Origin of the sequence: Pigmentiphaga soli, from assembly GCF_039541095.1 — a bacterium.
In the GTDB taxonomy this organism is placed as follows: Bacteria; Pseudomonadota; Gammaproteobacteria; order Burkholderiales; family Burkholderiaceae_B; genus Pigmentiphaga; species Pigmentiphaga soli.
The window spans coordinates 111,823-166,849 of record NZ_BAABFO010000008.1 but is presented as its reverse complement, the minus strand read 5'-3'; the positions used below and the strand labels follow the sequence as shown (position 1 = coordinate 166,849).

58 protein-coding genes (2 of these 58 running past the window's edge) are annotated in these 55,027 nt (G+C 68.7%); 28 read left to right on the top strand and 30 right to left on the bottom strand.

Translation table 11 applies throughout. The features are described 5' to 3' along the window. Positions 1 to 1,217, top strand: partial view of an aminopeptidase N gene (gene pepN, locus ABD927_RS10610; protein ID WP_345249092.1) — the 3' end only. It extends 1,489 nt beyond the left edge of the window; the window shows 1,217 of its 2,706 coding nt (coding positions 1,490-2,706); its start codon lies off the left edge, out of view; the stop codon is at positions 1,215 to 1,217. After that, positions 1,214 to 2,221: a class 1 fructose-bisphosphatase gene (locus ABD927_RS10605; RefSeq protein ID WP_345249090.1), complete on the top strand. Its 1,008-nt coding sequence runs from the start codon at positions 1,214 to 1,216 to the stop codon at positions 2,219 to 2,221. The genes pepN and ABD927_RS10605 overlap by 4 nt, the downstream gene beginning before the upstream one ends. 83 nt (positions 2,222 to 2,304) lie before the next feature. On the opposite strand, the gene lpxO is transcribed toward ABD927_RS10605, so the two are convergent. Further along, positions 2,305 to 3,204: a lipid A hydroxylase LpxO gene (gene lpxO, locus ABD927_RS10600; RefSeq protein ID WP_345249088.1), complete on the bottom strand. Its 900-nt coding sequence runs from the start codon at positions 3,202 to 3,204 to the stop codon at positions 2,305 to 2,307. Between the two features lie 35 nt (positions 3,205 to 3,239). Next, positions 3,240 to 4,217, bottom strand: coding sequence for a quinone oxidoreductase family protein (locus ABD927_RS10595; RefSeq protein ID WP_345249086.1), 978 nt, complete (start codon positions 4,215 to 4,217; stop codon positions 3,240 to 3,242). A gap of 98 nt (positions 4,218 to 4,315) precedes the next feature. Here ABD927_RS10595 and upp point away from each other — a divergent pair, with 98 nt between their 5' ends. The 5 genes from upp to ABD927_RS10570 all read left to right on the top strand — a co-directional run bounded on the left by upp (position 4,316) and on the right by ABD927_RS10570 (position 10,361). Continuing rightward, a complete protein-coding gene (upp, locus tag ABD927_RS10590; RefSeq protein WP_345249084.1) occupies positions 4,316 to 4,963 on the top strand; it encodes a uracil phosphoribosyltransferase in 648 nt (215 codons plus the stop codon). 74 nt (positions 4,964 to 5,037) lie between these two features. Next, a complete protein-coding gene (locus ABD927_RS10585) occupies positions 5,038 to 5,532 on the top strand; it encodes a MarR family winged helix-turn-helix transcriptional regulator (protein WP_345249082.1) in 495 nt (164 codons plus the stop codon). A 92-nt stretch (positions 5,533 to 5,624) separates the two neighbouring features. After that, positions 5,625 to 7,067, top strand: a complete 1,443-nt coding sequence (locus ABD927_RS10580) for an efflux transporter outer membrane subunit (RefSeq protein ID WP_345249210.1) — start codon at positions 5,625 to 5,627, stop codon at positions 7,065 to 7,067. Between the two features lie 123 nt (positions 7,068 to 7,190). Further along, positions 7,191 to 8,489, top strand: a complete 1,299-nt coding sequence (locus ABD927_RS10575) for an EmrA/EmrK family multidrug efflux transporter periplasmic adaptor subunit (protein WP_345249080.1) — start codon at positions 7,191 to 7,193, stop codon at positions 8,487 to 8,489. Between the two features lie 228 nt (positions 8,490 to 8,717). Continuing rightward, positions 8,718 to 10,361, top strand: a complete 1,644-nt coding sequence (locus ABD927_RS10570) for a DHA2 family efflux MFS transporter permease subunit (protein ID WP_345249078.1) — start codon at positions 8,718 to 8,720, stop codon at positions 10,359 to 10,361. Positions 10,362 to 10,530: 169 nt separating this feature from the next. On the opposite strand, the gene ABD927_RS10565 is transcribed toward ABD927_RS10570, so the two are convergent. Further along, complete coding sequence (locus tag ABD927_RS10565; RefSeq protein ID WP_345249076.1) at positions 10,531 to 12,087, bottom strand: helicase HerA-like domain-containing protein; 1,557 nt, start codon at positions 12,085 to 12,087, stop codon at positions 10,531 to 10,533. Positions 12,088 to 12,261: 174 nt separating this feature from the next. On the opposite strand from ABD927_RS10565, the gene ABD927_RS10560 reads away from it, so the two are divergent. The 9 genes from ABD927_RS10560 (at position 12,262) to gdhA (ending at position 20,370) form a co-directional block, all read left to right on the top strand. Beyond that, positions 12,262 to 12,993: a YebC/PmpR family DNA-binding transcriptional regulator gene (locus tag ABD927_RS10560; protein WP_345249074.1), complete on the top strand. Its 732-nt coding sequence runs from the start codon at positions 12,262 to 12,264 to the stop codon at positions 12,991 to 12,993. Next, the gene (gene purD / locus ABD927_RS10555) at positions 12,990 to 14,285 is read left to right on the top strand and encodes a phosphoribosylamine--glycine ligase (protein ID WP_345249072.1); all 1,296 of its coding nucleotides are present in this window, start codon (positions 12,990 to 12,992) and stop codon (positions 14,283 to 14,285) included. The genes ABD927_RS10560 and purD overlap by 4 nt, the downstream gene beginning before the upstream one ends. Then, positions 14,282 to 15,187: an oxygen-dependent coproporphyrinogen oxidase gene (gene hemF, locus ABD927_RS10550; protein WP_345249070.1), complete on the top strand. Its 906-nt coding sequence runs from the start codon at positions 14,282 to 14,284 to the stop codon at positions 15,185 to 15,187. Before purD ends, hemF begins: the two co-directional genes overlap by 4 nt. Positions 15,188 to 15,201: 14 nt before the next feature. Further along, the gene (gene nadD, locus ABD927_RS10545; RefSeq protein ID WP_345249208.1) at positions 15,202 to 15,807 is read left to right on the top strand and encodes a nicotinate (nicotinamide) nucleotide adenylyltransferase; all 606 of its coding nucleotides are present in this window, start codon (positions 15,202 to 15,204) and stop codon (positions 15,805 to 15,807) included. Positions 15,808 to 15,814: 7 nt separating this feature from the next. Further along, positions 15,815 to 16,171, top strand: coding sequence for a ribosome silencing factor (gene rsfS / locus ABD927_RS10540; RefSeq protein WP_345249068.1), 357 nt, complete (start codon positions 15,815 to 15,817; stop codon positions 16,169 to 16,171). Continuing rightward, a complete protein-coding gene (rlmH, locus tag ABD927_RS10535; protein ID WP_345249066.1) occupies positions 16,168 to 16,680 on the top strand; it encodes a 23S rRNA (pseudouridine(1915)-N(3))-methyltransferase RlmH in 513 nt (170 codons plus the stop codon). The genes rsfS and rlmH overlap by 4 nt, the downstream gene beginning before the upstream one ends. Positions 16,681 to 16,744: 64 nt before the next feature. Further along, positions 16,745 to 17,341 (top strand): Maf family protein, encoded by a 597-nt coding sequence (locus ABD927_RS10530; RefSeq protein WP_345249064.1) that lies wholly within the window; start codon positions 16,745 to 16,747, stop codon positions 17,339 to 17,341. Between the two features lie 80 nt (positions 17,342 to 17,421). Continuing rightward, positions 17,422 to 18,888 (top strand): ribonuclease G, encoded by a 1,467-nt coding sequence (gene rng / locus ABD927_RS10525; RefSeq protein ID WP_345249062.1) that lies wholly within the window; start codon positions 17,422 to 17,424, stop codon positions 18,886 to 18,888. Between the two features lie 138 nt (positions 18,889 to 19,026). Then, positions 19,027 to 20,370, top strand: a complete 1,344-nt coding sequence (gdhA, locus tag ABD927_RS10520) for an NADP-specific glutamate dehydrogenase (RefSeq protein WP_345249060.1) — start codon at positions 19,027 to 19,029, stop codon at positions 20,368 to 20,370. A 31-nt stretch (positions 20,371 to 20,401) separates the two neighbouring features. Here the strand turns inward: gdhA and ABD927_RS10515 are convergent, their stop codons facing one another. The 8 genes from ABD927_RS10515 to rpsP all read right to left on the bottom strand — a co-directional run bounded on the left by ABD927_RS10515 (position 20,402) and on the right by rpsP (position 26,251). Then, complete coding sequence (locus ABD927_RS10515) at positions 20,402 to 20,719, bottom strand: hypothetical protein (RefSeq protein WP_345249058.1); 318 nt, start codon at positions 20,717 to 20,719, stop codon at positions 20,402 to 20,404. Between the two features lie 149 nt (positions 20,720 to 20,868). Beyond that, complete coding sequence (locus tag ABD927_RS10510) at positions 20,869 to 21,843, bottom strand: hypothetical protein (protein ID WP_345249056.1); 975 nt, start codon at positions 21,841 to 21,843, stop codon at positions 20,869 to 20,871. 237 nt (positions 21,844 to 22,080) lie between these two features. Beyond that, on the bottom strand, positions 22,081 to 23,067 hold the full coding sequence (locus ABD927_RS10505) for a CobD/CbiB family protein (protein ID WP_345249054.1): 987 nt from the start codon (positions 23,065 to 23,067) through the stop codon (positions 22,081 to 22,083). Positions 23,068 to 23,086: 19 nt separating this feature from the next. Then, positions 23,087 to 23,863, bottom strand: a complete 777-nt coding sequence (locus ABD927_RS10500) for a CoA pyrophosphatase (RefSeq protein WP_345249052.1) — start codon at positions 23,861 to 23,863, stop codon at positions 23,087 to 23,089. 160 nt (positions 23,864 to 24,023) lie between these two features. Further along, a complete protein-coding gene (gene rplS, locus ABD927_RS10495) occupies positions 24,024 to 24,407 on the bottom strand; it encodes a 50S ribosomal protein L19 (RefSeq protein ID WP_345249050.1) in 384 nt (127 codons plus the stop codon). A 106-nt stretch (positions 24,408 to 24,513) separates the two neighbouring features. After that, the gene (trmD, locus tag ABD927_RS10490) at positions 24,514 to 25,293 is read right to left on the bottom strand and encodes a tRNA (guanosine(37)-N1)-methyltransferase TrmD (protein ID WP_345249206.1); all 780 of its coding nucleotides are present in this window, start codon (positions 25,291 to 25,293) and stop codon (positions 24,514 to 24,516) included. Between the two features lie 30 nt (positions 25,294 to 25,323). After that, a complete protein-coding gene (gene rimM / locus ABD927_RS10485; protein WP_345249048.1) occupies positions 25,324 to 25,953 on the bottom strand; it encodes a ribosome maturation factor RimM in 630 nt (209 codons plus the stop codon). Positions 25,954 to 25,990: 37 nt separating this feature from the next. Next, positions 25,991 to 26,251, bottom strand: coding sequence for a 30S ribosomal protein S16 (gene rpsP / locus ABD927_RS10480; RefSeq protein WP_345249046.1), 261 nt, complete (start codon positions 26,249 to 26,251; stop codon positions 25,991 to 25,993). A 117-nt stretch (positions 26,252 to 26,368) separates the two neighbouring features. On the opposite strand from rpsP, the gene ABD927_RS10475 reads away from it, so the two are divergent. After that, positions 26,369 to 26,821: an NINE protein gene (locus ABD927_RS10475; protein WP_345249044.1), complete on the top strand. Its 453-nt coding sequence runs from the start codon at positions 26,369 to 26,371 to the stop codon at positions 26,819 to 26,821. A gap of 10 nt (positions 26,822 to 26,831) precedes the next feature. On the opposite strand, the gene ABD927_RS10470 is transcribed toward ABD927_RS10475, so the two are convergent. The 5 genes from ABD927_RS10470 to ABD927_RS10450 form a co-directional block, all read right to left on the bottom strand. Beyond that, a complete protein-coding gene (locus ABD927_RS10470) occupies positions 26,832 to 27,098 on the bottom strand; it encodes a BrnA antitoxin family protein (RefSeq protein WP_345249042.1) in 267 nt (88 codons plus the stop codon). Further along, on the bottom strand, positions 27,058 to 27,153 hold the full coding sequence (locus ABD927_RS10465; RefSeq protein WP_345249205.1) for a BrnT family toxin: 96 nt from the start codon (positions 27,151 to 27,153) through the stop codon (positions 27,058 to 27,060). The genes ABD927_RS10470 and ABD927_RS10465 overlap by 41 nt, the downstream gene beginning before the upstream one ends. A 184-nt stretch (positions 27,154 to 27,337) precedes the next feature. Then, positions 27,338 to 28,462 (bottom strand): PA0069 family radical SAM protein, encoded by a 1,125-nt coding sequence (locus ABD927_RS10460; RefSeq protein WP_345249040.1) that lies wholly within the window; start codon positions 28,460 to 28,462, stop codon positions 27,338 to 27,340. Between the two features lie 102 nt (positions 28,463 to 28,564). Next, a complete protein-coding gene (locus tag ABD927_RS10455) occupies positions 28,565 to 28,969 on the bottom strand; it encodes an Hsp20/alpha crystallin family protein (RefSeq protein ID WP_345249038.1) in 405 nt (134 codons plus the stop codon). 52 nt (positions 28,970 to 29,021) lie between these two features. Next, on the bottom strand, positions 29,022 to 29,465 hold the full coding sequence (locus ABD927_RS10450) for an Hsp20/alpha crystallin family protein (protein ID WP_345249036.1): 444 nt from the start codon (positions 29,463 to 29,465) through the stop codon (positions 29,022 to 29,024). A 208-nt stretch (positions 29,466 to 29,673) separates the two neighbouring features. Between ABD927_RS10450 and ABD927_RS10445 the strand changes: the two genes are divergently transcribed. Together ABD927_RS10445 and ABD927_RS10440 are read left to right on the top strand one after the other, a co-directional pair. Continuing rightward, complete coding sequence (locus ABD927_RS10445) at positions 29,674 to 31,797, top strand: ATP-dependent helicase (RefSeq protein WP_345249034.1); 2,124 nt, start codon at positions 29,674 to 29,676, stop codon at positions 31,795 to 31,797. Positions 31,798 to 31,955: 158 nt separating this feature from the next. Then, a complete protein-coding gene (locus tag ABD927_RS10440; RefSeq protein WP_345249032.1) occupies positions 31,956 to 32,369 on the top strand; it encodes a YbaN family protein in 414 nt (137 codons plus the stop codon). Here the strand turns inward: ABD927_RS10440 and ABD927_RS10435 are convergent. Genes ABD927_RS10435 through ABD927_RS10405 form a run of 7 tightly spaced genes read right to left on the bottom strand, consistent with a single transcriptional unit; the run spans position 32,366 to position 39,309 of the window. Continuing rightward, positions 32,366 to 33,682, bottom strand: a complete 1,317-nt coding sequence (locus ABD927_RS10435; protein WP_345249030.1) for a sulfate adenylyltransferase subunit 1 — start codon at positions 33,680 to 33,682, stop codon at positions 32,366 to 32,368. The genes ABD927_RS10440 and ABD927_RS10435 overlap by 4 nt on opposite strands. Further along, positions 33,682 to 34,596, bottom strand: coding sequence for a sulfate adenylyltransferase subunit CysD (cysD, locus tag ABD927_RS10430; RefSeq protein ID WP_345249028.1), 915 nt, complete (start codon positions 34,594 to 34,596; stop codon positions 33,682 to 33,684). Before cysD ends, ABD927_RS10435 begins: the two co-directional genes overlap by 1 nt. 4 nt (positions 34,597 to 34,600) lie before the next feature. After that, complete coding sequence (locus ABD927_RS10425; RefSeq protein ID WP_345249026.1) at positions 34,601 to 35,380, bottom strand: phosphoadenylyl-sulfate reductase; 780 nt, start codon at positions 35,378 to 35,380, stop codon at positions 34,601 to 34,603. Positions 35,381 to 35,390: 10 nt separating this feature from the next. Continuing rightward, entirely contained in the window at positions 35,391 to 36,461 is a 1,071-nt protein-coding gene (locus ABD927_RS10420) for a sulfate/molybdate ABC transporter ATP-binding protein (protein ID WP_345249024.1), read from the bottom strand. A gap of 19 nt (positions 36,462 to 36,480) precedes the next feature. After that, complete coding sequence (gene cysW, locus ABD927_RS10415; protein ID WP_345249022.1) at positions 36,481 to 37,383, bottom strand: sulfate ABC transporter permease subunit CysW; 903 nt, start codon at positions 37,381 to 37,383, stop codon at positions 36,481 to 36,483. Then, entirely contained in the window at positions 37,380 to 38,270 is an 891-nt protein-coding gene (gene cysT, locus ABD927_RS10410; RefSeq protein WP_345249020.1) for a sulfate ABC transporter permease subunit CysT, read from the bottom strand. Before cysT (ABD927_RS10410) ends, cysW (ABD927_RS10415) begins: the two co-directional genes overlap by 4 nt. Positions 38,271 to 38,280: 10 nt before the next feature. After that, the gene (locus ABD927_RS10405; protein WP_425570230.1) at positions 38,281 to 39,309 is read right to left on the bottom strand and encodes a sulfate ABC transporter substrate-binding protein; all 1,029 of its coding nucleotides are present in this window, start codon (positions 39,307 to 39,309) and stop codon (positions 38,281 to 38,283) included. A 256-nt stretch (positions 39,310 to 39,565) separates the two neighbouring features. Between ABD927_RS10405 and ABD927_RS10400 the strand changes: the two genes are divergently transcribed. Beyond that, a complete protein-coding gene (locus ABD927_RS10400; protein ID WP_345249018.1) occupies positions 39,566 to 40,492 on the top strand; it encodes a CysB family HTH-type transcriptional regulator in 927 nt (308 codons plus the stop codon). A 171-nt stretch (positions 40,493 to 40,663) separates the two neighbouring features. Here ABD927_RS10400 and ABD927_RS10395 read toward each other — a convergent pair whose 3' ends face one another. After that, positions 40,664 to 41,305, bottom strand: coding sequence for a peroxiredoxin (locus ABD927_RS10395; RefSeq protein WP_345249016.1), 642 nt, complete (start codon positions 41,303 to 41,305; stop codon positions 40,664 to 40,666). 202 nt (positions 41,306 to 41,507) lie between these two features. Here ABD927_RS10395 and ABD927_RS10390 point away from each other — a divergent pair, with 202 nt between their 5' ends. From ABD927_RS10390 to ABD927_RS10360, 7 genes are all read left to right on the top strand, one after another. Then, positions 41,508 to 42,116 carry an RBBP9/YdeN family alpha/beta hydrolase gene (locus ABD927_RS10390; RefSeq protein ID WP_345249014.1) on the top strand — a complete coding sequence of 203 codons (609 nt, stop codon included), beginning with the start codon at positions 41,508 to 41,510 and terminating at the stop codon, positions 42,114 to 42,116. Between the two features lie 65 nt (positions 42,117 to 42,181). After that, the gene (cysP, locus tag ABD927_RS10385; protein WP_345249012.1) at positions 42,182 to 43,186 is read left to right on the top strand and encodes a thiosulfate ABC transporter substrate-binding protein CysP; all 1,005 of its coding nucleotides are present in this window, start codon (positions 42,182 to 42,184) and stop codon (positions 43,184 to 43,186) included. Between the two features lie 87 nt (positions 43,187 to 43,273). Continuing rightward, entirely contained in the window at positions 43,274 to 44,113 is an 840-nt protein-coding gene (gene cysT / locus ABD927_RS10380) for a sulfate ABC transporter permease subunit CysT (protein WP_345249010.1), read from the top strand. Between the two features lie 2 nt (positions 44,114 to 44,115). Then, positions 44,116 to 44,961, top strand: a complete 846-nt coding sequence (gene cysW, locus ABD927_RS10375) for a sulfate ABC transporter permease subunit CysW (RefSeq protein WP_345249201.1) — start codon at positions 44,116 to 44,118, stop codon at positions 44,959 to 44,961. 166 nt (positions 44,962 to 45,127) lie between these two features. Next, entirely contained in the window at positions 45,128 to 46,003 is an 876-nt protein-coding gene (locus ABD927_RS10370) for a TauD/TfdA dioxygenase family protein (protein WP_345249007.1), read from the top strand. 121 nt (positions 46,004 to 46,124) lie between these two features. Next, a complete protein-coding gene (locus tag ABD927_RS10365; protein ID WP_345249005.1) occupies positions 46,125 to 47,096 on the top strand; it encodes a Bug family tripartite tricarboxylate transporter substrate binding protein in 972 nt (323 codons plus the stop codon). A 16-nt stretch (positions 47,097 to 47,112) separates the two neighbouring features. After that, complete coding sequence (locus ABD927_RS10360; RefSeq protein ID WP_345249003.1) at positions 47,113 to 47,868, top strand: IclR family transcriptional regulator; 756 nt, start codon at positions 47,113 to 47,115, stop codon at positions 47,866 to 47,868. Between the two features lie 5 nt (positions 47,869 to 47,873). Here ABD927_RS10360 and ABD927_RS10355 read toward each other — a convergent pair whose 3' ends face one another. The 4 genes from ABD927_RS10355 to ABD927_RS10340 form a co-directional block, all read right to left on the bottom strand. Further along, entirely contained in the window at positions 47,874 to 49,673 is a 1,800-nt protein-coding gene (locus ABD927_RS10355; protein WP_345249001.1) for an acyl-CoA dehydrogenase, read from the bottom strand. 34 nt (positions 49,674 to 49,707) lie between these two features. Then, positions 49,708 to 50,637 (bottom strand): electron transfer flavoprotein subunit alpha/FixB family protein, encoded by a 930-nt coding sequence (locus tag ABD927_RS10350; protein WP_345248999.1) that lies wholly within the window; start codon positions 50,635 to 50,637, stop codon positions 49,708 to 49,710. A gap of 1 nt (position 50,638) precedes the next feature. Next, positions 50,639 to 51,388, bottom strand: a complete 750-nt coding sequence (locus ABD927_RS10345; RefSeq protein WP_345248997.1) for an electron transfer flavoprotein subunit beta/FixA family protein — start codon at positions 51,386 to 51,388, stop codon at positions 50,639 to 50,641. Positions 51,389 to 51,594: 206 nt separating this feature from the next. Then, entirely contained in the window at positions 51,595 to 52,515 is a 921-nt protein-coding gene (locus ABD927_RS10340) for a histone deacetylase family protein (RefSeq protein ID WP_345248995.1), read from the bottom strand. A 144-nt stretch (positions 52,516 to 52,659) separates the two neighbouring features. Between ABD927_RS10340 and mltB the strand changes: the two genes are divergently transcribed. After that, a complete protein-coding gene (gene mltB, locus ABD927_RS10335) occupies positions 52,660 to 53,820 on the top strand; it encodes a lytic murein transglycosylase B (RefSeq protein WP_345248993.1) in 1,161 nt (386 codons plus the stop codon). A 16-nt stretch (positions 53,821 to 53,836) separates the two neighbouring features. Here the strand turns inward: mltB and cysM are convergent, their stop codons facing one another. Beyond that, positions 53,837 to 54,742 carry a cysteine synthase CysM gene (cysM, locus tag ABD927_RS10330; RefSeq protein ID WP_345248991.1) on the bottom strand — a complete coding sequence of 302 codons (906 nt, stop codon included), beginning with the start codon at positions 54,740 to 54,742 and terminating at the stop codon, positions 53,837 to 53,839. Positions 54,743 to 54,896: 154 nt separating this feature from the next. Further along, a protein-coding gene (locus ABD927_RS10325) for a ComEA family DNA-binding protein (RefSeq protein WP_345248989.1) crosses the window boundary here: on the bottom strand, positions 54,897 to 55,027 show its end. The gene runs 409 nt beyond the window's last position; only the last 131 of its 540 coding nucleotides appear in the window; its start codon lies off the right edge, out of view; it ends in the stop codon at positions 54,897 to 54,899.

The following is a 55,027-nucleotide window of genomic DNA, read 5'->3' as shown; positions in this document are numbered from 1 at the left end:
GCACCGCCGTCAAGCCGCCGCTGCACATCCCGTTCGCGCTGGGCCTGCTCGACCGCTCGGGCAAGGCCATCCCGCTGCGCCTGGCCGGCAGCGCCGACGCCCCGGCGGATACCGTCCTGCTGGAGCTGACCGCCGAACGCGCCCAATGGACCTTCGAGAACGTGCCGTCGGCGCCGGTGCCGTCGCTGCTGCGCGATTTCTCGGCGCCGGTCATCGTCGACTACGACTACAGCGACGCCGAGCTGGCGCTGCTGATGGCGCACGACGGCAATGCCTTCGCCCGCTGGGAGGCCGGCCAGCAACTGGCCACCCGGCAGTTGCTGGCGGCCGCCGAGGCCGTCCGCCAGGGCCGCGGCCCGGCCTTCGACGGCACCTTCGTCGACGCCTGGCGCTCGGTGCTGCTCGACCCCGGCCTGGACCCGGCCTACCGGGCGCGTGCGCTGGCGCTGCCGTCCGAAAAGACGGTGGCCGAACGCATGGCCGAGGTCGACCCGCAGGCGCTGGCCGCCGCGCGCGACGGCATGCGCGCCGAGCTGGGCCGGCGCCTGGCGGCCGAATGGCGCGCCGCGATCGACGCCAACCAGACGCCTGGCCCTTATTCGCCCGACCCCGTCAGCGCCGGCCGCCGCGCGATGAAAAGCCTGGCGCTGGCCTTCCTGATGGCCGGCGACGACCCGCAGGCGCACGAACTGGCGCAGCGCCAGTACGAACAGGCACCCAATATGACCGACGCCCTGGCCGCGCTGACGGCGCTGGCCAACCACGGCCCGCGCCAGGCCGCCGGCGAGGCGCTGGCCCATTTCTACGAGCGCTGGCAGGGCGATCCGCTGGTAATCGACAAATGGTTCGCGCTGCAGGCCACCGCGCGCCACACGACCGTCGATACGGTAGAGGGGCTGATGGCCCACCCCGCCTTTACCTTGCGCAACCCGAACCGCGCGCGCTCGCTGGTGTTCCAGTTCTGCCTGAACAATCTGCAGGGCTTTCACCAGACCGACGGCCGCGGCTATCGCTACTGGGCCGAACAGGTGCTGGCGCTGGATGCCCTCAATCCCGAGATCGCGGCGCGGCTGGCGCGCGCGATGGACCGCTGGGTGCGCTACGTGCCCGAGCTCAGCGCGCTGATGCGCGACGCGCTGCAGCAGGTGCGCAGCCATCCCGGCCTGTCGCGCAACGTGACCGAAATCGTTTCTAAAGCCCTGGAGATCTCCGCATGAAGCGCAAGACGCTGACGCAATTCCTGATCGAGCAGCAACGCGAGCACGCCGCGCTGCCCGCCGAAGTCCGCCTGCTGATCGAGGTCGTGGCCCGCGCCTGCAAGGCCATCGGCCACGCGGTCGGCAAGGGCGCGCTGGGCGGCGTGCTCGGCAGCCTCGAAAGCGAGAACGTGCAGGGCGAGGTGCAGAAGAAGCTAGACGTACTGTCCAACGAAATCCTGATCGAGGCCAACGAATGGGGCGGCCACCTGGCTGCCATGGCCTCGGAGGAAATGGAAACCATCCACCGGATCCCCAACCGCTACCCCAAGGGCGAATACCTGCTGCTGTTCGATCCGCTGGACGGCTCCAGCAACATCGACGTCAACGTGTCGATCGGCACCATCTTCTCGGTGCTGCGCGCGCCGCGCGACAGCGCCGAGCGCGACCTGACCGAACAGGATTTCCTGCAGCCCGGTTCGCAACAGGTGGCGGCCGGCTACGCGGTGTACGGGCCGCAGACCTCGCTGGTGCTGACCGTGGGCAGCGGCGTGTTCGGCTTCACGCTCGACCGCGAAATGGGATCCTGGGTGCTGACCCACGAGCACATCCGCATCCCGGAAGACACGCGCGAGTTCGCGATCAACATGTCGAACATGCGCCACTGGGCGCCGCCGGTGCGGCGCTACATCGACGAGTGCCTGGCCGGCACGACCGGCCCGCGCGGCAAGGATTTCAACATGCGCTGGATCGCCTCGATGGTGGCCGACGTGCATCGCGTCCTGACCCGCGGCGGCATCTTCATGTACCCGTGGGACGCGCGCGAGCCTTCCAAGCCGGGCAAGCTGCGGCTGATGTACGAAGCAAATCCGATGAGCATGCTGGTGGAACAGGCCGGCGGCGCCGCCACCGACGGCACCCGGCGCATTCTCGACATCCAGCCGACCGCGCTGCACCAGCGCGTGGGGGTAGTGCTAGGTTCCAGGAACGAAGTGGAACTGGTAACCAGGTACCACAGAGAGTAACCCCTACGCGCTGACGCGCGCCCCCCGGGGGCGATGCGTGCGGACCGGCAAAGCCGGATCCGCCGCATCCTGGATGGCTCAACTCACCACCAAATGATGAGCGCGATCACGCCCACGATCAGCACGAACTTCACGATCTTGTAGACCGTGCGATTCCAGGCCTTGAGCCGCCGGCGATAGCGCCCCACCACGAAGGCGATGCCGAACAGCTTGTTGATCAGCCCGGTCTTGTCGCCCTCTTCGTTGGGCGAACTGGCCGCGCTCATCGCATGCCGGCCGAACCAGGCGTTGAAGGCCTCGGCCCAGCGGTAGCGCAGCGGCCGCTCGACGTCGCAGAACAGGATTACGCGATCCTGGTCGGTGCCGTTGAGCGCCCAGTGGACATAGGTTTCGTCGAACACCACGCTCTGGCCGTCGCGCCAGCTGTAGCGCTGGCCGTCGACCTCGATGAAGCAGCGATCGTCGTTCGGCGTTTCCAGCCCCAGGTGGTAGCGCAGCGAACCGGCGAACGGATCACGGTGCGGATTGAGCTTGGCGCCCGGCGGCAGCTCGGTGAACATCGCCGCCTTGACCTGCGGGATGCCGCGCAGGATCTGCACCGTGCGCGGACACCACTCGGCCGCCGACGGGTGCTGCGCGTCGTACCACTTGAGGTAGAAGCGCTTCCAGCCGGACTTGAAGAAGGAATTGAAGCCGGCGTCGTCGTTCTTCTGGGCCGCGCGGATGCGCTGGGCCTCGCGCAGCCGCAGGGCCTCCTCGCGGATGACCTGCCAGTTATCGTCGAGCGCGCGCAGCGCCGGCAGGCTCTCGTTCGGAATGTACGGCAGCGCCGGCACCCGCGAGAACAGGTACATGAAGGCATTGATGGGCGCCAGCACCGACGAGTGATCGAACAGCTGGCGCAGGAAACGCATCCGCACCTTGCCCCGCAGGTGGATGTACACCACGGCGCCCAGGTACAGCGCGACGATGACCCATTTCATGGCGAATTTTCCGATCCGGCGATCCCGGCTTGATCTCAATCAAGCGTAAGTATGGTCGAGCCCGTGGTTTTGCGAGAGGCCAGCGCTTCCTGCGCCTGGCCGGCGTCTTCCAACCTGAAGCGCTGGTCGATGCGGACCTTGATCTTGCGCGCCAGCACCAGCTCGAACAGCTCGTCGGCGGCGGCCTGCATTTTTTCCAGCGTGTCGACATGGGTGCCGAGCATGGGCCGCGTGACGTACAGCGAACCCTTCTGCGACAGGATGCCGAGGTTGACGCCGGTGACCGGCCCCGACGCGTTGCCGAAGCTCACCATCAGGCCGCGCGGCTGCAGGCAGTCGAGCGACGTTTCCCAGGTGTCCTTGCCGACGCCGTCGTAGACCACCGGCACTTTCTTGCCCTTGGTCAGCGCCAGCACCTGCTCGACCACGCTCTCGCGAGTGTAGTCGATCACGCGCCAGGCACCGTTGGCCTTGGCCAGCGCGGCCTTTTCCGGCGTGGAGACGGTGCCGATCAGCTTGACGCCCAGCGCCTTGGCCCACTGGCAGGCGATCAGCCCCACGCCGCCCGCGGCCGCGTGGAACAGGATGGTTTCGTAGCCCTGCAGGCGGTAGGTCTGGCGGAACAGATACTGGACGGTCAGCCCCTTGAGCATGATCGCGGCCGCCTGGTCGAAGCCGATGCCATCGGGCAGCTTGACGACGAAGCGCGACGGCAGGTTGCGCAGCTCGGCATAGGCGCCCAGCGGGCCCTGTCCGTAGGCGACGCGGTCGCCCGCCTTCACGTGGCGCACGCCGGCGCCCACCGCGTCGACCACGCCGGCGGCCTCGAAGCCCAGGCCGGTGGGCAGCGGGTTGGGATACAGGCCGGTGCGGGTATAGATATCGATGAAGTTGAGGCCGATCGCATATTGGCGGACGCGCACTTCGCCGGGACCGGGCGGCGGTACGTCTACATCCACCACCTGCAGGACTTCGGGACCGCCAAACTGCTCGATACGGATCGCTTTCGCCATGATCGCCTCCTGTTGCGCATAACCGATGCGGGATTCTAAACGTCCGCCCGCGATCCGTCCGCATACAATCGCGTAAACCGCGCCACCGGTGCCGCGCCATGAAAACCGATCCCCGCTTCCCGAACCTGTTCATCGTCGATCATCCGCTGATCCAGCACAAGCTCACGCACATGCGCGACCGGGATACCTCCACCCGCACGTTCCGCCAGCTGCTGCGCGAGCTTACGCTGCTGATGGGCTATGAAGTCACCCGCCGGCTGCCGCTGACCACGCGCCGAATCGAAACGCCGATGGCGGCGATGGACGCGCCGGTGATCGCCGGCAAGAAGCTGACCGTGGTGCCGGTGCTGCGCGCCGGGGTCGGCATGGCCGACGGCCTGCTCGACCTGGTCCCGTCGGCGCGCGTGGGCCACATCGGGTTGTACCGCGACGAACAGCACCGGCCGGTGGAATACCTGGTGCGGCTGCCCGAGATCGAAGGGCGCGCCTTCATCATCTGCGACCCGATGATCGGCACCGGGCACTCCGCCGTCCATGCGATAGACGTGCTCAAGACGCGCGGCGTGGCCGCGCGCGACATCGTGTTCCTGGCGCTGGTGGCCTCGCCCGAAGGCATGCAGGTGGTCAACGGCAGCCATCCCGACGTGCCGGTCTACCTGGCCGCGCTGGACGACCGCCTCGACGGGAACGCCTACATCATCCCCGGCCTGGGCGACGCCGGCGACCGCCTCTTCGGAACGAGGTAGGGTCCAGACAGCCAATCCTGTTGCGCGGCAATCACTGCATTGACAATAGTTGCCTATGCAGTGAAAATGGCGTGATGGAAAACCCTGAAACCCCTTCCGCGCCCGTCGCGGCCGAAGGCAGCCATGTGCTGCCGGAAGGCTACGATCCCAACGAGAGCATCGGCTACCTGCTCAAGCGCGTTCATCAATCCATCCAGCGCGAGGTGGACAATCTGATGACGCCGCTCGACCTCACCGCGATGCAATGGGGTCCGTTGATGCTGCTGGCGATGAAACGCGGCGAGACGGCCGGCGAGCTGGCGCGCTGCGCCTGTACGGACACCGGCGCGATGACGCGCATGCTCGACCGCCTGGAATCGAAAGACCTGATCCGGCGGGTGCGCAGCGTGGCAGACCGGCGGGTGATCAAGATCGAGCTGACCGAGGAAGGCCGCCGCGTTACCAAGCAAATCCCTGACAAGCTGGTCGCCGCGGTCGAACGCCACACCAAGGGCATCGCCGAAGCCGATCTCGAGCTGGTCAGGCAGACCTTGCGGCGCATGCTGGCCAACGGCGACAGCCCGTCCTGACGCGGCGGAAAGATATATGGCTTTTTTTGCGATGATGGCTGCCTAGGCAGTTACAAGCCGGACAACAATTCAGACCCCAGTAAGAAGGCATGATGAAACCCCTGTTGCTCGTTCCCCTGGTGGCCGCGCTGGCGGCCTGCGCGAACATCGCGCCGGACACCGCACGCCATCCGGCCGCGCTGGACGCGGCCAAGCTCGGCGCGGCCCAGGCCGATGTGGCGTGGCCCACCGAAACGTGGTGGAAGCGCTACGGCGATCCGCAGCTCGACGCGCTGATCGACGATGCCATCGCCGGCAGCCCCTCGCTCGATACCGCGCGCGCCAGGCTGGCCAAGGCCCAGGCCGCGGTCGGCGTGGCCGGCGCCGCCCGCTACCCCGAAGTCAACGGCGATTTCACCGCCACGCGACAGCGCTATACGGAACGCGGCATCTTTCCGCCGCCGCTGGGCGGCTCGATCAATACCGACGCGCGCCTGGCGCTCGACGTCGGCTACGACCTCGACTTCTGGAACCGCAACGGCGCGCTGCTGCAGGCGGCGGTGTCGCAATCGCGCGCGGCGCAGGCCGAATCACATGCGGCGCAAAGCATGCTGGCCACCTCGGTGGCCGGCGCCTATTTCAATCTGCAGCGGCTGTTCGCGCAGCGCCAGGTGCTGAACGCGGCCATCAAGCAGCGCGGCGAGGTGGCCGAACTGACCCGCCAGCGCTTCGCCAACGGCCTCGACACCCAGGTGGAGGTCAAGCAGGCCGAATCGGCGCTGGCCGAAGCCCGCACCCAGGCGGCGCAGAACGACGAAAGCATCGCGCTGCAACGCAATCAGCTGGCCGCGTTGACCGGCGCCGGGCCCGAGCGCGGCGCGCAGCTGCGTCCCGTGCCGCTGGTCAACCCGGGCACCTCGGTGCCGGCGCAGATCCCGCTGGACCTGCTGGGCCGCCGCGCCGACATCGTCGCCGCCCGCTGGCGCGCCGAGGCCGCCACCCATAACGTGGAAGCCGCCAAGGCGCTGTTCTATCCCAACGTGAACCTGTCGGCCTTCGTCGGCGTATCGTCGCTGGGTCTGTCGAACCTGCTGCGCTCGGGCAGCCAGATCGCCGGCTTCGGCCCGGCCATCACACTGCCCATCTTCGAGGGTGGCCGTCTCAACGCCAATCTGCAGGAGCAGCGCGCCGACACCGACCTCGCCGTGGCTTCGTACAACCAGACCGTGATCGATGCCGTGCACGAAGTGGCCGACACGCTCGATTCGATCCGCGCGCTCGACCGCGAGGCCAACGAGCAGCGCCAGGCGCGCGAGGCGATCGAAAAGGCCTACGAACTGGCGGTCACGCGCTATCGCGCGGGCCTGGGTAATTACCTCAGCGTGCTGACGGCGCAGAGCGCGGTGCTGACCCAGTCGCGGCTCGACACCGACCTGAAGGCGCGCGCGCTGACGCTCGACGTGGCGCTGGCCAAGGCGCTCGGCGGCGGCGCGCAGCTGCCGGAAGACGTGGCCGCCGTGCCGCAGCCGCAGGCACTCGCGACCCAGGTTCACTGACCGGAACGAGGCAGACCGCACACCGTTTACCGTCCGGCCGGATGGCGGGCAGCGCCCGAGGCGCCGCCCGTCGGTGCCGGACCCCCGATTAGATATACGCATCCATCGATTCAAGGCACTCTTATGAACGCCCCGCAAAATTCCAGCAATCCCAAGCGCAAGAAACTGCTGCTGACCGCCGCCGGCGTGTTCGTGGTCGCGGCAGTGGCCTACGGCGCATGGTGGGCCCTGGTGGCCCGCCACTACGAAGACACCGACGACGCCTACGTCCAAGGCAACCTGGTCCAGATCACGCCGCAGATCGCCAGCACGGTTTCCGCGATCGAGGCCGACGACACCGACTTCGTCCAGGCCGGCCAGCCCCTGGTGCGGCTCGACCGCGCCGACGCCCAGGTCGCGCTCGACGAGGCGCAGGCCGCGCTGGCGCAGACCGTGCGCCAGGTGCGCACGCTGTATGCCAACAACGGCGCGCTGCAGGCCAACATCGGCGTGCGCCAGGCCGAGGTCGAACGCGCCCGGGCCGACCTGGCGCGCGCCGAAAGCGACGCCAAGCGGCGCCAGGAGCTGTCGGCCTCGGGCGCGGTCAGCGGCGAAGAACTGCTGCACGCACAGACCGCCGTCACCAACGCCAAGGCGGCGCTGAACTCGGCCCAGGCGGCGCTGGTTGCCGCGCGCGAACAGCTGGCCACCAACACCGCGCTGACCGAGGGCACTTCGGTCGAGCGGCACCCCAACGTGATGCAGGCCGCCGCCAAGGTGCGCGAAGCCTACCTCGCGCTGTCGCGCACCACGCTGCCGGCGCCCGTTACCGGCTACGTGGCCAAGCGCAGCGTGCAGGTCGGCCAGCGCGTGGCGCCGGGCACGCCGCTGATGACCATCGTGCCGCTGGACCAGGTCTGGGTCGACGCCAACTTCAAGGAAGTGCAGCTGGGCAAGATGCGCATCGGCCAGCCAGTCACGCTGACGGCCGACGTGTACGGCTCCAAGGTCGAATACCACGGCAAGGTGGCAGGCCTGGGCGCCGGCACCGGCGGCGCGTTCGCGCTGCTGCCGGCGCAGAACGCGACAGGCAACTGGATCAAGGTGGTGCAGCGCGTGCCGGTGCGCATCGCGCTCGATCCGAACGAGATCCGCGAACACCCGCTGCGCGTGGGCCTGTCGATGGTGGCCACGGTCGACGTGTCGTCCACCGACGGCGCGGCGCTGTCGACCGCGCCGCGCAGCGGCCCGGCCTACTCCACCACCGCGCTCGACCACAGCCGCGAGGAAGCCGACGCCCTGGTGGCCGACACCATCGCCCGCAACCTGGGCGGCGGCCATCCCGCCGCCAACGCCCCGGTCGCCAAGGAAGGCGCGCGGCCGATCTCGGCCCGGCCGGTGGCCGGTTCCATGACGGCCCGCCACACGGCCCTGGTCCTTTAGGATGAAGCCCGCCCCACGCGCTTCGCGCGCCTGGGGAAAGGCTCCCCCTACGCGCTTCGCGCGCCCGGGGAAAGGCCCCCCCTACGCGCTTCGCGCGCCCCTCAAGGGGCGACGCTGGCGGACCGGCGGAGCCGGATCCGCGGCGTCCTGGATGGGGCGGCGCGGGTTCGTGCGGTGGAGAAGGTGCACAGCACCATGGATAACTGAGCAGCACCGTGGAAAATTGACATGACTACATCCAATTCCGCTGCGCCCGACGCGCGGTCGTCCGGCGAGGACGCCCCGCCCCAGGGCGGCAATGCGCCGGCCGGGCAGCGGCCCGGCGCGGGGCCGCAGAACAGCTATCCGCCGCTGGTGGGCGGCCAGCGGCTGCTGGGCACCATCGCGCTGTCGGCGGCGGTGTTCATGAACGTGCTCGACACGTCGATCGCCAACGTCTCGCTGCCGGCGATCTCGGGCGACCTGGGCGTCAGCACCAGCCAGGGCACCTGGGTCATCACCTCGTTCGCGGTGGCCAACGCGATCTCGCTGCCGCTGACCGGCTGGCTCACCCAGCGCTTCGGCCAGGTGCGGCTGTTCCTGTCCTCCGTGCTGCTGTTCATCGTGGCCTCGTGGCTGTGCGGCATGGCGCCCAACCTGGGTTCGCTGATCCTGTTCCGGGTCATGCAGGGCCTGGTGGCCGGGCCCATGATCCCGCTGTCGCAGACCTTGATGCTGGGCAGCTACCCGAAGGAAAAATCCAGCATGGCGCTGGCGCTGTGGGCCATGACCACGCTGGTGGCGCCGGTGGCCGGGCCGCTGCTTGGCGGCTGGATTTCCGACAATTACTCGTGGCCGTGGATCTTCTACATCAACGTGCCGGTCGGCCTGCTGTCGGCCTGGATCACGTGGAGCATCTACCGCCGCCGCGAGTCTCCCACCCGCAAGCTGCCGATCGACACCATCGGCCTGGTGCTGCTGGTGGTGTGGGTCGGCTCGCTGCAGATCCTGCTCGACAAGGGCAAGGAACTGGACTGGTTCGCCAGCTCCACCATCGTCGGGCTGGCGGTGGTGGCCTTCGTCGCCTTCGTGTTCTTCCTGATCTGGGAGCTCACCGACGCCCATCCGGTGGTCGACCTGCGCCTGTTCCGCGGCCGCAACTTCACGGTGGGGTCGGTCACGCTGGCGGTGGCCTATGGCGTGTTCTTCGGCAACGTGGTGCTGCTGCCGCTGTGGCTGCAGACCCAGATGGGCTATACCGCCACCGACGCCGGCCTGGTCACCGCGCCGGTCGGGCTGCTGGCGATCGTGCTGACGCCGGTGGTGGGCCGCCTGATGTCCAAGACCGACCCGCGCCTGCTGGTCACGGCCTCGTTCCTGGTGTTCTCGACGGTCAGCTTCATGCGTTCGGGCTTCACGCCGCAGTCGGACATCGGCACGCTGATGATCCCGACCCTGGTGCAGGGCGCAGGCATGGCGGCCTTCTTCGTGCCGCTGCTGTCGCTGGCCATGTCGGGCCAGCCGCCCGAGAAGATCGCCAGCGCCGCCGGCCTGACCAACTTCCTGCGGATCACCGCCGGGGCGTTCGGCACGTCGATCTCGACCACGCTGTGGGAGGACCGCGGCGCGATGCACCACGCCAATCTGGTCGAGCACATCAACGACGGCAGCCAGGCCGCCGGCCAGACGCTCGACATGCTCGGACGCACCGGCTTGTCGCACGACCAGGCGCTGGCACAGCTCAACGGCATCATCGGCAACCAGTCGATGACGATGTCGGCGCTCGACATCTTCTACGTGTCGGGCGTGATCTTCCTGATCCTGATCGTGATGGTCTGGGCCGCGCGTCCGCGCCGCGGCGGCGGCGCAGTAGACGCCGGCGGCGCGCATTGACGAGGCCCCCCTACGCGCTTCGCGCGTGAGGAATGGGCCCACCCCTACGCGCTTCGCGCGCGAGGAATGGGCCCACCCCTACGCGCTTCGCGCGCCCCTCAAGGGGCGGCACTGGCGGACCGGCGGAGCCGGATCCGCTGTGCCCTGGATAGGAGGCAATGCGCAGTGCTTAGCGGCGTTTTCCTAGCAAGGAACCAAGCAGGCCGCGCGTGATTTCGCGCGCGACTTGCGTGCCCATCGATCGCATCGCGCTGCGCGCCACCGATTCGATCATGCCTTCGCGGTGGCCGCCGCGCGGGCCGGTGGTGCCGAACAGGATGTCGCGCAGGCCGTCGCCGAGCCCGCCCTCGCCGGCGGGGGCCTTGCCGGCCGGGTCGGGTGCGCCGCGATCGGCCTTGCCTGCCCGGCCGTTGCCGGCATCGGCCGGCGCGGCGCCGCCGTTGCCGCCCGCGCGCCTGGCCAGGATCTCGTACGCCGACTCGCGGTCCACCGCTTTTTCGTAGACGCCGGCCACCAGCGAATCGCGGCGCAGCGCGTCGCGCTCGGCCGGCGTGGCCGGCCCGATGCGGCTGGCCGGCGGCACCACGAAGGCGCGCTGCGTGGCGCCCGGGCGGCCTTTTTCGTCCAGCAGCGACACCAGCGCCTCGCCCACGCCGAGTTCGGTAATGGCTGCGGCCACGTCCAGCCCCGGGTTCGGCCGCATCGTGTCGGCCGCCGCCTTGACGGCCTTCTGGTCGCGCGGCGTGAAGGCGCGCAGCGCGTGCTGCACGCGGTTGCCCAGCTGGCCCAGCACCGAGTCGGGAATGTCGAGCGGATTCTGGGTGACGAAATACACCCCCACCGCCTTGGAGCGGATCAGCCGCACCACCTGTTCGATTTTCTCCAGCAGCGCCGGCGACGCGTCGTCGAACAGCAGGTGCGCCTCGTCGAAGAAGAACACGCAGCGCGGCTTGTCGGCATCGCCTACTTCGGGCAGGTGCTCGAACAGCGACGACAGCAGCCACAGCAGGAAGGTGCCGTACAGCGCCGGCGCCTGCATCAGCTTGTCGGCCGCCAGGATGTTCACCACGCCGCGGCCGTCGACCGTCTGCAGCAGGTCGTCGATGGCCAGCATCGGCTCGCCGAAGAAGCGGTCGCCGCCCTGCGATTCCAGCGCCAGCAGCCCGCGCTGGATGGCGCCGATCGAGGCCGGCGACACGTTGCCGTACTGCGTGCGGTAGGCCGCGGCGTTGTCGCCCACGTGCTGCAGCATGGCGCGCAGGTCTTTCAGGTCCAGCAGCAGCAGGCCGTTGTCGTCGGCGATGCGGAACACCATGGAAAGCACGCCGGCCTGGGTCTCGTTCAGCCGGAGCATGCGGCCCAGCAGCAGCGGCCCCATGTCGGACACCGTGGCGCGCACCGGATGGCCCTGCTCGCCGAACACGTCCCACAGCACCGCCGGGCAGCCGCGCCACGACGGCTCGGGCAGGCCGAGCTCCCGCAGCCGCTCCGAAATCTTGGCGTTGCCGCCGCCGGCCTGCGAAATGCCGCTCAGGTCGCCCTTGACGTCGGCCAGGAAAACCGGCACGCCCCGGTTCGAAAAACCTTCGGCCAGCGCCTGCAGCGTGACGGTCTTGCCGGTGCCGGTGGCGCCGGTGACACAGCCGTGGCGGTTGGCCATCGCAGGCAGTTGGAACAGGTCGCCGGCGGAATTCCGGGCGACGAGGATGGGGTCGGAAGCAGCCATGGACGAGATCCGTTCGAGAAAGCCGTTCAAGGGATCCGGCGCAGCGGTGCGCCAGCGCGCACATACTGCGGTAAACCTGTGTGGTATCGGTCCCAAGACGGGGGCGATATTGCGTTCAGTTACATTCTCTCAAGCTAAAATGGTGGATTCCTCCGACATAAATAAGCGATTTCCATGGCCGGACACAGTAAATGGGCCAACATCCAGCACCGGAAAGGCCGCCAGGATGCCAAGCGGGGCAAGCTCTGGACCAAGCTCATCCGTGAAGTCACCGTCGCCGCGCGGGCCGGCGGCGCCGATCCCGACACCAATCCCCGTCTGCGCCTGGCCTGGGACAAGGCCACCGACGCCAACATGCCGAAGGACACGATCCAGCGCGCGATCGCCCGCGGCGCGGGCGGCGCCGACGGCGACAACTACGAAGAAATCCGCTACGAAGGATACGGCATCGGGGGCGCCGCCGTCATCGTCGACTGCATGACCGACAACCGCACCCGCACGGTGGCCGAAGTGCGCCACGCCTTCGCCAAGAACGGCGGCAACCTGGGCCAGGAAGGCTCGGTGGCGTTCATGTTCCGGCACTGCGGCCAGTTCCTGTTCGCCCCCGGCACCCCCGAAGACAAGGTCATGGAAGTGGCGCTGGAGGCCGGCGCCGAAGACGTCGCCACCGACGACGACGGCCTGATCGAAGTGATCAGCGCGCCGGCCGACTACGCCGCGCTGAAGACGGCGTTCGACAAGGCGGGCCTGAAGGCCGAGGTCGACGGCGTCGTGATGAAGGCGCTCAACGAAACCGAGCTGCAGGGCGAGGACGCCGAAAAAATGCAGAAGCTGCTCGACGCGCTGGAAGCCCTGGACGACGTCCAGGAGGTCTACACCACGGCCGTGATGGACGAGCAAACATGAAGATCCTCGTGATTGGTTCCGGCGGCCGCGAGCACGCCCTGGCCTGGCGCCTGGCCAAGGCGTCCAAGGCGCAGAAGGTATTCGTGGCTCCCGGCAACGGCGGCACCGACGCCGCGCCGCACCTGCAGAACGTGCCGATCACCGATCCGGCCGAGCTGGCCGATTTCGTCGAACGCGAGGCCATTGGCCTGACCGTGGTCGGCCCCGAGGCGCCGCTGGCGGCCGGCGTGGTCGACCTGTTCCGCGCCCGCGGCCTGAAGGTCTTCGGCCCCACCAAGGCCGCCGCGCAGCTGGAAAGCTCCAAGGATTTCGCCAAGTCCTTCATGGCCAGGCACAACATCCCCACCGCCCGCTACCAGACCTTCACCGACCCGGTCCAGGCCCACGCGTACATCGACCGCGAAGGCGCGCCTATCGTCGTCAAGGCCGACGGCCTTGCCGCCGGCAAGGGCGTGGTGGTGGCCGCCACCGCGCAGCAGGCGCATGAAGCGGTCGACGCCATGCTGGGCGACGGCAAGCTGGGCGCGGCCGGCGCGCGCGTGGTGATCGAGGAATGCCTGGAAGGCGAGGAAGCGTCGTTCATCGTGCTGTGCGACGGCCGCCACGTGCTGCCGCTGGCCACCAGCCAGGACCACAAGCGCCTGAAGGACAACGACGAAGGCCCCAACACCGGCGGCATGGGCGCCTATTCGCCGGCGCCGGTGGTCACGCCCGAGCTGCACGGGCGCATCATGCGCGAGGTGATCTGGCCCACCATCCACGGCATGGCCAAAGACGGCATTCCGTTCACCGGCTTCCTGTACGCGGGCCTGATGATCGGCCCGCAAGGCCCGAAGGTGCTGGAATACAACTGCCGCATGGGCGATCCGGAAACGCAGCCGATCATGATGCGGATCAAGAGCGACCTGCTCGAAGTGTTCGAACATGCGGTGGCAGGCACGCTCGATCAGGCCAACATCGACTGGGATCGCCGCTGTGCGCTGGGCGTCGTGATGGCCTCGCACGGCTATCCCGACGCGCCGCGCACCGGCGACCCGATCCACGGGCTGCCGGCCGAAACGGCCGACAGCATGGTATTCCACGCCGGCACGGCGGCCGACGGCGGCGTCATCAAGACCGCCGGCGGCCGCGTGCTGTGCGTGACGGTGTTGGCCGACTCGATCCGCCTGGCGCAGCAGCGCGCCTACGACGTGCTGCAGTCGATCCACTTCGACGGTGCCCAGTACCGTCGGGACATCGGCTGGCGGGCCCTGGCGCGCCGGTCGATCGGCCACGAACCCGTCAGCTCATGATCATCAATACCGAACGCACCCGCGATTATTTCACCGGCCTGCAACAGCGCATCGTCGCCTGGCTGGAAACCTTCGAAGACCGCCCTTTCCGCAGCGACGCCTGGCAGCGCAGCGAAGGCGGCGGCGGCATTTCCAGACTAATCGAAGAAGGCCGCACCTTCGAACGGGGCGGCGTGCTGTTCAGCCACGTCCAGGGCGCCACGCTGCCGCCGTCGGCCAGCGCCCACCGGCCCGAGTTGGCCGGCCGCGCTTGGGAGGCCATGGGGGTGTCGCTGGTGATCCACCCGCGCAATCCCTTCGTCCCCACCGTGCACATGAACGTGCGCGCCTTCGTGGCCAAGGCCGCGCCCGGCGCCGACGACGACGTGTTCTGGTTCGGCGGCGGCATGGACCTCACTCCCTACTACCCGTTCGACGAAGACGCCGTCCACTTCCACCGCAGCTGCAAGGCGGCGCTCGATCCGAGCGGCGCCGATCTGTACCCGCGTTTCAAGGCGTGGTGCGACGAATACTTCTACCTGCGCCACCGGCGCGAGGCGCGCGGCGTGGGCGGCGTGTTCTTCGACGATTTCAACGAGGGCGGCTTCGAGCATGCCTTCGCGATGACGCGCTCAGTGGGCGACGCCTTCATCGACGCCTACGCGCCCATCGTCGAACGCCGCGCCGCGCTGCCCTACGGCGAACGCGAGCGCGATTTCCAGGCCTACCGGCGCGGCCGCTACGTCGAGTTCAACCTCGTGTACGACCGCGGCACGCTGTTCGGCCTGCAATCGGGCGGCCGCACCGAATCGATCCTGATGTCGATGCCGCCGCTGGCGCGCTGGCGATACGACTGGCAGCCGGAGCCCGGATCGCCCGAAGCGCGCCTGCACGAGGTGCTGACCCCACGGAACTGGATTTGACCGAGGCCATACCCATCCACCACATCGGCCTGCTGGGCGGCAGTTTCGACCCCATCCACCAGGCCCATCTGGCGTTGGCCGAGGCCGCGCTCGACCAGCTCGGCCTCGAATCGGTACAACTCATCCCGGCGGCCGCGCCGTGGCAGCGGGCGCCGCTGTCCACGCCGGCCGGACACCGCGCGGCGATGGCCGAACTGGCCATCGCCGGCCACCCCCGGCTGGCCGTCAACCGCATCGAGCTCGACCGGGGCGACGCCAGCTACACTATCGATACCGTGCGCGCGCTGAAGGCCGCGCCCGGGGGCGACGCCACCCGCTACGTATGGATCCTCGGCGCCGACCAGCTCGCGAATTTCTGCACCTGGCACGAATGGGCCGCCATCGTGGCGCTGGCCGAACTGGCGGTGGCCGCGCGGCCCGGCAGCCGGCCCGAGCCGCCGCCGGAACTGGCGGCCGAGCTGGCCCGCCTGGGACGCCCGCTGCACCGCCTGGCGATGCCCGAAATGCCCATCTCGGCCTCCGGCATCCGGCAGCGGCTGGCGCAGGGCCAGGCGGTCGACGGCCTCGTTCCCCCCGCAGTGCTCGACTACATCCGCCGGCACCACCTGTACCAGACCTGACACATACATGGATATACGAAAACTGCAGCGCGCCGTCGTCGACGCCCTCGAAGACGTCAAGGCGCAGAACATCACGGTGCTCAACACCACCCATCTCACCAGCCTGTTCGACCGCGTGATCATCGCCAGCGGCACGTCGAACCGGCAGACCCGCGCGCTGGCCTCCAGCGTGCGCGAAAAGATCAAAGCGATCGGCGGCGAGGTCATCACCACCGAGGGCGAGGAAACCGGCGAATGGGTGCTGGTCGACCTGGGCGACATCGTCGTCCACATCATGCAGCCCGCGATCCGCTCCTACTACAACCTGGAAGAAGTCTGGGGCGGCAAGACGGTCCGCATGAAACTGCTGCCGCAGCAGCCGTGAAGCTGCTGATCGCCGCGGTCGGCACCCGCATGCCTGGCTGGGTGGACGAGGCTTTCGCCGACTACGCCAAGCGCATGCCACCCGACTGCGCGATCGAATTGCGCGAGATCCGGCCCGAGGCGCGCAGCACCGGCAAGACCGCCGCCCAGATGCAATCGCTGGAAGCGCGCCGGATCGAAGCCGCGCTGCCGCCCGCCAGCCGCCGCATCGCGCTCGACGAACGCGGGCGCGACCTGACCACCGTCGAACTGTCGCGCCAGTTGCAGCAATGGCGCGACGACGGCCGCGACGTGGCGCTGCTGATAGGCGGCCCCGACGGCCTGGAGCCGGGGCTGAAATCGAAATGCGAAGGCTTGCTGCGGCTGTCGAGCCTGACGCTGCCGCACGGCATGGTGCGCGTGCTGCTGGCCGAGCAGCTCTACCGCGCGTGGTCCATTCTCAACAACCACCCTTACCACAGAGGGGCCCCCTCCTACGCGCTTCGCGCGCCCCCCAGGGGGCAACGCTAGCGGACCGGCAAAGCCGGATCCGCGGCGTTCCGGATCGAATCTCTACCCGCCACGAGAATCGCTTATGACTGCACTCTACCTTGCCTCGCGCAGTCCGCGCCGGACCGAACTGCTGCGCCAGCTGCGCATCGACCACCAGGTGCTGGTGCCGCCGGCCGGCGACGGCCCGGACGAACCGCAGCTGCCGGGCGAGCCGGCGGCCGAGTACGTGCGCCGCACCGCGCGCGAGAAGGCCATGCGGGGCGAGCAGGCGATGCGCGACCTGGGCCTGCCCGCCCTGCCCGTGCTGGCAGCCGACACCACCGTCATCCTCGACGGCGACGTGCTTGGCAAGCCGGCCGACCGCGCCGACGCCATGCGCATCCTGGCGCGGCTGTCGGGCTCGGCGCACGAGGTCCATACCGCGGTCGCACTGGCCCATGGTGACCGGCTGCTGGAAGACGTGTCAGTCACTACGGTGCGCTTTCGCCCGCTGGCGCCGGCCGACATCGAACGCTACTGCGACAGCGGCGAGCCCTACGACAAGGCCGGCGCCTACGGCATCCAGGGCCTGGCCGGCGTGTTCGTCGAGCGCATCGACGGCAGTTTCACCGGCGTGATGGGACTGCCGCTGTTCGAAACCGCGCGCCTGCTGGCGAAGGTCGGGATCGTCTTGCCGTAATCCCGGCTGCCGGCGATGCAACCGGGAACGGGTGAGGTAAGCTCGCAGTATCCGCCCCGCCGGGCGCTGCGCGCACCCCCATGACCGAAGACATCCTGATCAACATCTCGCCGTACGAAACCCGCGTGGCCGTGATCCAGCAAGGCGCGGTCCAGGAACTCCACCTCGAGCGCACGTCGCAGAAAGGCTACGTGGGCAACGTCTACCTCGGCAAGGTGGCCCGCGTGCTGCCCGGCATGCAGAGCGCCTTCATCGACATCGGCCTGGGCCGGGCGGCCTTCCTGCACATCGCCGACATCCGCGAAAGCCGCAACGAGCGCGCCCACGGCGGCCAGCACCTCACGCCGATAGAGAAGCTGCTGTTCGAAGGCCAGACGCTGATGGTGCAGGTCATCAAAGACCCGATCGGCACCAAGGGCGCCCGCCTGTCCACCCAGATCAGCATCGCCGGCCGCATGCTGGTCTACCTGCCCTACGACCCGCACATCGGCATCTCGCAGCGCATCGAGTCCGAGGCCGAGCGCAGCCAGTTGCGCGACCGCCTGCAAAGCCTGCTGGCGCCCGACGAAAAAGGCGGCTACATCGTCCGCACCCAGGCCGAGGACGCCACCGACGAGGAGCTCGCCGCCGACATCGCCTACCTGCGCAAGCTGTGGGGCATCATGCAGCAGCAGGCCCGCACCCAGGGCGCGCCCTGGCTGCTGCACGAAGACCTCACGCTGGCCCAGCGCGTGCTGCGCGACGTGGTAGGCGCCGACACGGCTTCGATCCAGGTCGATTCGCGCGAGAACTTCGCCAAGCTGCTGGCCTGGGCGCGCGAGTTCACGCCGTCCGTGGTCGGCAGGCTGTCGCACTACGCCGGCGAACGGCCGCTGTTCGACCTCTACAACGCCGACGAGGAAATCACCCGCGCGCTGTCGCGCCGCGTCGACCTGAAATCCGGCGGCTATCTGATCATCGACCAGACCGAGGCGCTGACCACCATCGACGTCAACACCGGCGGCTTCGTGGGCGGCCGCAACTTCGACGACACCATCTTCAAGACCAACCTGGAAGCGGCGCAGGCCATCGCCCGCCAGCTGCGGCTGCGCAACCTGGGCGGCATCGTCATCCTGGATTTCATCGACATGGAGAACCCCGAGCACCGCGAAGCGGTGCTGGCCGAGCTGCGCAAGGCGCTCGCGCGCGACCGCACCCGCATCACGCTCAACGGCTTCACCCAGCTCGGGCTGGTCGAGATGACCCGCAAGCGCACCCGCGAATCGCTCACCCACATGCTGTGCGAATCGTGTCCCACCTGCGGCGGCCGCGGCCACGTCAAAACCGCGCGCACCGTGTGCTACGAGATCCTGCGCGAGATCCTGCGCGAGGCCCGCCAGTTCAACCCGAAGGAATTCCGCGTGCTGGCCTCGCAGTCGGTGGTCGACCTGTTCTTGGAGGAGGAAAGCCAGAACCTGGCGGCGCTGGGGGATTTCACCGGCAAGCCGATCTCGCTGCAGGTGGAGGGCATTTACAGCCAGGAGCAATACGACATCATCCTGGTCTGAGGCCGCGCCCAAGGGTATTCCGGGATTGCCCCATACGCACCACAATAGGGCATTTTCGACGCTACAATCGACGCCCCGCCCAGAAATCGCACCACAGAAGTGCGAGGCGGGCTCGATGACCATACCCGGGAGCCCCTGTTGAGCCAGTCTGACCTGCAAAGTTTTCTTGCCGCCGTCGCCGCGCGCGATCCCGACCAGCCCGAGTTCCTGCAAGCGGTCAAAGAGGTCATGCTCAGCCTGTGGCCCTTCGTCGAACGCCACCCCCACTATGCCGACCATGCCGTGCTGCAGCGCCTGGTCGAACCCGAACGCGTCATCCAGTTCCGCGTCACCTGGGTCGACGACCACAACCGCATTCAGGTCAACCGCGGCTTCCGCGTCCAGCACAGCTCGGCCATCGGCCCGTACAAGGGCGGCATGCGCCTGCACCCGTCCGTCAATCTGTCGATCCTGAAATTCCTGGGCTTCGAGCAGACCTTCAAGAACGCCCTGACCACGCTGCCGATGGGCGGCGGCAAGGGCGGTTCCGATTTCGATCCCAAGGGCAAGAGCGACGGCGAGGTGATGCGTTTCTGCCAGGCGCTGATGCTGGAGCTGCATCGCCATCTCGGGCCGGACACCGACGTGCCGGCCGGCGACATCGGCGTGGGAGCCCGCGAGGTCGGCTACATGGCCGGCATGATGAAAAAGCTTTCGAACCAGGCCGCCTGCGTCTTCACCGGCAAAGGCCTGTCGTTCGGCGGCAGCCTGATGCGGCCCGAGGCCACCGGCTACGGCACGGTGTACTTCGCCGAGCAGATGCTCCATCGCGCCGGCCGCGCCCTCGAAGGGCTGTCGGTGGCGATCTCGGGCTCCGGCAACGTGGCGCAGTACGCGGCGGTCAAGGCGCTCGACCTGGGCGCGCGGGTACTGACGCTGTCCGATTCCGACGGCACGCTATGGGCGCCCGACGGCTTCAGCGCCGAACAATTGCAGGCGCTGATGGAGCTCAAGAACGTGCGGCGCGGGCGCCTGTCGGAACTGGGAACCGGCACCGGGCTGCGCTTCGAGCCGGGCAAGCGGCCTTGGCATATTCCGGTCGACGTCGCCCTGCCCTGCGCCACCCAGAACGAACTCGACGAACGCGACGCGGCGATGCTGGTGGCCAACGGCGTGCTGTGCGTGGCCGAGGGCGCGAACATGCCCTCCACGCTGGAGGCGGTCGACCTGTTCCTGAAATCGGGCACGCTATACGCCCCGGGCAAGGCCAGCAACGCCGGCGGCGTGGCGGTATCGGGGCTGGAGATGTCGCAGAACGCGCAGCGCCTGGCGTGGCACCATGCCGACGTGGACGAGCGCCTGCACGAGATCATGAAAGACATCCACCAGAACTGCGTGCGCCACGGTTCGCGCCCCGACGGCAGCGTGAACTACGTGGATGGCGCCAATATCGCCGGCTTCGTCAAGGTAGCAGACGCCATGCTCGCGCAAGGCATCTGCTAAGGCGGACGGCGCCCGGCACCGGGCGCTTTTTTCAGAGCCGGATGCGGGCGGCCAGGATATTCATGACGGTGTCGAAACTGCTGGTGGTGCGGGCGGAGAAAATGCTTACCTCGCCGTCGCGGTATTCGTTGCGCATCGCGCTTTCGGCCATGCGTTCGGCATCGGTAATCGCTTCGTCCCAGGTATGCCGCAGCAGCGGGCAATAGCGCAGGCGGCTTTCCAGCCGGCCGGCCGGGGAACGGGTGGTGACGTCCACATAGCCGCGGAACAGCCCTTCCGGCAATTCGTGCACGCGCGACTTCAGAATATATTGGGTGGCAACCTCGGCCTTGTCCAGAACAGCGCTCATCATTCTCTCCCATCGAGTCGGGTTTTCGGGTTCCGTATTCGATTGGGGCGGCGGCGAGCGCTACAAATTCCCCGGTCCTATCAAAAAATTACAGTCACGACACACCGACACAAGGGTAGGCTGTAATTTTTTCAGCGCGACGGCAGTGCTTATATGCGCAGGCCGAGGCGCTGGCCATATTCGGCCAGCGCGCGCATCGACGGAATCGGCACGGCGTCGAAAGCGGCCTCGGCTGCCGCAGGCGGAGCGGCCAGCCAGCGCGCGGCGGTCTGTTCCCAGCGCTGAACGTGGGCGTCCGGCAGCAGCCCGGGGTACAGGCGGGCGAGCTGCACGAGGTCGAGCAGGTCTTCGATGGCGACGCGGCCCGCCATCGAGGCCGGCGTGGCCGACGCCGAACGCAGCGCGCTGTCCAGCAGGGCCAGGCCGGTGCGGCGCCAGGCGTCTGCCTCGCCGCCCTGGAAATAGACGCCGGCGAACAACAGCGCCTTGGCCACGCTGATGGGCGAAGCCGCTTTGCCGAATGCTCCCAGGCGCTGGCGCAGATAACGCACTTGCACCACCAGGCTGCGGCGGCCCGATTCAGGCAGGCCCTCGCCGCGGCGCAGGCCGAACTTCACCCAATTGGCCACCCGCCGCGGCAGGCTGCGGGGCGACCAGCCCATGCCCTTGCCGGGATGGTTGGAGAGCGTCCAGTTGGAAATCAGCGACTGATGCCACTCGCGGCGGCTGTCCGCGCCGTCGGCCACGAGGTCGTCGAAAGCGTGCAGGTACGATAGCCACTCGTCGCCCCACGGCTTCCAGCGCCAGCCGCGGTTGTCGGACAGTTCGCGCTCGATGCCGAGGAAGCGGAAGCGGCGCGGACCCGTCATCGACGAGGCGAGCACCGGCGCCAGCCACGAACCGACCGGCTGCCGGACTGCCGGGGCCATGGTGCCGCCGCCCCAGTCGGCAGGCGCGAACCGATGCTTGACGGCCGCCAGCGCGCGCACCGGCGGCAAATAGCGCACCCGCCACCACATGCGGTCGAATACGGCGCCGACCGACAGGACCGCATCGCCAGCTTCCAGGCGCCGCTCCGCGGTATCGATCGAGGGTTGCACCCGGCGTCGCTCTTCGAAATCCATAGGCCTCGGTCCCGGCTTGTACGGATTTCTATTCTAGGGTCGTTGGTGAGCGAATACTTTGCAGAGTATCTCAATCATTTGCCTCTCCGTATCAGCCAAGTGAACAGGGGTCACCGTCCGCGGGAGATAGCGGGGATACAATGCCACAATATTTTATGTAAACGCTTACAAGCCTTAGTGGAACTGAAACCAGGCGTGCATTAAATCGAAACAAAAGCGCGGCCATTCGCGGCGTTTTTAGGAAGCCCAGGACGCCAATGAAAGCAATAGTAACAATGCCATCCACAATACCACCGATCGCCACAACAACCCAACCGCTGCGTGCAAGGCAGTGGGATCGGGCAGCTTGGCTTCCGGTTCGTCCGGGGTTTCGGCCGCGCTGAGTTCGCTGGCGGCCGATGCGGTGACCGGAGCGGCCAGATCGGGACCGGACGCGGCGGGCTCGGGCTGCGCGCGCACCGGCGCCAGCCGCACGCCGAGTGCGCCGGCGGCGCTTTCGACCACCACGCCGCGCTGCGGATCGGGCCAGCCGGCGGCGCGCTGGCGCCAGCCGTACAGCGCGTCTTCGAAATTGCCCACGATGGCGAACCCGATGGCCGTCATGCGGGCCGGCAGCCAGTCCAGCAATTCGAACGCCCGGCGCGCCACCTCGCCGAAGGCGTCGGTACGCGCGCCCCATTCTTCGCGGGCGATGCCGGCCAGCTTGTACAGCGCCGCGCCGGACGGCCCGGGCAGGATCGCATACCAGAACAGCACGCCGTAGACGTTGCGGTGCGATGCGACCACGCCCTCTTCGATCGCGGTGCGGCAGATTTCGGGTACCGCCATGGCCTCGGCCGACCAGGCCGGGTCGGCGGTACGCATCCAGTCCTGCAGGTGCTGGCGCGCCAGCGCCACGTCGCCGCGGGCAAGCGCGAACTGCAGCTCGGTGAAATAGTGGCTGAACTGGCGAAAGCCTAGCGTGAACCACAGCACCAGGACGTGGAACAGCAGCGCGAACAGCGGATGCACCGACCAGGCCAGCGCGGCAATGCCCCACACCAGCAGGCTCGGCACCAGCGCCACCAGCAGCCATCCGGCCACGGCATAGCCGGCCACGCCGGCGTCGAGCGCGTGCCCGGCCCAGCGGCAGAAATCCCGCGCGAGTTCGTGCGCGGTGTTATTGCGGGGGAGCGGACGGATCTGTTCGGCCAGGAAGGCCAGCAGGAGGGCGAAGAAGCTCATGCGTGCATTCTAGTGCGCCTCAGGCGCTGAGCAAGCGGTACAGATCGCGCAGCATGCCGGCGGTGGCGCCCCATATGAAGTAATCGTTCCAGGGCATGGAGTAATAGACCCGCTGGCCGTTGTGCGGCAGCGCCACGCTGTGCACCCTGTGGTTGGCCGGATCCATCAGGAAACGCAGCGGCACTTCGAACACGGCCGCCACCTCGAACGGGTCGGGCGCGAGCGAAAAGGCGGGGCGGACGAGACCGATCATCGGCGCGATGCGAAAGCCGCTGCTGGTCAGGTAGTCGGGCAGGCGGCCGATCATTTCGACCAGGTCGCGCGACAGGCCGGTTTCTTCCTCGGTTTCGCGCAGCGCGGTGTCGGCTTCCGACGCATCGGTGGCTTCGACCCGGCCGCCGGGAAAGCTGACCTGCCCCGCGTGGTGGTTCAGGTGGGCCGTGCGCTGGGTCAGCATGACATGCACGCCAGCCGGGCGCAGCACCAGCGGCACCAGCACCGAGGCCGGCCGCGGCGGCGTGTCGCCATCGCGCCACGCCAGTTCGCGCGGCTCGGGCGCCCAGGCCGGCGGATGCCGCAGGCGTTCGCGCAGGGCCCGTGGCGCCAGGCGCTCTTCCGGCACGGCCGGCAGGCCGTCGGGATTGACGACGAAAGGCTGGGCTTTGGGATCGAAGGCCGGCCGTACCGGCACCCGGCGCGGCGGCGAGCCGCCAGCGCCTTCGAAAGGATCCTGCGGCGAACCGTGGGGCAATTCGCCGGGGGCAGGATCGGACAACGAAGAAGAATTGGAGGACATGATCAGAAGCGCATTTTGCCTTGGAATGGCCAAGTCGCAAAAAGTGCCCGCGCGGCAAGCGCTGCCTGCGCCATGAAAAACACCCCGCAGACCGGACCGGCGTCCGGCTTGCGGGGTGCAGTGTGCGCCGCGCCCTGGCGGGCGGACCGCAGCGGCTGGCTTACGCCTTGGCGGCTCCGGTGTTGCGCACCAGCTTTTCCTTGATCCGGGCCGACTTGCCCGAACGGGAACGCAGGTAGTAGAGCTTGGCGCGGCGCACGTCGCCGCGGCGCTTGACCTCGATCGAGGCAATGGTGGGGGCATACAGCTGGAACGTACGCTCCACCCCTTCGCCGGACGAAATCTTGCGCACGATGAACGACGAGTTCAGGCCGCGATTGCGCTTGGCGATGACCACGCCTTCATAGGCCTGCACGCGCTTGCGGGTGCCTTCGACCACGTTCACGTTGACCACCACCGTGTCGCCGGGGGCGAACTCGGGGATGGTCTTGTTGGCGGTCAGGCGCGCCAGCTCTTCTTGCTCGAGGATTTGGATCAGATCCATTCGACTCTCCGTTGCCATCATGCGAAGCGGCCATGTTGTTATGGCAATCGCCACCGCTTCCAGAGGATGGGGTTGCATCCGCCGGACATCCGGCGGACTCACTGCTTCACGCGCCGCCGGGCGGCTCGTGATTGCCGGCCTCTTGCAAGGCCGACAGGAACTTCTCGTCGTCCGGGCTCAACAGGCCCCGGGCGCGGGCGACGGCGATCAGGTCGGGGCGCTTGCGCGCCGTGGCCTGCAGCGACTGCCTGCGCCGCCAGCGGACGATGTTGGCGTGATGCCCGGACAGCAGGACATCCGGCACCGCCTGCCCGGCATAGACTTCGGGCCGGGTGTAGTGCGGACAATCCAGCAGGCCGGACAACGCGTCGTTGAACGAATCCTGCACCGCCGACTCGCCGTCGTTCAGAACGCCGGGCAGCAGCCTGACCGCGGCATCCATCATCGCCAGCGCGGCGATCTCTCCGCCCGACAGCACGAAGTCGCCGAGCGAGATTTCTTCGGTGACCATGCGGTCGATGAACCGCTGGTCGATGCCTTCATACCGGCCGCAGACCAGGATCGCCCCGCTGCCGGCCGCCAGCGCCTGGGCGCGCGGCTGGTCGAAGCGCCTGCCCTGCGGCGACAGCAGGATGACCGGGGCGCGGTCGCCGCGGTCGCTGCGCGCCGCCAGCACGGCGTCTTCCAGAGGCGCCGGCTGCATCACCATCCCGGGCCCGCCGCCGTAGGGCCGGTCGTCCACCGTGCGGTGCACGTCGCGCGTGAAATCGCGCGGATTCCATGTCCGCAGCCGCCAGCGGCCCTGCGCATGCGCCCGGCCCGTGACGCCGTGCTCGGCAACCGCCGCGAACATCGGCGGGAACAGCGTCACGACGTCGAACCGCAGTTCCGTATCCATGGCCCCGCCCCGCGCCGGTCAGAAATCGGCCGGCCAGTCGCTGTCGATCTGCCGGGCCGCGAGATCGACGTCGCGGATGAAGGCGTCGACGAACGGCACCAGCACTTCGCGCACCCGCTGCTTGCCGTCGAGCAACGGCCGCAGCGTACCACCCGGGGCGACCGGCTCCACGCGCTCGACCCGCAAGATCGCATGGGCGCCGTTGTCGGTCACCTCGGCCACCGTGCCGAGCACTACCTTGGCGCCGTCGGCATCCAGGCCGATCAGCCGGCAGCCGATCAGGTCGACCCAGTAGAACTCGCCCTCGGCCGGCGGCGGGAACGCGCTGCGCGGCACCGCCACTTCCCAGCCCCGCCAGGCTTGCGCCTGGTCGCGGTCGGCCACGCCTTCCCAGCTGGCCGTGACCGCGGCGCCGTGCCGCCGGGCCTTGGAAACCGTGGCCCGGTAGACCGGGCCCGCGCCCTTGCGCAGCCACCACGAAGGCGACGTCAGCAAGGCCTCGGACTGCGGCGAGTACGGCTGGACCTTGATGCCGCCGCGCACGCCGTAGGCTTCGGCCACCCGGCCGACGTCGACCAGGTCGGCCGGCGGATCGGTTTCGACCGCGGGCGCCAGAGGCGTCTGCGGACCGGCCTGGACGCGCGGCATGGAGGACTGGCCGGCGGCGCGGGCGGACCGGCTGCCGTCAGGCGGCCGGGGCGACCTTGCTGCCGTAGTCCTTGACCAGGCGCGCCACGGCCGGCGACAGCTGGGCGCCCTGCTTGGTCCAGTGCTCGATGCGGTCGAGCGAGATGCGCAGGCCGTCTTCCCCTTCGGAAGCGACCGGATTGTAGAATCCCACGCGTTCGATGAAGCGGCCGTCGCGGCGGTTGCGCGAATCGGCAGCCACCACGTTGTAGAACGGACGCTTCTTCGAACCGCCGCGGGACAAACGAATCACCACCATAGGTAATCCTTGGAAAAGTTGAAACAGTCGAAACTGCGAAAAGCCAACAAGTATAGCCGGCCGGCCCGTAGCGGGCAAGTCCGGTTACGGTAAAGTCCTTCAAAATCAAGGTGTTCGATGACGGATTCGCGCCACACCCCGGCCGCCGCCCCTGCTGCCTCCGCCCCTCCCAGGGCGCCGTTCCGCCACAAGGCCCTGGCCGGCCTGCTGGCCTTCCTGCTGGGCTGGGCCGGCGCGCACTGGTGGTACCTGGGCCGCCGCGGCGCCTGGATACCGCTGCTGGTGTCGCTGGTGCTGATCGGCACCGCGCTGCGCTCGCCGCAGTGGTATTTCCACCCCGCCTTCTTCCTGTTCCTGATCCCGGCCGTGGCCGGCTTCATCGAAGCCCTGGTGCTGTGCCTGATGCCGGACGCCAAGTTCGACGCCCGCTACAACCCCGACCACGACCGCCACTCGCACAGCGGCTGGCCGGCGATCCTGGTAGCCATGGCCACGCTGGCGATCGGCACGGCGATCCTGATGATCGGCATCGTGCTGATGTTCCAGCGCATATTCGAACTGCCGAACTAAGCCGCTGGCATCACACCGGCGAATGCGTCTTGAGCCAGTCCTTCAGGGCATCGTTCATGCGGGTCTGCCAGCCTTTGCCGGTCGCCCGGAAAGCGGCCAGTACGTCGTCGTCGAACCGGATCGTCGTAGCGGTCTTGCGAGAGCCGGCGGGCCGGCCCCGACGCACCAGGTTTTCGCCTGCGTATTCATCCGCCCGCTCGAAAAATTCATCGGAGAGTTCGGGGGCATCGTCTGGATCAGTCCAGGTAATGGCCGAACCGGCTTTGCTCGCGTTCATTGGCTTTCCTAATACTGATGATGCGACGGGCTTGCCCGCGAGTCGTCCAGACCATGACGACCATGCGGTCATCCAGCTTGCCGACGGCGACATGGCGCCCGGCGAAGATCTGCCCGCCCGCCCGAAATCGAGGCCGCGATGCTTGAGCGTTTCGTCTCGCTTGCGCGGATCGAACTCGATTAATTATTGTACTAACAAAAATAGCAGAAGCAAGACTTCGGAGGATTGCCGCTGCCGGATCAGAACAATGCGAGCTGCGGCGCGTCGCCGTCGGCTCGCCGTTTCACGTCGCGCCGCGGGGGCACGAATTGGGTGGTGTCGAGTTCGATGCGCTGTTGCGAGTAGCCGGCGGCGCGCACGGCGCGGGCAAAGCGCTGGCGGATGAGGTCGGCCCAGATGCCTTCGCCCCGCATGCGGGTGCCGAAGCGCGGGTCGTTGTGGCGGCCGCCGCGCAGGGATTCGATGCAGTGCATGACCCGGGCCTTGCGGTCGGGATAATGGGCCTCCAGCCAGTTCGTGAAGACGGGTTCGACCTCCCACGGCAGGCGCAGCACGGTGTAGAACGCCGCCTGCGCGCCTGCTTCGCGCGCGGCTTCGAGCACGCGTTCGAGCTGATCGTCCGTGATGAAGGGGATGACGGGGGCTACCGACACGCCCACCGGCACGCCGGCCGCGCTGAGCGCGCGGATCGCTTCGAGCCGGCGCCAGGGGGCCGCGGCGCGGGGTTCGAGCTTGCGGGCCACGGCGGCGTCGAGCGTGGTGATGGTGAGGTAGACCGCCAGCAGGCGGCGGGCGGCCAGCCGGGCGAACAGGTCCAGGTCGCGCTCGACCGTGGCGCCCTTGGTCACGATCGACAAGGGGTGCCCCGTCTCCAGCAGCAGCTCCAGGAGGCCGCGCGTCAGCTTCCATTCGCGTTCGATCGGCTGGTAGACGTCGGTGGCGGCGCCCAGGCTGAGCACGTCCACCCGGTAGCCCGGCCGCGACAGCTCTGCTCGCAATGCCTCCACCGCGTTGGCCTTGGCGACCAGCCGGGTTTCGAAATCCAGCCCCGGCGACAACCCCAGGTAGGCATGGGTAGGCCGCGCGAAGCAATAGACGCAGCCATGCTCGCAGCCGCGATAGGGATTGATGGAACGGTCGAACGGAATGTCGGGCGAATCGTTGCGCGACATGATGCGCCGCGCGCGCTCCACCGCGACCGTCGTGCGCAGCGGCGGCGGCTCGAACTCCGGTTCCGGCCCGCCGCCCTGCCAACCATCGTCGATCGCCCGGCGGCTATCGGTATCGAACCGGTGCGCCACATTGCCGACGGCGCCGCGCCCGCGACGCGCGGCCGCAGGCGCGGCCGCCTCGTCGTCAGGCACCGCCGGAACATCGTCGGACGGAAAAGGATCAGAAAAGTCGCTCACCATCCAAAATACTGTATATCCATACAGTATTCATGGCAAGCCGCCAGGGGCGGGCCCCTATTCCGTTTTTACTTCGATGCGCCGGGGCTGCGCTTCCTGCACGCGCGGGATGCGCAGCTCCAGCACGCCGTCCTTCAGGCTGGCCTCGATCTTGTTCTTGTCCAGTTCGCGCCCCAGCACGAAGCTGCGGCGATAGACGGGCACCTGGATTTCGGAATGGTAGAGCTTGAGGCCTTCGGGCACCGGCACGCTGGCCTCGCCTTCCACGAACAGATGGTCGGATTCGACGCGCACGTTCAGCCGTTCCTTGGAAACGCCCGGCAGGTCGGCGACCAGCGTGATGCCGGTCGCGTCTTCGATGATGTCGACGGCCGGAACGATGGTCGGGCGAGGCTGGGCCTGGGTTTGGGCCTGGACCGCGCGCGGGTTGTTGCTCAGGGCAACATCGGTGGTCTGGGTCATGATGGGTTCCTCTTGCAGTTGATTCGTCAATGCGTGATGGCCGGCCAATGCGTCACTGGACCGGGATGACCCGCGGCTTGGACGCCTCGTGCTTCTTGATCGACACGCGCAGGCAGCCGTCCACGTAGCGGGCTTCCACGCCAGCGGGGTCGGCGTCGGCGGGCAGTTCGATCACGCGCCGGAACGCGCCCCACACGCGCTCGCGCGCATGGCTGGTAGCGCCTTCGGCGTCGTGGCGCGCATCGGCCGCGCGCTCGCCGCTGATCGACAGCAGGCCCTTGTCTACCGTGACCTGCAGCTTGGCCGGATCCAGCCCCGGCGCGAAGGCCACCACCTCGATCGAATCGTCGGTGCCGCCGACGTTGACCGGCGGGAAGCCGCGGTACGCGCCGCGCAGCGTGGCGGGTACCTCGAGATTGCGGAACAGGTCGTCGATCTGCTGACGCACCTGATCGAAATCGCGGAAAAATCCGCTACCGAAGAAAGGCGTGCTCATGGTTTGCAATTCCTCCACAAATGGCGGCGAACGCCCCTGCGGGGGCTTGCGCCGACGGGCTCGAACTACACGGTTGGCAGCGCACCGGCGCTGCGGCATGACCTGAAAATAGCGGTGGCGGGCACGAATTCAAGACCCCGCAAAAACTCCGCCGGGATCGGCGCCCCTCCCCCGCCGCGCGCTCCCCGGCTGCTTTAAACTGCCGCCCATGAACGCCATTACGCTGACCGCAGAACAGCGCCGCATCATCGGCCACGCCGGCCCCTCGCTGTTGGTCGAGGCGGTCGCCGGCGCCGGCAAGACGACCACGCTGGCGCAGTTCGCCGCGCATCGCCACCGCCAGGGCCTGCCGGCCGAGGCGATCCTGGTCCTGGTGTTCACGCCGGCCGCCGAACAGGTGTTCCGGCAGCGCCTGCGCGAGGCCCAGGCGCCCGACGGCATCGCCGTGTCGACCTACGCCGCGCTGGCTGCCCGGCTGCTCGGCCAATGGCGCGAACAAGGCCTGATCGACGGCGCGGCCAGGTATCTGGACAGTCCGCAGGCGCTGCGCCCGCAGTTGTTCGAGGCCATCGAACAGGCGGCCGAGGCCCCGGACGCCGACCGCGACTACAACTACGACCTTACCCACCTGCACGCCGAAATCGTGATGCGGCAGCTGGCGCGGCTCAAGGGCACGCTGGCGCTGCGGCGGCTGGAGGAGGAAGACGACGCCACGCTGGCCGACGAACTGGACCTGCCGCGCGGGCTGCTGGCGATCTGCCGGCGCCACGAGCGGCTGCGGCGGATCGAGCCCGGCAGCTTCGCGTTCCAGGCCGCGCACGATCTGGTGCCCGACGCGCTCGACGTGCTCGAGCAGTTCGGCGACCAGATCGAACCGCCCCGCTACGGCCTGATCGTGGCCGACGAGTGGCACGACGCCAACGCGGCGCACGCTCGATTGCTGCGCCGGCTGGCCGGCCCGCAGACCTGCGTGGTGGCCGCCGGCGACCGCGAACAGGTGGTGCACGGCTGGCACGGCGCCGATCCGCGCTACATGGGCGAGGCCCATGCCGAGCTGTTTCCCGGCACCCGGCAATTGCCGTTGACCGCCTCGTTCCGCTGCGGGCCCACGCTGGGCGCCTGCGCGGCCGCCCTCACCGGCCGGCCGTTCGCGTCGTCGCGGCCGGGCGACACGCCGGTGCTGCTGGAGCGCTACGACCCCGCCGCCGCCGAGGCCTGCGCGCAGCAGGTGGCGGCGCGGCTGCGCGCGCTGGCCGGCGGCCGCGCCGCCGTGCTGGCCGATTGCGCGGTCCTGCTGCACGGCCCCGATCAGAGCATAGCGCTGGAAAACCAGCTCATCCGCGCCGGCATCCCCTACGCCGTGGAAGGGTTCGACAGCTACTTCCAGCGGGTCGAGATCCTGATGCTGCGCGGCCTGCTGCTGATCGTGCGCAAATCGGGCGAGGCGCGCTCGCTGCACAAGGCGGCGCCGGTGGCCGACGTGCGCGCGATGGTGCGGGCGCTGGGCCTGTTCGCCGGGCTGCGGCATTCCGAGCGGGAGATGGCGCAGGCCGAACGCAGCGTGGCCGACGACCCCGACCTGATCCTCGATTTCTACCGCGGCTGGCTGCGCGAGGAACGCGACGCCGCGCAAGCGCCGCCGGCGCTGCTGCGCTGGCGCCGGCGCCTGGCGGCCGTTTGCGAGTTCCTGCGGCAACAGGCCGACGACTGGAGCGCCGGCCGCATGCTGGCCCATGCCGCGGCCGAGCTCCAGCTGGCCGACGCGGCGCGGCGGCTGTTCGTGTTCGAGCGCGACGCCCGCGCGGTGGCGCGTTCCATCGATGGCTTCATCGCGCATGCCGAGGCCACCGGCCTGCCGCTCGAGGGCTTTCTCGACGCGCTGGAAGCCGCGCAACGCGAGTCGGCGTCGCTGCGCAAGCGCCGCCAGCGGGTCACGCTGGCCACCGCGCGCGACGCCAAGGGCAAGGAATGGCAGCACGTGCTGCTGCCGTACCTGGCCGACGGCGAATTCCCGGATCCGCGCGAAGACGGCGGCGAAGAGCGCCGGCTGTTCTACGTGGCAATGACGCGCGCCCGTGGCGCCTTGTACCTGTACGCGCCGGAAGGCCGGCCCAGCCGATTCTTGGCAACGCTGCAACTGGACCGGCCGCCGGCGCCCCCGGCCGCCGCCGCGCCGGCCGACCGCATCTATCTACGCGTGCCGTTCGCCGAAAAAGACGAAGCCAGGCGCCTGGGCGCGCGCTGGGATGGCATCCAGCGGCAGTGGTGGATTCCGCCGTCGCTGGCGCGGCGGTCGTTCGCGCGATGGCTGGCCGATGGCGAGGCCGAATAATGGGCATGCCCGCCCGGCCGCCCGAAGGGTGCGCGCCCTCCCTCGAAGACGATGCCGCGCGGCAGGAGGGGCCGCCAGCGGCCTCGCCCATGCGCCCCCCCGGCGAGTGCGCGCCTTCCCACGGAGACGATGCCGCGCAGCGATCGGCGAGGATGTCCATGTCCCCGCACGATGGAACGGATCCGGAACGCCGTGCCGCCGCGCACGGCCCGGTCATGCGCGCGCTGATGCTGGCGGCGGCGCTGCTGTGCCTGGCGCTGGGCATCGTCGGCATCTTCGTGCCGGGCCTGCCGACCACGGTGTTCATCCTGATGGCGGCGTGGTGCGCGTCGCGCGGCTCGCCGCGGCTGTCGGCCTGGCTGGAGCGGCATCGGCTGTTCGGGCCGATGATCCGCGATTGGCGCACCCACCGCGCCGTCAGCCGGCGCGTGAAATGGCGCGCCAGCGCCGTGATGGCGTTGTGCGCGGCGGTGCTGTTCGTCGCGGTGCGGGACTGGCGGATCGCCGGACTCGGCACCGCCGCAATGGCGGCGGTAGCGGTCTGGCTATGGCTGCGGCCCGAGCCCGCCTAGCTCTCTGCCACACCGCGGATCATTCCGGCGGCGGCGGTCTGGTGAGTCGCTTCGTCGATGAGGATGAAGGCGCCGGTGGCGGGGATGTCGCGGTAGGCGTCGACCGCCAGCGCGTCGCGGGCGGCGATCACCACGCGGCCGATGTCGTTCATCGCGAATGGCGCGTCGGCCGCGCCGACGTCCCGCAGTTCGTGGATGTCGCGCCGGGACACGATGGCCCTGACCTTGGCCGAGGTGAGCCGCGTGCCGTGCTTGAGCAGGTATTTGCGCGCGGGGTTGAGCGGCTGGCTGTCGAGCCAGCACAGTTCGGCCTCGAACTGGCGGGCCACCGTGGCGGGCGCGTCGGCGCGCACCAGCACGTCGCCGCGCGAGGCGTCGACGTCTTCCTCCAGCACCACCGTGACCGAATCGCCGGCCTGGGCCGCGTCGAGCTCGTCGCCATGCGCCACCAGCGACTTCACCGTGGCCGGCGTGCCCGAGGGCTGCACCAGTACGCGGTCGCCCCGGCGCAGTACGCCGCTGGCCACCTGGCCCATATAGCCGCGGAAATCGTCGGCGCGCTCGCCGCCGTGGCGCGCCACCATCTGGATCGGAAAGCGCAGCGGGCCGTCGTGGCGGGCGGATGCCGGCGCCAGCGATTCCAGCAGCGCCAGCAGCGGCGGGCCGGCGTACCAGGGCGTGCGGGCCGACGGCGCGACCACGTTGTCGCCGGTCAGCGCCGACAGCGGCAGGATGTCGAAACGGCCGATGCCGATCCGGGCCGCCAGTTCGCCGTAGGCGCCGGCGATGCGCTCGAACACGCCCTGGTTCCATTCCACCAGGTCCATCTTGTTGACCGCCACCACGATGTGGCGGATGCCCAGCAGGTGGGCCAGCGTGCTGTGCCGCTTGGTCTGCGTCAGCAGCTGGCCGCCGGCCACGCGGGTGGCGTCGATCAGGATCACCGCGGCGTCGGCCGTGGACGCGCCGGTCACCATATTGCGGGTGTACTGCTCGTGGCCCGGGGCGTCGGCGATGATGAACTTGCGATGCGGGGTGGAGAAGTAGCGGTAGGCCACGTCGATCGTGATGCCCTGCTCGCGCTCGGCCTCCAGGCCGTCGGTCAGCAGCGACAGGTCGATGGTGTCGCCCACGGTGCGCTTGTACTTGGCGCGCGAGATGGCGTCGAGCTGGTCGGCGAAAATACCCTTGCTGTCGTACAGCAGGCGGCCGATCAGGGTCGACTTGCCATCGTCCACCGAACCGGCCGTGATCAGGCGCAGCACGCCGGTGTCGGCGGCGGAAAGGAAAGCGGGATCGGTCACGGCGTTCATCAGAAATACCCTTCTTTCTTGCGGCGCTCCATCGAGGCTTCGGAGGTCTGATCGTCCATCCGCGTGGCGCCGCGTTCGGTAATGTCGGTCACCGCCGTCTCGGCGATGATGGCCAGCGGGTCGGCCGCGTCGGAGGCCACCGGGCAGGTGCAGGAAATGTCGCCCACGGTGCGAAAGCGCACCGTCAGGTTCTGGACCTGTTCGCCGTCCTGCGGCGGCGTGAGCGGCGTGACCGGCACCAGCAGGCCCTTGCGGCGCACCACGTCGCGCTGGTGCGCGTAGTAGATCGACGGCAGCGCCAGCTTCTCGCGCGCGATGTACTGCCAGACGTCGAGCTCGGTCCAGTTGGAGATCGGGAACACGCGCATGTTCTCGCCCGGGTGCACGCGCGTGTTGTAGAGGTTCCACAGCTCGGGGCGCTGGGCCTTCGGGTTCCATTGCCCGAACTCGTCGCGGAACGAGAAGATGCGTTCCTTCGCGCGCGCCTTTTCCTCGTCGCGGCGGGCGCCGCCGATGCAGGCGTCGAAGCCGAATTCCTCGATCGCCTCCAGCAGCGTGACGGCCTGCGCGGCGTTGCGCGAGTCGGTTTCCCGCCGCAGCACCACCGAGCCGCGGCGGATCGAGTCTTCCACGCTGCGCACGATCAGTTCTTCGCCCAGCTCGGCGGCGCGCGCGTCGCGGAAGGCGATCACCTCGTCGAAGTTGTGGCCGGTGTCGATGTGCATCAGCGGGAACGGAAACTTGCCGGGGCGGAAGGCCTTTTCGGCCAGCCGCAGCAGCACGCACGAATCCTTGCCGCCGGAGAACAGCAGCACCGGCCGCGCGCATTCCGCGGCCACTTCGCGCAGGATGAAGATGGCCTCCGATTCGAGCCAGTCGAGATGGGTGCGCGTGGCGTTCAGCGTAGTGGACATGGGGTCAGGGGGTCTTGATGGAAACGACGGAAACGGGAATGGATGCCAGGTTGCCGGCATGCAGGCCGCACTCCTTGGAGTCGGACGATTCCCACCACCAGCGGCCGGCGCGCAGGTCTTCGCCGGGGCGGATGGCGCGTGTACAGGGTTCGCAGCCGATGGAGGGATAGCCGCGGTCGTGCAGCGGGTTGTAAGGGATGCCGAAGGCGCGGATGGCCTGCCAGACCTCGTCGTGCGTCCACGCCGCCAGCGGGTTGAACTTGCGCAGGCCGAACACCGGGTCATCTTCGCTTTCGCGCAGTTCGCCGCGGGTGACGGCCTGTTCGCGGCGCTGGCCGGTGATCCAGGCGCTGCGGCCGGCCAGCGCGCGGCGCAACGGCTCGACCTTGCGGATCTCGCAACAGGACTTGCGCAGCGGCACGCTTTCGTAGAAGGCGTTCAGCCCGTTGGCCTCGACGTATTCCCGCACCGCCCGCGGGTCGGGCCGCACCACCGAAATGGCGCGGCCGTAGCGGGCGGCGATGCGGTCGATCATCGCGACCGTCTCGGCGTTGAGCCGGCCGGTGTCGAGCGTGAAGATGCCCAGGTCCAGGCCGGCGCCGAAGATGGCGTGGGTCAGCACCATGTCTTCGGCCGCCAGCGACGACGCCAGCGCGGCGTCGGGATGGCGGGCGGCGATGTCGCGCAGCGTCTCGATCAGGGCCGGCCAGCGGGCCGGCGGGGCGACAGAGGCGCCTGCCGAGGAGGTGACCGGCGCGGTAGCCGGCGATTTGGGAAGAGGCATCGTCATGGCATCAAGCAGTAAGGAACACCTGGGCGTTGCGCGGGCGCACCACCAGCGGTTCGCCCTGCTGCGGATCGAGCCGCTGGAATTCGGCCACCGGCAGCTCGACCTCGATCGGCTGCGGCCGGCCCGGGCTGGACAGCTCCAGGTAGGCGCTCGGGCCCGACAGATAGGCGCGGCTGAAGGTGGCCACGATGCCGTCGTAGCCCTTGCCGTCCTGCGGCCGGGAAACGTCGAATTCGTGCGGCCGCACGTAGGCGGTGGCGCGCGCGCCCTGCACGCCGGCGTACTGCGGCGGGGTCGGGATGCTGAAGCCGTCGCCCTGCAGCACGCCGCCGCTGGCCAGGCCCTGGAACTGGTTGACGTCGCCCAGGAAGCCGTACACGAAAGGCGTGGCCGGCCGCTCCCACACCTCGCGCGGCGTGCCCACCTGTTCGATGCGGCCGGCGTTCATCAGCACCACGCGGTCGGCCACTTCCAGCGCCTCTTCCTGATCGTGCGTGACGAACACGCTGGCCACGTGCAGTTCGTCGTGCAGGCGGCGCAGCCAGCGGCGCAGTTCCTTGCGCACCTTGGCGTCGAGCGCGCCGAACGGCTCGTCGAGCAGCAGCACGCGCGGCTCCACCGCCAGCGCGCGGGCCAGCGCGATGCGCTGGCGCTGGCCGCCCGACAGCTGCGACGGGTAGCGGTCGGCCAGCCAGTCGAGCTGGACCAGGTTCAAGAGCTCGTGCACTTTCTCGCGGATGACGGATTCTGCCGGGCGGATCGCGCGCGGCTTCACGCGCAGGCCGAAGGCCACGTTCTCGAACACCGTCATGTGGCGGAACAGCGCGTAGTGCTGGAATACGAAGCCGACCTGGCGCTCGCGCACGTGGACGTCGGTAGCGTCCTCGCCGGCGAACAGCACGCTGCCGCGATCGGGCGTCTCGAGCCCGGCGATGATGCGCAGCAGCGTCGTCTTGCCGCAGCCCGAAGGGCCGAGCAGCGCCACCAGCTCGCCCGATTCGATATGCAGCGATACGTCGTCCAGCGCCTTGAAGCTGCCGAACGCCTTGGAAAGATTGCGAACCTCGATACTCATCTGGCTATCCTTGCTGCCGTCAGCCGGCCGCCTGCAATCGCAGGCCGGCCGGGGCGGGATGTTCAATGGGAAGCGCCTCGTCGCGCCGCTGCCGGGCGTCGCGCCACTCGACCACGCTCTTGAGCACCAGCGTGACCAAGGCCAGCAGCGCCAGCACCGAGGCCACCGCGAACGAGGCCTGGAAGGCGTATTCGTTGTAGAGGATCTCGACGTGCAGCGGGATGGTGTTGGTTTCGCCGCGGATGTGGCCGGACACGACCGACACCGCGCCGAACTCTCCCATGGCCCGCGCGTTGCAGAGAATGACGCCGTACAGCAGGCCCCATTTTATGTTGGGCAGCGTCACGCGCCGGAACATCTGCCAGCCGCCGGCGCCCAGCGTCAGCGCGGCCTGTTCCTCGTCGCTGCCCTGGGCCTGCATCAGCGGGATCAGCTCGCGCGCGACGAAGGGAAAGGTCACGAACAGCGTGGCCAGCACCACGCCGGGCACGGCGTAGACGATCTTCAGATCGTGCGCCTGCAGCCACGGGCCGAACCAGCCCTGGGTGCCGAACAGCAGCACGTAGATCAGGCCGGCCACCACCGGCGATACCGAGAACGGCAGGTCGATCAGCGTGATCAGCGCCTGCTTGCCGCGGAAGCGGAACTTGGCGATGGCCCAGGCGGCGGCCACGCCCAGCACCAGGTTCAGCGGCACCGAGACCGCCGCCACCGTCAGCGTGAGCCGGATCGCGGCCAGCGCGTCGGGCTCGACCAGCGCCTCGACGTACAGCTCCCAGCCCTTCTTCAGGGCCTCGGCGAACACGACCACCAGCGGCAGCGCCAGGAACAGCGCCAGGAAGGCCAGCGAAACCAGCAGCACGGCGGCGCGCACCGGCGCCGGTTCGGTCAGGTGGCCGGGGCGATGGGAAGACGAGCTCATGCCGCCGCTCCCGCGCCGCCGCGCCGCGCCTGCCAGACCTGCATCGCATTGACCGCCAGCAGCAGCGCGAACGAGAACAGCAGCATCACCACCGCGATCGCGGCCGCGCCGGCGTAGTCGTACTGCTCCAGCTTGCTGATGATCAGCAGCGGCGTGATCTCGGACACCATCGGCATGTTGCCGGAAATGAACACCACCGAGCCGTATTCGCCGATGGCGCGCGCGAAGGCCAGCGTGAAGCCGGTCAGCAGCGCGGGCGCCAGCGTGGGCAGCAGCACGCGCAGAAAGGTCTGCAGGCGGCCGGCGCCCAGGCTGGCGGCGGCTTCTTCCAGTTCGCGCTCTGCGTCTTCCAGCACCGGCTGCACGGTGCGCACGACGAACGGCAGGCCGATGAAGATCAGCGCGATCACCACGCCCAGGGGCGTATAGGCGACCTTGATGCCCGCCGACTGCAGCACGCTGCCCAGCCAGCCGTTGGGCCCGTACAACGCCGTCAGCGCGATGCCGGCCACTGCGGTCGGCAGCGCGAACGGCAGGTCGACCAGCGCGTCGACCACCCGCTTGCCGGGAAAGCGGTAGCGCACCAGGCTCCACGCCACCGCCAGGCCGAACACCAGATTGACCAGCGCGGCGATCAGCGAGGCGCCGAAGGTGAGCCGGAACGAGGCCAGCACGCGCGGCGCGGTCACGGCCGTCCAGAACGCGTCCCACGACAGCGTGGCGCTCTTGGAGAACAGCGCCGACAGCGGCACCAGCACGATCAGGCAGGTGTAAAGCACGGTATAGCCCATGCTCAGCCCGAAGCCCGGCAGGACGCCGGTGCGCCGGCGGCGGCGGGGCGGTGCTGAGGCGGCCAGCGTGCCGGCGGCCAGGGAGGAAGAAGTCATGCGGTCGACGTCACTTGCCCGGCTGGTACACCTGGTCGAACGTGCCGCCGTCGGAGAAGTGCTCTTTCTGCGCCTTCTGCCAGCCGCCGAAGGTATCGTCGATGGTGACCAGGTTCAGCTTCGGGAACTGCGCGGCGTACTTGGCGGCCACCTTCTGGTCGCGCGGCCGGTAGTAGTCCTTGGCGATGATTTCCTGCGCCTCGGGGGTGTACAGGAACTTCAGGTAGGCCTCGGCCGTGGCGCGGGTGCCCTTCTTGTCGACCACCTTGTCGACCACGGCCACCGGCGGTTCGGCCAGGATGCTCAGCGAAGGCGACACGATCTCGAACTTGTCCGGACCGAGTTCCTTGAGCGCCAGCAGCGCTTCGTTTTCCCAGGCCAGCAGCACGTCGCCCACGCCGCGCTCGACGAAGGTGGTGGTGGCGCCGCGCGCGCCGCTGTCGAGCACCGGCACGTTCTTCAGCAGCCTGGCCACGAATTCCTTGGCCTTCTGCTCGTTGCCGCCCGGCTGCTTGAGCGCGTAGGCCCAGGCCGCCAGGTAGTTCCAGCGCGCGCCGCCGGAGGTTTTCGGGTTCGGCGTGATGACCTGCACGCCGGGCTTGACCAGGTCGTCCCAGTCCTTGAGGCCCTTGGGGTTGCCCTTGCGGACCAGGAACACGATGGTCGAGGTGTACGGGGAGCTGTTGTCGGGCAGGCGCTTCTGCCAGTCGGGCGCGATGGCCTTGCTGCCCTGCTCGGCGATGGCGTCGATGTCGTAGGCCAGCGCCAGCGTGACCACGTCGGCGTCGAGGCCGTCGATCACCGAGCGCGCCTGCGTGCCGGAGCCGCCATGCGATTGGCGGATGGCGACGTCGATGCCGGTCTGCTTCTTGTACTGGGCGACGAAGGCTTTGTCGATGTCCCGGTACAGCTCACGCGTCGGGTCGTACGACACGTTCAGCAGGGTCTGTTTCTGCTGCGCGAGCGCCGGCATGGCCGCCGACAGTGCCGCCGCTGCCAGCAGCAGGCCGATGCCCTTCTTGCCGATTCCCAGTCCCATCAATGTGCTCCGAATTTGTGCGTGGAGGCTGAATGGTGGGACAGATGTTGCGCCAGGGGAACGACATGTTCGCAGGATGTTTATTTCCAGGACGCATATGAAGCCGTCCGCCCTGGGTTTTCGCGTTTAATGCGCAAACGATAGAACGACATGAGAATTTCGTCGTTCGTGTTTGACCGGCTGCAACGCAACATGCGCGCTTGGGCCGCCGCTCGCCTATCCGCGACCCTGGCCGCCGTTTGCAGGAGCATATGCCGTGAATTTCCAACAGTTGCGATCCGTCCGCGAGGCGCTGCGGCGCGACTTCAACCTGACCGAAGTGGCCGCCAGTCTGTTCACCTCCCAGCCCGGCGTCAGCCGCCAGATCCGCGAACTCGAAGACGAGCTGGGCGTGACCATTTTCGAACGCGCCGGCAAGCGCCTGACCGGCCTGACCGAGCCGGGCAAGGAAGTCGTCAAGGTGATCGAGCGCCTGTTGCTGGAACAGGAAAACCTCAAGCGCGCGGCGCAGGAATTCAGCGCCAGCGACCTGGGCCGGCTCACGATCGCCACCACGCATAGCCAGGCGCGCTATGCGCTGCCGGTGGTGATCCAGGCCTTCCGGCGCCACTTCCCGCAGGTGCGCCTGAACCTGCAGCAGGGTTCGCCGGAGCATATTTCGAACTGGGTGGCCGACGGCCATGCCGACATCGGCATCGCCACCGAAAGCCTGGCCAACGACGACCGGCTGGCGACCTTCCCCGGCTATCGCTGGCATCACGTGATCGTGGTGCCCGACGGCCATCCGCTGCTGGGCGTGGCCCGCCCCTCGATCCAGGCACTGGCGGCCCATCCGATCATCACCTACGACCACGGCCTGACCGGCCGCTCCCACATCGACGCCGCCTTCGAGCAGGCCGGCGAACGCCCCGACGTCGTCCTGACGGCCATGGACGCCGATGTCATCAAGACCTACGTGCTGGCCGGCCTGGGCGTAGGCATCATCGCCTCCGTCGCCTTCGACCCCGCCGAAGACCGCCGCCTGCGCGCCATCCAGGCCGACCACCTGTTCGAATCGAACATGACCTGGGTCGCAGTCCGCAAAGGCGCCTACCTGCGCAACTACGCCGTCTCTTTCATAGAAATGTTCGCCCCCCACCTGGACCGCGGCACGGTCACGGAGGCCCACCCCCTGGCGGCCTAGCGGCCGCTCCCCCTCAAGGGGGCGGCGCGGGCGGACCGGCGGAGCCGGATCCGCCGCGCCCTGGATAGAATCTCCCGCATGCCGCCGCCCCACCCCAGGATGCGGCGGATCCGGCTCCGCCGGTCCGCCCGCATCGCCCCCCCGGGGGGCGCGCGTAAGCGCGTAGGGGGGTCACTTATTGGGTTGGGGCGTGACGCGCAGGTAAGGCTTGACCGCCTTGTAGCCCTTCGGGAACTTGCGCTTGAGCTCTTCCGGATCCTGCAGCGCCGGCACGATGATGACGTCGTCGCCGTCCTTCCAGTTCACCGGCGTGGCCACGCTGTAGTTGTCGGTCAGCTGCAGCGAATCGATCACGCGCAGGATCTCGTCGAAGTTGCGTCCGGTGCTGGCCGGATAGGTGAAGGTGAGCCGGATCTTCTTGGCCGGGTCGATGATGAACACCGAGCGCACCGTGGCAGTGGTGCTGGCGTTCGGGTGGATCATGTCGTAGAGCGTGGCGACCTTGCGGTCGGCGTCGGCGATGATCGGGAACAGCACCGAGCAGCCCTGGGTTTCGTTGATGTCGCCGATCCACTTCTGGTGCGAATCGACCGGGTCCACCGATACCGCCAGCACCTTGACGTTGCGCTTGGCGAACTCTTCGGCCAGCTTGGCGGTGTAGCCCAGTTCGGTGGTGCAGACCGGCGTGAAATCGGCCGGGTGGGAGAACAGCACGCCCCAGCTGTCGCCCAGCCAGTCGTGGAAGCGGATGACGCCCTGGGAAGAGTCCTGTTCGAAATCGGGGGCGATATCGCCCAATCGCAGTGTTGCCATGTCGGTCTCCATCGAGGAATGGGAATTCTGGAATGAGTCCTGCGGCCAGCGAACAAATGTTTGCATATATCGTTATGCCTTGCCAGCGCGGTCCCGTCATGGATCGCGGCGGCGCGGGGCACCGCCGCATAATTACTCCAAGTAATTAACATAATTGAATTAATTCCTTCCGGGGAATTTCAAAAGGCCGCATGATGCGGCCATGCGTTTACAGCCCATCATCGTCCCCGGCTGGCGGAATTCCGGCCCCGAACACTGGCAGAGCCAGTGGGAGGCCTCGCTGCCGCGCGCCGTGCGGGTGGCCCAGCGCGACTGGGAGGCGCCCAGCCGCGACGAATGGGTGGCCGCGCTGGCAGCCGCGATCGACGCGGCCAACCGGCCGGCGCTGCTGATCGCGCACAGCCTGGGCTGCATGGCGGTCTGCCACCTGCCGCTGCCGGTCTGCGAAAAAGTGGCCGGCGCGATGCTGGTGGCGCCGGCCGATGTCGAACGCCCCGGCGCGCCGGACCGCCTGCGCAGCTTCGCGCCGGTGACGATGCGCTCGCTGCCGTTCCAGAGCGTGGTCGTGGCCAGCAGCAACGACCCCTACTGTTCCACCGGGCGGGCGCGCGCCTTCGCCCACGCCTGGAACAGCCGCTTCGAATTGCTCGACGACGCCGGCCACATCAACGCCGAGTCGGGCTACGGCCCCTGGCCCGAGGGACTGCGCATGCTGGCCGCGCTGCGGCGCCGCGCCTGTTGGCGGGTGCCGGTGGCCGCCAGCCGCACCCCGCCGCTGCCTGCCGGCAGCGCGGTGGCCGGCGGCCACTAGCCCATCCGCATCCGATTCATCACTCCCAAGAAAGATCACTCCCGAGAAAGACAACGGAATAAGACATGTTCAAGAAGATCATCGCGGCCACCGCCGCAGCCGCCACTCTGCTCGCCAGCGGCCCCGCGCTCGCCCAGCAGAAGACCCTGCTCAACAGTTCCTACGACGTCGCCCGCGAGCTGTTCGAGGCGATCAATCCGAAGTTCATCGCGTCCTGGAAGGCCCAGACGGGCGAGACCCTGACGATCAACCAGTCGCACGCCGGCTCGTCGCGCCAGGCCCAGGCCATCGCCCAGGGGCTGAAGGCCGACGTCGTCACCTACAACCAGGTGACCGACGTGAACTTCCTGGCCGACCGCGGTTTCGTGGCCAAGGACTGGCAGAAGAAGCTGGACAACAACGCCTCGCCGTTCTACAGCACCATCGCCTTCCTGGTGCGCAAGGGCAATCCCAAGAACATCAAGACCTGGGACGACCTGGTGCGCGACGACGTCAAGCTGGTGTTCCCGAACCCCAAGACTTCCGGCAATGCCCGCTACACTTATCTGGGCGCTTGGCTGTACGCCAACCAGAAATTCAACGGCGACGAGGCCAAGACGAAGGAATTCGTCGGCAAGCTGCTGAAGAACGTGGCGGTGTTCGACACTGGCGGCCGCGCGGCCACGCTCAGCTTCACCGAGCGCAACATCGGCGACGTGCTGCTTTCGTTCGAATCCGAGGTCAACAACATCGCCGTCGAGTTCAAGGCGGGCGGCTACCAGGTCGTCGTGCCGCCGGTCAGCGTGCTGGCCGAGTTCCCGGTCGCGGTGGTGGACAAGGTGGTCGACCAGAAAGGCACGCGCAAGGAGGCCACGGCCTACCTGCAATACCTGTACACGAAGGAAGCGCAGGACATCCTGGCGGGCTTCAACTACCGCGTGCACAACCCCGAGTCGGTCAAGGCCAATGCCAGCCGCTTCCCCGAGGTCAAGCTGCTGAACCCGGAACAGACGCTCGGTTCGTGGGACAATATCGTCAAGACGCACTTCAGCTCCAACGGAGTGCTGGACCAACTGCTGGCTAAAAGATAGCCCCCCGGCGGCGTGCGGCCGCCGGGCATCCGGCGGCCGCTCTGCATTGTCGTTCCAGAGGTTCCATGCGCGGCTCGGGGGGCCAGCTTGCCTAGATCGTTTTTCTTCACCCAGCATCCCACGCTGCCGGGTTTCACGCTGAGCTTCGGTCTCAGCGTCCTGTTCATCAGTCTGGTCATCCTGCTGCCGTTGTCGGCGCTTTTCGTCTATACCAGCGGCATGTCGTGGGCGGAATTCGTGGCCGCCGTCACCGATCCGCGGGTCACCGCCAGCTACCGCGTCACGCTGACGGCCGCGGCCTGCTCCACGGCGGTGGTCGTGCTGGCGGGGCTGCTGCTGGCGTGGATACTGAGCCGCTACGAGTTTCCCGGCCGGCGCCTGGTCGATGCCCTGGTCGACCTGCCCTTCGCGCTGCCCACCGCCGTCGCCGGCCTGACGCTGTCGGCGCTGTTCGCCGCCAACGGCTGGATCGGCTCGCTGTTCGCGCCGCTGGGCATCAAGATCGCCTATGCCTTCCCTGGCATCGTCATCGCGATGATCTTCACCAGCCTGCCGTTCGTCGTGCGTTCGGTGCAGCCGGTGCTGCAGGACGTCGGCCCCGAATATGAAGAGGCCGCGCACACGCTGGGCGCCACGCGGCGCCAGACCTTCTGGCGCGTGATCCTGCCGGCGCTGGTGCCGGCGCTGCTGACCGGCGCCTCGCAGGCCTTCATCCGCAGCCTGGGCGAGTTCGGCGCCGTGGTGCTGATCGCCGGCAACATGCCCTACGAGACGGAAATCACCTCGCTGATGGTGTTCGTGCGGCTGTCGGAATTCAACTATCCGGCCGCCGCGGCGATCGCCGCGGTGGTGCTGGCGGCGTCGCTGGCGCTGCTGTTCGGGCTGCAGCTGCTGCAGGGCCGCTTCCTGGTATGGCAACAACGATGAGCATGAAGAAACCCGAAGGCTGGCACCAGTGGGCGCTGATCGGCCTGGGCCTGTTGTTCGTGGCGGTGATGCTGGTGCTGCCGCTGGTGCTGATCTTCGCCAAGGCGCTGGGCTCCGGCATGGGCGTGCTGCTCGACAACCTGGCCGACCACGACATGCAGCACGCCATCATGCTGACGCTGCTGGCGGCCGTCATCACGGTGCCGGTGAACCTGGCGTTCGGCATCCTGCTTGCCTGGTGCGTCACGCGCTACCAGTTCCGCGGCCGCAAGCTGCTGGTCACCCTGATCGACATCCCGTACGCCACCTCGCCGGTGGTGGCCGGCCTGTGCTACCTGGTGGTATACGGCACCGAAAGCGCGATCGGCGGCTGGTTCTCGGCGCGCGGCGTGCAGCTGATGTTCGCCTGGCCCGGCATCGTCATGGTCACCGTCTTCGTCACCTCGCCGTTCATCGCGCGCATCCTGATCCCGCTGATGCAGGCGCAGGGCATGGAAGAGGAACAAGCCGCGCTGACGCTGGGCGCCAGGGGCTGGCAGATATTCCGCCGCGTCACGCTGCCCAACATCAAATGGGCGCTGCTGTACGGCACCGTCATCACCAACGCCCGCGCGGTGGGCGAGTTCGGCGCGGTGTCGGTGGTGTCGGGCGCGGTGCGCGGCCAGACCGTCACGCTGCCGCTGCTGGTGGAACAGCTCAACGACGACTACAAAACCGTGGGCGCCTTCACCGCCGCCGGGCTGCTGGCCTGCATGGCGCTGCTGACGCTGGTGCTGAAGACCGCGATGGAATGGAACCAGCGGCGCAAGGAAGGCGCTGCCGCGCCGGCCCTGGCGGCGCGCCACTGAGCCCGCGCCCCAGGGCGCGCGCCGCCCGCGGGGGCGTATTCATATATGTGAATTCGACGCCGCAGTGCGGCGAAACGATTGACGCCCGTTCTGGCGCCCTCCTATCCTAGTTCGCACACACTGCCGCACCATCGACGGCAGACGGAGACAGGAGGAGGAACACGCTATGGCCCATCACATCGGCGTGCTGACCAGCCACGGCACCGGTGCGTCCATCGAAGGCATCGATCTCGCCGAGCGGCACGACGACCCGCAAGTCAGGCAGTTGCTGAACGACGCGCTGAACCGCCACCACGTGCTCGCCATCCGCGGCCAGCGCCTGTCGGCGGAGCAGTTCCTGCGCGCCGCGCGAGTCTTCGGCGAAGTCATGACGCACCATCGCGCGGCAGGCTACAGCGCCGACCACAAAGACGTCTACCAGGTCAGGAACAGGCGGATCAGCGACACCGAACAATTCATCGTCGGCGACACCTTCCACAGCGACCACTCGAACGCCAGGATCCCGCCGCGCGCCACCACGCTGCACGCCCTGGCGCTGCCATCGAGCGGCGGCGACACGCAATTCGTCAATACGCACCTGGCCTACGACGAATTGCCGCAGGCGACGAAGCGACGGATCGACGGCCTGAAGGCGCTGCACGTCTACCAGAGCAGCTACAGCCCGCGTGCGCTGCAGAAGCTGAGCGACGCCACGCCGGGCGAATCGGCGCTCCACCCGCTGGTCCGCACCCATCCGGAAAACGGCCGCAAATTCCTCTTCGTCAACCCGGTGCGGATCCAGTCGATTCCCGGCATGCCGGACGACGAGGCGCAGGCCCTGATCGCCGAGCTGATGGCGCACGCCACGCAGCAGAAATACGAATACCGGCACCGCTGGCTGCACGGCGACATGGTGATCTGGGACAACCGCAGCGTGCTGCACAAGGCCAACGGCGACTACAGCCCCAATGAAGACCGGCACCTGTACCGGCTCATGATCGAAGGCAGCCTGCCGCCGGACGAAAGCCCGGAAGAAAAGACGGCGACGCAGTCCGCCGGCTGACGCATCCGCATCACCCCACAGCAGCATGGCGCCACGCGTCCGGCGACGCTCGGCGCCGAGACTGTCGCGCCCCGGACATCGGAGGCCGCGACGTGGCCAAACGATCCGCGAGGAAACCAGAATGCCGACACTCCGCCATATCGCCAGCATCGCCGCCGCCGTCGCGGCGCTGCACACCGCCGCGCCCGCCTGTCTGGCCCAGACCTGGACCGACCGCCCGACCCGGGTGCTGGTCGGCCAGACCGCCGGCGGCTCCGGGGACTTCCTGGCGCGGCTGATCAGCAATGCGTTGACGCAAGTCACCCAGCGCACTTTCGTGGTCGAAAACCGGGTCGGCGCGAGCGGCATGATCGCCTCGGACGCCGTCGCGCGGTCCGAGCCCGACGGCCACACCGTGGCGGTGGTCGGCAGTACCCACGCCCGCCTGCCGGCGCTGTTCGACAACGTTCCCTACGACACCCTCAAGTCGTTCAAGTGCGTCGGGCTGATCGCTGGCGGCCCCTACGTGCTTGCCGTGCACCCTTCGGTGCCGGCGACCACGCTGCCCGAACTGATCGACTACCTGAAGAAGCATCCCAGCTTTTTCGGCGACGCCGGCGTCGGCAGCGGCCAGCACATGTCGGCCGAACTGTTCAAGCACCTGACCAAGGTGCCGATCTCGCAGATTTCGTACAAGGGCGGCGGCGCGATGCAGGTCGACCTGTTGGCGGGCCGCGTCTCGCTCGGCTTCGACAACCCCAGCTCGATCCTCAAGTACATCCAGCAGGGCGGGCTGCGGGCGATCGCGATCACCGACACCCAGCGCTTTGCCGAGCTTCCCGACGTGCCCACGATGGCCGAGCTGGGCTACCCCGAAATGACCGTGGTCGGCTGGTTCTCGCTGCTGGCCTCGGCCGGCACGCCGCAGCCCATCCTCGATGCCTTCAACAAGGCGCTGAACACGGCGCTGGCCCGGCCCGACGTCATCGAAAGCCTGCGGCGCGTGGGCTCGCGCCCGCTGCCCGACACGCCGGCCGCCTGCGACAATCTGATCGCGGCCGAGACCAGGAAATGGGGAGACATGCTGCGCAGCCTCCACATCCAGAAACCATGAACCTGCACCGAAAACGATGCCGGCGAAAATCAAGTCCGCCCTGCGCGTACTGCAGATCCTCGAATACTTCGACGAACTGCAGTGCGGCCTGACGGCGGCCGAGATCAGCGACGAACTGCACTGGCCCCGCTCCAGCACCTGGGGCCTGCTGCAAACGCTCTCGGAAGCCGGCTTCCTGCAGTTCGATCCGTACTCGAAAACCTACCTCCCGAGCGAACGGGTATCGGCGCTGGGCCTGTGGGCGTATACGCCGCTGTTCGCCGAAGGCCACATGCTGAAGATGATGCATGCGCTGCGCGAGCAGACCGGCGGCAGGGTCGTGCTGGCGGCGCAGACCGGCAATTCGGTGCGCTACATCCACACCGTCCAGGGGGTCAAGCTGGGCAGCACGCATTTTCGCCGCGGCACGCCGGTGCCAATGCTCGACACCTCGGTCGGGCGCCTGTTCCTGTCGCTCTACACCGATGGCGAAGCGACCCGCATCATCCATCGCATCCGCGCCACGTCGCGCGCGGCCGAGCCGATCTCGATCTCGCGCACGCTGGAGGAACTGGCGGAGATCCGCCGCTCGGGCTATTCAGTGTCGATCAACCGGCAGGGCACCGGCTACGGCACCGTATCGATGCTGCTGCCCCGCATCTATGAACAGGCGCGGCCGCTGGGGGTGGCGATTTCCTGCGTCAAGGACATCATCGAGGCACGCCAGCAGGAGTTCGCCGGCATCCTGGCCGCCGCCATCACGCGCTACTTCGGCGATCTGGCCAGGATGTAAGGGATTCAGAACATGGCGGCGTCGAGCGCCAGCACGCTGGCGCTGCCTTCGACGATGGACGTTTGCAGCGCCTGGGTGCGCGGCAGCAGGTGGTCGCAATAGAAGCGGGCGTTGGCGAGCTTGGCGCGGTAGAAGGCGTCGACGTTGCCTTTGGCCAGGTGCTGCTTGCAGATGATGGCGGCGCGGGCCATTTGCCAGCCGCCGTGCGCCAGCCCGGCCAGCATCAGATACGGGACGCTGCCGGCGAAGACGCCCTGGACGTCGTTGCGGGCGTTGGCGACCAGGTGGTCGACGGCCGACTCGTAGGCGTCCAGCGCGGGCGCCAGGCGACGGTGGATGGCGCGCAGGTCGACGTCGTCACCGTCGAGTTCGGCCAGGGTGGCACGCATCGCCGCGATGATGGCCCGCGCCGTGGCGCCGCCGTCGCGCAGCGTCTTGCGGCCGAGCAGGTCGTTGGCCTGGATGGCGGTCGTGCCTTCGTAGATGGACAGGATGCGCGCGTCGCGGTAATGCTGCGCGGCGCCCGTCTCTTCGATGAAGCCGGCGCCGCCGTGCACCTGCACGCCCAGCGAGGCCACTTCCACCGCCATCTCGGTGGAAAAGCCCTTCACGATCGGCACCATGTATTCGTAGAACGCCTGGTTGCGGCGGCGCCAGTCGGCATCGGGATGGCGGCGCGCGAAATCGCTGGCGCCGGCCGCCACGTAGGCCACGGCGCGCGCGGCTTCGGTGAGCGTGCGCATGGTCATCAGCATGCGGCGCACGTCGGGATGGCGGATGATGGCGACCGGGCCCTCCGAGCCTTCCACCGCGCGGCTCTGGATCCGCTCGCGCGCGTAGCGCACCGCCTGCTGGGTGGCGCGCTCGGCCAGCGCCACGCCTTGCACGCCCACCGCGAATCGGGCGGCATTCATCATGATGAACATGGTTTCGAGCCCGCGATTGGGCTCGCCCACCAGTTCGCCGATGGCGCCCTCGCCCACTTCGCCCTTGCCGCTGCCGTACAGCAACTCGGCGGTGGGGCTGGCCTTGATGCCGAGCTTGTGTTCGAGCGACGCGCACCAGACGTCGTTGCGGCGGCCGAGCGTGCCGTCGGGCTCGATCAGGAATTTGGGTACCGCGAACAGCGACAGGCCCTTGACGCCCTCGGGCGCGCCGGGCAGCCTGGCCAGCACCATGTGCACGATGTTGCGCGCCAGGTCGTGCTCGCCGTAAGTGATGAAGATTTTCTGGCCGAACAGGCGGTAGCTGCCGTCGGCCTGCAGCTCGGCGCGGGTGCGCACCAGCGACAGGTCGGAGCCGGCTTGCGGCTCGGTCAGGTTCATGGTGCCGGTCCAGTCGCCGGCGACCATGGGCGGCACATAGCGTCGCCGCTGGGCTTCGCTGCCGGCGGTCAGCAGCACCTCGATCGCGCCGTCGGTCAGCAGCGGGCACAGCGCGAACGACAGGCAGGCGGCGTTGAGGTTTTCGATGCAGGGCGCGGCCACCAGCCTCGGCAGCCCTTGCCCGCCCAGCTCGACGGGATGCTGCAGCCCCTGCCAGCCGCCTTGCGCGAAACCGCGGAAGGCCTCCCTGAAGCCGGGCGGCGTGGCGACGCGCCCGGCGTCCAGCGTGGAGGGGTGCTGGTCGCCCGCGCGGTTGAGCGGCGCCACGGTCTCCTGCAGCAGCCGCGCGTTCTCGGCCAGGATCGCGTCGACGATCTCCGGCGCGCCGTCGTCGCCGCCGGGCAGCTGGCGAACCTTGTCCAGGCCTGCCAGTTCGTGCAGCACGAACCGCATGTCCCGCAACGGTGCCACGAAGTCCATGTCGCCCCTCCGCTGGGCTACTTGCTGTTGCCGCTTATAGCGCGTTGACCAGTTCCGGCACCACCGTGAACAGATCGCCCACCAGGCCGTAGTCGGCCACGCCGAAGATCGGCGCTTCCGGATCCTTGTTGATCGCCACGATCACCTTGGAATCCTTCATGCCGGCCAGGTGCTGGATCGCGCCCGAAATGCCGATCGCCACATACAGCTGCGGCGCCACCACCTTGCCGGTCTGCCCGACCTGCCAGTCGTTCGGCGCGTAGCCGGCGTCGACCGCCGCGCGCGAGGCGCCCATCGCGGCGCCCAGCTTGTCGGCCAGCGGCTCGAGCAGCTTGAAGTTGTCGGCGCTGCCCATGCCGCGGCCGCCCGACACGACCACGTTGGCCGCCGTCAGCTCGGGCCGGTCGCTCTTGGCGACCTGGCGGCCGACGAAGCGCGTGCCGGCCGGCGCACCCACCGCGGCCACGGTTTCGACCGCGGCCGAGCCGCCGGTGGCGGGGGCGGCGTCGAAGGCCGTGGTACGCACGGTGGCGACCTTGACCGCATCCTGCGACTGCACCGTGGCAATCGCGTTGCCGGCGTAGATCGGCCGCTGGAAGGTGTCGGCCGACTCCACCGCGATGATGTCGGAAATCTGCGCCACGTCGAGCCGCGCGGCCACGCGCGGGGCGATGTTCTTGCCGTAGGCGGTGGCCGGGAACAGGATGTGGCTGTAGCCGCCGGCCAGCGCCAGCACCTGTTCGGCATGGCTTTCGGCCAGGCCGTCGGCCAGCGATTCGGCATCGGCCACCAGCACCTTGGACACGCCGGCGATTTGCGCGGCCGCCTGCGCGGCGCCCTGCACGCCGCTGCCGGCGACCAGTACGTGGATGTCGGCGCCCAGGCGGGCGGCGGCGGTCACGGCGTTGAGGGTGGAGGGCTTGATGCCCGCGTTGTCATGTTCTGCGATGACTAGCGTCGTCATGTCAAATCACCTTGGCTTCGTTCTTGAGCTTGTCGACCAGCGTGGCCACGTCGGGCACCTTGACCCCGGCGCCGCGCGCCGGCGGCTCGGCCACCTTCAGCGTCTTCAGGCGCGGCGCGACGTCGACGCCGAGCTCTTCGGGCTTGATGGTCTGCAGCGGCTTCTTCTTGGCCTTCATGATGTTGGGCAGCGTGACATAGCGCGGCTCGTTCAGGCGCAGGTCGGTGGTGACCACGGCCGGCAGCGTGAGCGCCAGCGTTTCCAGGCCGCCGTCGACTTCGCGGGTGACGTTGGCCACGCCGTCGGCGATCTCGATCTTGCTGGCGAAGGTGGCCTGCGGCCAGCCCAGCAGCGCGGCGACCATCTGGCCGGTCTGGTTGGAATCGTCGTCGATCGCCTGCTTGCCGAGGATGATCAGCTGGGGCTGTTCCTTCTCGGCCACCGCCTTGATCAGCTTGGCCACGGCCAGCGGCTGCAGCTCGGCCGTGGTCTCGACCAGGATGCCGCGGTCGGCGCCGATGGCCATCGCGGTGCGCAGGGTTTCCTGGCTTTGCGAGACGCCGCACGACAGCGCGATCACTTCGGTGGCGACGCCGTTTTCCTTCAGGCGCGTGGCTTCTTCGACGGCGATTTCGTCGAACGGATTCATCGACATCTTGACGTTGGCGATGTCCACACCCGATTGGTCGGACTTGACGCGTACCTTGACGTTGTAGTCAACCACGCGTTTGACTGGCACCAATACCTTCATGCAATCTACCTCTCTTTATATAAATATGTACACGAATTCGGACGCCGGCCCGCGCAGTACCGGCGGCGGACATCGCAAACGGCCCATTATAGGTAATAAGTGGGCCGGGCTCTTCCCGGCAAGGGAAATTCGAATACTGGCCCGGCTTCTTCGAATACTGGTCCGGCTCCGATAGGCAGGCGCTGCCGGGCAGGCCGCGCGCCCGGTCAGATCCCCGCCAGCGCGCGGATGTGTTCGGTGGCGCTGCGGCCCAGCGCCGACAGGTTGTAGCCCCCCTCCAGGCAGCTGACGATGCCGGCGCCGTGGCGCGCCGCCAGGGCCGCCAGCCGTTCGGTGATCCAGGCGTAGTCGGCTTCCACCAGCCGCATCTGGCCGAGATCGTCTTCGCGGTGCGCGTCGAAGCCGGCCGACACCAGCACCAGTTGCGGACGGAAGGCTTCCATGCGCGGCAGCCATGTGTTCTCGACCAGCGCGCGCACCGCCGCGCCGTCGGCATAGGCCGGCAGCGGCTGGTTCAGCATGTTGGGGGCCGGGTCGCGGGTGCCGCTGAACGGGTAGAACGGGTGCTGGAAGAAGCTGCACATCAGCACCCGGTCGTCGCCGGCCAGCGCCTCTTCCGTGCCGTTGCCGTGGTGCACGTCGAAATCCACTACCAGCACGCGCTGCAGGCGGTGGCGTTCCAGCGCGTGGCGGGCGGCGATGGCCACGTTGTTGAGCAGGCAGAATCCCATCGCATGGGCGCGGCAGGCATGGTGGCCCGGCGGGCGCACGGCGCAGAAGGCGCTGTCGGCCTCTCCGGCCAGCACGGCGTCGACCGCGGCCACGGCGGCCCCGGCCGCGTGCAGCGCCGCTTCCAGGCTGTGCGGGTTGAGCAGGGTGTCGGCGTCGAGCTCTTCGTAGCCGCTGGCCGGCGTGCGCCGTTCCAGTTCCTCCAGGTAGGCGCGCGCGTGGACGCGCGCCAGCGTCTCGCGCGTGGCGGCGGGGGCCTCGCGCGGCTGCAGGTGCGGCATCACGCCGGCGGCCAGCAGCCGGTCGGAAATGGCGTCCAGCCGCTGCGGCGACTCGGGGTGCCAAGCGCCCATTTCGTGCAGGCGGCACGCGGGATGCGTGAAATAGAGCGTTGCCATGGTCCCATTATGGCCGACTTGCGCCGGGGCCGAACAGTGGGCAGCATCACGCTATCCGTCCCCCGACAGCAAAGGCCTGCCTGCGTGACTGCCACTTCCGCCTTCGTCCGACCCTCCGCCTTCCGGCCGCCTTCCGCGGCTCCCTTGTCCGTCTTGCTCCGGGCCTGCGCGTTGGCCGCCGCGGCCGCGCTGCTGTCGGGCTGCGCCGGCGAAGCGCGCAAGCCGACGCCGGATGCCGCGCCGGCCATGTCTGGCGTGCCGCCCGGGGCGGTCCCTGCCACGCCGCAGGCGCCGCCGGCGATGCCGGCGCCCGTGCCCGCGCCGCTCCCGCCTGCCGCTGCCGGGCCCGTGAACGAGGCTCCCGCGGTCGCGCCCGATGCCCGCCAGGCCTTTGCCGACCTGATGGCGCGGCGTGGACTCGACCGCGGCCGGGTGCTGTCGGTGCTGGGCGAGGCGCGCTTTTCGCCCACCGTGGCGCGGCTGGTGCTGCCGCCGTCGTCGCCGTCGGTGCGCAGCTGGCCGCGCTACCGCGCCCGGTTCGTAGAAACCCGCCGCATCCGCGAGGGCATGGATTTCTGGGAAGACCATGCCGGCACGCTGGCGCAGGCCGAACGGCAGTACGGCGTGCCCGCCTCGGTGATCGTGGCCATCATCGGCGTGGAAACCTTCTACGGCCGCATTACCGGCAATTTCCGCATCCTCGACGCGCTCTCGACGCTGGCCTTCGATTATCCGGCGCAGGCGCGGTCCGACCGCAGCGATTTCTTCCGCGAAGAACTCGCCCAATTCCTGCTGTTGTGCGATGAAACCGGCATGGACCCGCTGGCGGTGCGCGGCTCCTACGCGGGGGCGATCGGACTGCCGCAGTTCATGCCAGGCAGCATCCGGCGCTTCGCGGCCGACGGCGACGGCGACGGCCGGATAGACCTGCTGAACAGTCCCGACGACGCGATCATGTCGGTTGCCAGCTTCCTGCTGCGGCATGGCTGGCAGGCGGGACAGCCGGTGTTCCTGCCGGTGCGCCTGCCGCCCGATCCGGCGGCGCTGGTGGACGGCGGACTCAGGCCGACGCTGGACTGGCCGCGCCTGGCGGCGGCCGGGGCGCGCCCCGCGCGCGGGGCCGACGAGGCCGCATGGCGCGATTGGCCGCTGGCCGTGATCGACCTGCTCGACGGCGCCACCGGGCGTACCGAATACCGGGTGGCGGCGCCGAACTTCTTCGCGATCACCGAATACAACCGCAGCTATTTCTATGCGGCGTCGGTAGCCGACCTCGCCGATGAACTGCAGCGCAGGCGAGAGTGATGCCCCTCGCGCAGGGTCAGTTGAAGACGCCGGTCGACAGATAGCGGTCGCCGCGGTCGCAGACGATGAAGACGATCGTGGCGTTGCTGAGTTCTTCGGCCACGCGCAGCGCGGCGACCAGCGCGCCGGCCGATGAGATGCCGGCGAAGATGCCCTCTTCGGCCGCCAGCCGGCGGGCCATGGCCTCGGCGTCGGCCTGGCTGACCGACTCGGTGCGGTCGACCGCGGCGGGGTCGAAGATGGCAGGCAGGTAGGCTTCCGGCCATTTGCGGATGCCGGGGATCTGCGACCCTTCGGTGGGCTGGGCGCCGACGACCTGGATCGCGGGGTTCTGCGACTTCAGGTAGCGCGACACGCCCATGATGGTGCCGGTGGTTCCCATGGCGCTGACGAAATGGGTGACTTCGCCGCCCGTGTCGCGCCAGATCTCGGGGCCGGTGCTCTCGAAATGCGCCAGCGGATTGTCGGGATTGGCGAACTGGTCGAGCACCTTGCCCTTGCCTTCGGCCTGCATCTTGAGGGCGAGGTCGCGCGCGTATTCCATGCCGCCTTCGGAAGCCGGCGTCAGGATCAGTTCGGCGCCGTAGGCCGTCATCGCCGCGCGGCGCTCCAGCGACAGGTTGTCGGGCATGATGAGCAGCATGCGATAGCCGCGGATCGCGGCCACCAGGGCCAGGCCGATGCCGGTGTTGCCGCTGGTGGCTTCGATCAGCGTATCGCCGGGCTTGATCTCGCCGCGCGCCTCGGCGCGGGTGATCATCGACAGGGCCGGGCGGTCCTTGACCGAACCGGCCGGGTTGTTGCCTTCCAGCTTGCCCAGGATGACATTGCCGCGCGCCGCGTTGGCCGCGCCGGGAATGCGCTGCAGGCGGACCAGCGGCGTGTTGCCGATGGTCTGTTCGAGGGTCGGATAGCTTTTCATGGACGAATGATAACCCCGCGGGGATCGGCGCAAGCCGATATCCCCTGCGGCCATGTGGCGTCCCGGCGCGCGGGGATTCCGGCGGCGGCGCGGCCCGCCATGGTCCGGCCCGCCGGCATCAGGCTTACCGGCATCAGGCTTACCGGCGCCGGGCCTACCGGGGCTCTGGCCTGCCGGTGCGGCCTGGCCGCGCCTTGGCGGACGGCCGCGCCTTGGTGGACGAGGGGGCGCGGCGGACGGCGGGCGGCGTGTTGACGATGACGCGGGGGCCGGCCGGCGCCGCGC

Excerpts from the sequence above, each read along its gene's own strand:
- ABD927_RS10340 (WP_345248995.1), bottom strand. The coding sequence starts at position 52,515 with ATGGCAACGCTCTATTTCACGCATCCCGCGTGCCGCCTGCACGAAATG.
- ABD927_RS10585 (WP_345249082.1), top strand. The coding sequence starts at position 5,038 with ATGGAAAACCCTGAAACCCCTTCCGCGCCCGTCGCGGCCGAAGGCAGC.
- ABD927_RS10505 (WP_345249054.1), bottom strand. The coding sequence starts at position 23,067 with ATGAGCTTCTTCGCCCTCCTGCTGGCCTTCCTGGCCGAACAGATCCGT.
- ABD927_RS10390 (WP_345249014.1), top strand. The coding sequence starts at position 41,508 with ATGCGTTTACAGCCCATCATCGTCCCCGGCTGGCGGAATTCCGGCCCC.
- hemF (WP_345249070.1), top strand. The coding sequence starts at position 14,282 with ATGATCATCAATACCGAACGCACCCGCGATTATTTCACCGGCCTGCAA.
- rplS (WP_345249050.1), bottom strand. The coding sequence starts at position 24,407 with ATGGATCTGATCCAAATCCTCGAGCAAGAAGAGCTGGCGCGCCTGACC.
- ABD927_RS10345 (WP_345248997.1), bottom strand. The coding sequence starts at position 51,388 with ATGAAGGTATTGGTGCCAGTCAAACGCGTGGTTGACTACAACGTCAAG.
- ABD927_RS10440 (WP_345249032.1), top strand. The coding sequence starts at position 31,956 with ATGTCCCCGCACGATGGAACGGATCCGGAACGCCGTGCCGCCGCGCAC.
- lpxO (WP_345249088.1), bottom strand. The coding sequence starts at position 3,204 with ATGAAATGGGTCATCGTCGCGCTGTACCTGGGCGCCGTGGTGTACATC.
- ABD927_RS10455 (WP_345249038.1), bottom strand. The coding sequence starts at position 28,969 with ATGACCCAGACCACCGATGTTGCCCTGAGCAACAACCCGCGCGCGGTC.
- ABD927_RS10420 (WP_345249024.1), bottom strand. The coding sequence starts at position 36,461 with ATGAGTATCGAGGTTCGCAATCTTTCCAAGGCGTTCGGCAGCTTCAAG.
- purD (WP_345249072.1), top strand. The coding sequence starts at position 12,990 with ATGAAGATCCTCGTGATTGGTTCCGGCGGCCGCGAGCACGCCCTGGCC.
- ABD927_RS10350 (WP_345248999.1), bottom strand. The coding sequence starts at position 50,637 with ATGACGACGCTAGTCATCGCAGAACATGACAACGCGGGCATCAAGCCC.
- cysD (WP_345249028.1), bottom strand. The coding sequence starts at position 34,596 with ATGTCCACTACGCTGAACGCCACGCGCACCCATCTCGACTGGCTCGAA.
- rimM (WP_345249048.1), bottom strand. The coding sequence starts at position 25,953 with ATGCCGCGCGTCCAGGCCGGTCCGCAGACGCCTCTGGCGCCCGCGGTC.
- ABD927_RS10580 (WP_345249210.1), top strand. The coding sequence starts at position 5,625 with ATGAAACCCCTGTTGCTCGTTCCCCTGGTGGCCGCGCTGGCGGCCTGC.
- ABD927_RS10470 (WP_345249042.1), bottom strand. The coding sequence starts at position 27,098 with ATGAACGCGAGCAAAGCCGGTTCGGCCATTACCTGGACTGATCCAGAC.
- rsfS (WP_345249068.1), top strand. The coding sequence starts at position 15,815 with ATGGATATACGAAAACTGCAGCGCGCCGTCGTCGACGCCCTCGAAGAC.
- ABD927_RS10575 (WP_345249080.1), top strand. The coding sequence starts at position 7,191 with ATGAACGCCCCGCAAAATTCCAGCAATCCCAAGCGCAAGAAACTGCTG.
- ABD927_RS10565 (WP_345249076.1), bottom strand. The coding sequence starts at position 12,087 with ATGGCTGCTTCCGACCCCATCCTCGTCGCCCGGAATTCCGCCGGCGAC.
- cysW (WP_345249022.1), bottom strand. The coding sequence starts at position 37,383 with ATGAGCTCGTCTTCCCATCGCCCCGGCCACCTGACCGAACCGGCGCCG.
- ABD927_RS10530 (WP_345249064.1), top strand. The coding sequence starts at position 16,745 with ATGACTGCACTCTACCTTGCCTCGCGCAGTCCGCGCCGGACCGAACTG.
- ABD927_RS10395 (WP_345249016.1), bottom strand. The coding sequence starts at position 41,305 with ATGGCAACACTGCGATTGGGCGATATCGCCCCCGATTTCGAACAGGAC.
- ABD927_RS10435 (WP_345249030.1), bottom strand. The coding sequence starts at position 33,682 with ATGAACGCCGTGACCGATCCCGCTTTCCTTTCCGCCGCCGACACCGGC.
- rpsP (WP_345249046.1), bottom strand. The coding sequence starts at position 26,251 with ATGGTGGTGATTCGTTTGTCCCGCGGCGGTTCGAAGAAGCGTCCGTTC.
- upp (WP_345249084.1), top strand. The coding sequence starts at position 4,316 with ATGAAAACCGATCCCCGCTTCCCGAACCTGTTCATCGTCGATCATCCG.
- ABD927_RS10560 (WP_345249074.1), top strand. The coding sequence starts at position 12,262 with ATGGCCGGACACAGTAAATGGGCCAACATCCAGCACCGGAAAGGCCGC.
- ABD927_RS10465 (WP_345249205.1), bottom strand. The coding sequence starts at position 27,153 with ATGGTCTGGACGACTCGCGGGCAAGCCCGTCGCATCATCAGTATTAGG.
- ABD927_RS10365 (WP_345249005.1), top strand. The coding sequence starts at position 46,125 with ATGCCGACACTCCGCCATATCGCCAGCATCGCCGCCGCCGTCGCGGCG.
- ABD927_RS10570 (WP_345249078.1), top strand. The coding sequence starts at position 8,718 with ATGACTACATCCAATTCCGCTGCGCCCGACGCGCGGTCGTCCGGCGAG.
- cysM (WP_345248991.1), bottom strand. The coding sequence starts at position 54,742 with ATGAAAAGCTATCCGACCCTCGAACAGACCATCGGCAACACGCCGCTG.
- ABD927_RS10510 (WP_345249056.1), bottom strand. The coding sequence starts at position 21,843 with ATGGATTTCGAAGAGCGACGCCGGGTGCAACCCTCGATCGATACCGCG.
- ABD927_RS10450 (WP_345249036.1), bottom strand. The coding sequence starts at position 29,465 with ATGAGCACGCCTTTCTTCGGTAGCGGATTTTTCCGCGATTTCGATCAG.
- cysP (WP_345249012.1), top strand. The coding sequence starts at position 42,182 with ATGTTCAAGAAGATCATCGCGGCCACCGCCGCAGCCGCCACTCTGCTC.
- ABD927_RS10445 (WP_345249034.1), top strand. The coding sequence starts at position 29,674 with ATGAACGCCATTACGCTGACCGCAGAACAGCGCCGCATCATCGGCCAC.
- ABD927_RS10605 (WP_345249090.1), top strand. The coding sequence starts at position 1,214 with ATGAAGCGCAAGACGCTGACGCAATTCCTGATCGAGCAGCAACGCGAG.
- cysW (WP_345249201.1), top strand. The coding sequence starts at position 44,116 with ATGAAGAAACCCGAAGGCTGGCACCAGTGGGCGCTGATCGGCCTGGGC.
- ABD927_RS10360 (WP_345249003.1), top strand. The coding sequence starts at position 47,113 with ATGCCGGCGAAAATCAAGTCCGCCCTGCGCGTACTGCAGATCCTCGAA.
- ABD927_RS10500 (WP_345249052.1), bottom strand. The coding sequence starts at position 23,863 with ATGTCCTCCAATTCTTCTTCGTTGTCCGATCCTGCCCCCGGCGAATTG.
- ABD927_RS10515 (WP_345249058.1), bottom strand. The coding sequence starts at position 20,719 with ATGAGCGCTGTTCTGGACAAGGCCGAGGTTGCCACCCAATATATTCTG.
- ABD927_RS10355 (WP_345249001.1), bottom strand. The coding sequence starts at position 49,673 with ATGGACTTCGTGGCACCGTTGCGGGACATGCGGTTCGTGCTGCACGAA.
- ABD927_RS10475 (WP_345249044.1), top strand. The coding sequence starts at position 26,369 with ATGACGGATTCGCGCCACACCCCGGCCGCCGCCCCTGCTGCCTCCGCC.
- cysT (WP_345249020.1), bottom strand. The coding sequence starts at position 38,270 with ATGACTTCTTCCTCCCTGGCCGCCGGCACGCTGGCCGCCTCAGCACCG.
- ABD927_RS10405 (WP_425570230.1), bottom strand. The coding sequence starts at position 39,309 with ATGGGACTGGGAATCGGCAAGAAGGGCATCGGCCTGCTGCTGGCAGCG.
- ABD927_RS10370 (WP_345249007.1), top strand. The coding sequence starts at position 45,128 with ATGGCCCATCACATCGGCGTGCTGACCAGCCACGGCACCGGTGCGTCC.
- rng (WP_345249062.1), top strand. The coding sequence starts at position 17,422 with ATGACCGAAGACATCCTGATCAACATCTCGCCGTACGAAACCCGCGTG.
- ABD927_RS10595 (WP_345249086.1), bottom strand. The coding sequence starts at position 4,217 with ATGGCGAAAGCGATCCGTATCGAGCAGTTTGGCGGTCCCGAAGTCCTG.
- ABD927_RS10425 (WP_345249026.1), bottom strand. The coding sequence starts at position 35,380 with ATGCCTCTTCCCAAATCGCCGGCTACCGCGCCGGTCACCTCCTCGGCA.